Annotated in this window: 53 protein-coding genes; 23 read left to right on the top strand and 30 right to left on the bottom strand. The window is 58.6% G+C overall.

What is annotated here, in order from left to right; genetic code table 11:
• Positions 1 to 150 precede the first annotated feature (150 nt).
• The 3 genes from PMI36_RS25320 to PMI36_RS25330 all read left to right on the top strand — a co-directional run bounded on the left by PMI36_RS25320 (position 151) and on the right by PMI36_RS25330 (position 7,135).
• The gene (locus PMI36_RS25320) at positions 151 to 1,077 is read left to right on the top strand and encodes a sugar ABC transporter substrate-binding protein (protein WP_008068229.1); all 927 of its coding nucleotides are present in this window, start codon (positions 151 to 153) and stop codon (positions 1,075 to 1,077) included.
• A gap of 466 nt (positions 1,078 to 1,543) precedes the next feature.
• The gene (locus PMI36_RS25325; protein WP_008068227.1) at positions 1,544 to 2,701 is read left to right on the top strand and encodes a response regulator; all 1,158 of its coding nucleotides are present in this window, start codon (positions 1,544 to 1,546) and stop codon (positions 2,699 to 2,701) included.
• A 42-nt stretch (positions 2,702 to 2,743) separates the two neighbouring features.
• On the top strand, positions 2,744 to 7,135 hold the full coding sequence (locus tag PMI36_RS25330; RefSeq protein ID WP_008068225.1) for a response regulator: 4,392 nt from the start codon (positions 2,744 to 2,746) through the stop codon (positions 7,133 to 7,135).
• Between the two features lie 109 nt (positions 7,136 to 7,244).
• Here PMI36_RS25330 and PMI36_RS31670 read toward each other — a convergent pair whose 3' ends face one another.
• Positions 7,245 to 7,394 (bottom strand): hypothetical protein, encoded by a 150-nt coding sequence (locus PMI36_RS31670; RefSeq protein WP_443216680.1) that lies wholly within the window; start codon positions 7,392 to 7,394, stop codon positions 7,245 to 7,247.
• A 43-nt stretch (positions 7,395 to 7,437) separates the two neighbouring features.
• Entirely contained in the window at positions 7,438 to 7,830 is a 393-nt protein-coding gene (locus tag PMI36_RS25335) for a GFA family protein (RefSeq protein WP_008068216.1), read from the bottom strand.
• A gap of 133 nt (positions 7,831 to 7,963) precedes the next feature.
• Here PMI36_RS25335 and PMI36_RS31860 point away from each other — a divergent pair, with 133 nt between their 5' ends.
• From PMI36_RS31860 to PMI36_RS25345, 3 genes are all read left to right on the top strand, one after another.
• Positions 7,964 to 8,260, top strand: coding sequence for a hypothetical protein (locus PMI36_RS31860; RefSeq protein WP_081499225.1), 297 nt, complete (start codon positions 7,964 to 7,966; stop codon positions 8,258 to 8,260).
• A gap of 108 nt (positions 8,261 to 8,368) precedes the next feature.
• Positions 8,369 to 8,848 (top strand): VOC family protein, encoded by a 480-nt coding sequence (locus tag PMI36_RS25340; RefSeq protein WP_008068215.1) that lies wholly within the window; start codon positions 8,369 to 8,371, stop codon positions 8,846 to 8,848.
• Positions 8,849 to 8,879: 31 nt separating this feature from the next.
• Positions 8,880 to 9,620: a Mut7-C RNAse domain-containing protein gene (locus tag PMI36_RS25345; protein ID WP_008068214.1), complete on the top strand. Its 741-nt coding sequence runs from the start codon at positions 8,880 to 8,882 to the stop codon at positions 9,618 to 9,620.
• Between the two features lie 315 nt (positions 9,621 to 9,935).
• On the opposite strand, the gene PMI36_RS25350 is transcribed toward PMI36_RS25345, so the two are convergent.
• Both PMI36_RS25350 and PMI36_RS25355 read right to left on the bottom strand, forming a co-directional pair.
• The gene (locus tag PMI36_RS25350; RefSeq protein ID WP_032830107.1) at positions 9,936 to 11,651 is read right to left on the bottom strand and encodes an amidase; all 1,716 of its coding nucleotides are present in this window, start codon (positions 11,649 to 11,651) and stop codon (positions 9,936 to 9,938) included.
• 248 nt (positions 11,652 to 11,899) lie between these two features.
• Entirely contained in the window at positions 11,900 to 12,781 is an 882-nt protein-coding gene (locus PMI36_RS25355; RefSeq protein WP_008068212.1) for a LysR family transcriptional regulator, read from the bottom strand.
• 102 nt (positions 12,782 to 12,883) lie between these two features.
• Between PMI36_RS25355 and PMI36_RS25360 the strand changes: the two genes are divergently transcribed.
• Both PMI36_RS25360 and PMI36_RS25365 read left to right on the top strand, forming a co-directional pair.
• Positions 12,884 to 13,954 (top strand): alkene reductase, encoded by a 1,071-nt coding sequence (locus tag PMI36_RS25360; RefSeq protein WP_008068211.1) that lies wholly within the window; start codon positions 12,884 to 12,886, stop codon positions 13,952 to 13,954.
• Positions 13,955 to 14,004: 50 nt separating this feature from the next.
• Positions 14,005 to 14,589 carry an isochorismatase family protein gene (locus tag PMI36_RS25365; RefSeq protein ID WP_008068209.1) on the top strand — a complete coding sequence of 195 codons (585 nt, stop codon included), beginning with the start codon at positions 14,005 to 14,007 and terminating at the stop codon, positions 14,587 to 14,589.
• A gap of 121 nt (positions 14,590 to 14,710) precedes the next feature.
• Here PMI36_RS25365 and PMI36_RS25370 read toward each other — a convergent pair whose 3' ends face one another.
• Both PMI36_RS25370 and PMI36_RS25375 read right to left on the bottom strand, forming a co-directional pair.
• Positions 14,711 to 16,612: a potassium transporter Kup gene (locus PMI36_RS25370; protein WP_008068208.1), complete on the bottom strand. Its 1,902-nt coding sequence runs from the start codon at positions 16,610 to 16,612 to the stop codon at positions 14,711 to 14,713.
• Positions 16,613 to 16,914: 302 nt separating this feature from the next.
• The gene (locus PMI36_RS25375) at positions 16,915 to 17,535 is read right to left on the bottom strand and encodes a cell wall hydrolase (RefSeq protein WP_008068207.1); all 621 of its coding nucleotides are present in this window, start codon (positions 17,533 to 17,535) and stop codon (positions 16,915 to 16,917) included.
• A gap of 459 nt (positions 17,536 to 17,994) precedes the next feature.
• Between PMI36_RS25375 and PMI36_RS25380 the strand changes: the two genes are divergently transcribed.
• Together PMI36_RS25380 and chrA are read left to right on the top strand one after the other, a co-directional pair.
• The gene (locus tag PMI36_RS25380) at positions 17,995 to 18,846 is read left to right on the top strand and encodes a CAP domain-containing protein (RefSeq protein ID WP_008068205.1); all 852 of its coding nucleotides are present in this window, start codon (positions 17,995 to 17,997) and stop codon (positions 18,844 to 18,846) included.
• Positions 18,847 to 18,881: 35 nt separating this feature from the next.
• Complete coding sequence (chrA, locus tag PMI36_RS25385) at positions 18,882 to 20,240, top strand: chromate efflux transporter (RefSeq protein WP_008068203.1); 1,359 nt, start codon at positions 18,882 to 18,884, stop codon at positions 20,238 to 20,240.
• 14 nt (positions 20,241 to 20,254) lie between these two features.
• Here the strand turns inward: chrA and PMI36_RS25390 are convergent, their stop codons facing one another.
• From PMI36_RS25390 to PMI36_RS25405, 5 genes are all read right to left on the bottom strand, one after another.
• On the bottom strand, positions 20,255 to 20,653 hold the full coding sequence (locus PMI36_RS25390; protein WP_008068201.1) for a DUF5329 domain-containing protein: 399 nt from the start codon (positions 20,651 to 20,653) through the stop codon (positions 20,255 to 20,257).
• Positions 20,654 to 20,722: 69 nt separating this feature from the next.
• Positions 20,723 to 20,959 (bottom strand): hypothetical protein, encoded by a 237-nt coding sequence (locus PMI36_RS31855; protein WP_081499224.1) that lies wholly within the window; start codon positions 20,957 to 20,959, stop codon positions 20,723 to 20,725.
• Positions 20,960 to 21,133: 174 nt separating this feature from the next.
• Entirely contained in the window at positions 21,134 to 21,370 is a 237-nt protein-coding gene (locus PMI36_RS25395) for a hypothetical protein (protein WP_008068197.1), read from the bottom strand.
• 61 nt (positions 21,371 to 21,431) lie between these two features.
• The gene (locus PMI36_RS25400; protein ID WP_008068196.1) at positions 21,432 to 22,220 is read right to left on the bottom strand and encodes a DeoR/GlpR family DNA-binding transcription regulator; all 789 of its coding nucleotides are present in this window, start codon (positions 22,218 to 22,220) and stop codon (positions 21,432 to 21,434) included.
• A 213-nt stretch (positions 22,221 to 22,433) separates the two neighbouring features.
• A complete protein-coding gene (locus tag PMI36_RS25405; protein WP_008068195.1) occupies positions 22,434 to 23,327 on the bottom strand; it encodes a LysR family transcriptional regulator in 894 nt (297 codons plus the stop codon).
• A gap of 85 nt (positions 23,328 to 23,412) precedes the next feature.
• Here PMI36_RS25405 and PMI36_RS25410 point away from each other — a divergent pair, with 85 nt between their 5' ends.
• Positions 23,413 to 24,249, top strand: a complete 837-nt coding sequence (locus tag PMI36_RS25410) for an NAD(P)H-dependent oxidoreductase (RefSeq protein WP_008068194.1) — start codon at positions 23,413 to 23,415, stop codon at positions 24,247 to 24,249.
• Between the two features lie 605 nt (positions 24,250 to 24,854).
• On the opposite strand, the gene PMI36_RS25415 is transcribed toward PMI36_RS25410, so the two are convergent.
• The 3 genes from PMI36_RS25415 to PMI36_RS25425 all read right to left on the bottom strand — a co-directional run bounded on the left by PMI36_RS25415 (position 24,855) and on the right by PMI36_RS25425 (position 27,126).
• Positions 24,855 to 26,183: an alkaline phosphatase D family protein gene (locus PMI36_RS25415; RefSeq protein WP_008068193.1), complete on the bottom strand. Its 1,329-nt coding sequence runs from the start codon at positions 26,181 to 26,183 to the stop codon at positions 24,855 to 24,857.
• A 155-nt stretch (positions 26,184 to 26,338) separates the two neighbouring features.
• Positions 26,339 to 26,761 (bottom strand): HD domain-containing protein, encoded by a 423-nt coding sequence (locus PMI36_RS25420; RefSeq protein ID WP_008068192.1) that lies wholly within the window; start codon positions 26,759 to 26,761, stop codon positions 26,339 to 26,341.
• Between the two features lie 14 nt (positions 26,762 to 26,775).
• Positions 26,776 to 27,126 carry a hypothetical protein gene (locus PMI36_RS25425; protein ID WP_008068191.1) on the bottom strand — a complete coding sequence of 117 codons (351 nt, stop codon included), beginning with the start codon at positions 27,124 to 27,126 and terminating at the stop codon, positions 26,776 to 26,778.
• 624 nt (positions 27,127 to 27,750) lie between these two features.
• Between PMI36_RS25425 and PMI36_RS25430 the strand changes: the two genes are divergently transcribed.
• Positions 27,751 to 28,044: a hypothetical protein gene (locus PMI36_RS25430; protein ID WP_008068190.1), complete on the top strand. Its 294-nt coding sequence runs from the start codon at positions 27,751 to 27,753 to the stop codon at positions 28,042 to 28,044.
• A gap of 149 nt (positions 28,045 to 28,193) precedes the next feature.
• On the opposite strand, the gene PMI36_RS25435 is transcribed toward PMI36_RS25430, so the two are convergent.
• The 3 genes from PMI36_RS25435 to PMI36_RS25445 are packed head-to-tail and all read right to left on the bottom strand — an operon-like array spanning position 28,194 to position 31,693.
• A complete protein-coding gene (locus tag PMI36_RS25435) occupies positions 28,194 to 29,954 on the bottom strand; it encodes an isocyanide synthase family protein (protein WP_008068189.1) in 1,761 nt (586 codons plus the stop codon).
• A gap of 27 nt (positions 29,955 to 29,981) precedes the next feature.
• A complete protein-coding gene (locus PMI36_RS25440) occupies positions 29,982 to 30,698 on the bottom strand; it encodes an HAD-IA family hydrolase (RefSeq protein ID WP_032830110.1) in 717 nt (238 codons plus the stop codon).
• Positions 30,698 to 31,693, bottom strand: coding sequence for an isocyanide synthase family protein (locus PMI36_RS25445; protein WP_008068187.1), 996 nt, complete (start codon positions 31,691 to 31,693; stop codon positions 30,698 to 30,700). Before PMI36_RS25445 ends, PMI36_RS25440 begins: the two co-directional genes overlap by 1 nt.
• A 358-nt stretch (positions 31,694 to 32,051) precedes the next feature.
• Between PMI36_RS25445 and PMI36_RS25450 the strand changes: the two genes are divergently transcribed.
• Both PMI36_RS25450 and PMI36_RS25455 read left to right on the top strand, forming a co-directional pair.
• Complete coding sequence (locus PMI36_RS25450) at positions 32,052 to 32,552, top strand: Hcp family type VI secretion system effector (protein WP_008068186.1); 501 nt, start codon at positions 32,052 to 32,054, stop codon at positions 32,550 to 32,552.
• Positions 32,545 to 33,231 (top strand): DUF4225 domain-containing protein, encoded by a 687-nt coding sequence (locus PMI36_RS25455; protein ID WP_008068185.1) that lies wholly within the window; start codon positions 32,545 to 32,547, stop codon positions 33,229 to 33,231. The genes PMI36_RS25450 and PMI36_RS25455 overlap by 8 nt, the downstream gene beginning before the upstream one ends.
• An 18-nt stretch (positions 33,232 to 33,249) precedes the next feature.
• Here the strand turns inward: PMI36_RS25455 and PMI36_RS0129355 are convergent, their stop codons facing one another.
• The 5 genes from PMI36_RS0129355 to PMI36_RS25475 all read right to left on the bottom strand — a co-directional run bounded on the left by PMI36_RS0129355 (position 33,250) and on the right by PMI36_RS25475 (position 39,716).
• A complete protein-coding gene (locus PMI36_RS0129355) occupies positions 33,250 to 33,672 on the bottom strand; it encodes a hypothetical protein (RefSeq protein WP_032830104.1) in 423 nt (140 codons plus the stop codon).
• 487 nt (positions 33,673 to 34,159) lie between these two features.
• Complete coding sequence (locus tag PMI36_RS25460; protein ID WP_008068184.1) at positions 34,160 to 34,708, bottom strand: cupin domain-containing protein; 549 nt, start codon at positions 34,706 to 34,708, stop codon at positions 34,160 to 34,162.
• Between the two features lie 578 nt (positions 34,709 to 35,286).
• Positions 35,287 to 36,585 carry an NAD(P)/FAD-dependent oxidoreductase gene (locus PMI36_RS25465; protein WP_008068183.1) on the bottom strand — a complete coding sequence of 433 codons (1,299 nt, stop codon included), beginning with the start codon at positions 36,583 to 36,585 and terminating at the stop codon, positions 35,287 to 35,289.
• A 52-nt stretch (positions 36,586 to 36,637) separates the two neighbouring features.
• Entirely contained in the window at positions 36,638 to 38,128 is a 1,491-nt protein-coding gene (locus PMI36_RS25470; RefSeq protein ID WP_008068182.1) for an aldehyde dehydrogenase, read from the bottom strand.
• Between the two features lie 211 nt (positions 38,129 to 38,339).
• Positions 38,340 to 39,716, bottom strand: a complete 1,377-nt coding sequence (locus PMI36_RS25475; RefSeq protein WP_008068181.1) for a glutamine synthetase family protein — start codon at positions 39,714 to 39,716, stop codon at positions 38,340 to 38,342.
• A 280-nt stretch (positions 39,717 to 39,996) separates the two neighbouring features.
• Between PMI36_RS25475 and PMI36_RS25480 the strand changes: the two genes are divergently transcribed.
• From PMI36_RS25480 to PMI36_RS25500, 5 genes are all read left to right on the top strand, one after another.
• Entirely contained in the window at positions 39,997 to 40,758 is a 762-nt protein-coding gene (locus tag PMI36_RS25480; RefSeq protein ID WP_008068179.1) for a gamma-glutamyl-gamma-aminobutyrate hydrolase family protein, read from the top strand.
• Positions 40,759 to 41,131: 373 nt separating this feature from the next.
• Positions 41,132 to 42,274, top strand: coding sequence for a polyamine ABC transporter ATP-binding protein (potA, locus tag PMI36_RS25485; protein WP_008068177.1), 1,143 nt, complete (start codon positions 41,132 to 41,134; stop codon positions 42,272 to 42,274).
• Positions 42,275 to 42,303: 29 nt separating this feature from the next.
• Complete coding sequence (locus PMI36_RS25490) at positions 42,304 to 43,185, top strand: ABC transporter permease subunit (protein ID WP_162130620.1); 882 nt, start codon at positions 42,304 to 42,306, stop codon at positions 43,183 to 43,185.
• Positions 43,182 to 44,066, top strand: a complete 885-nt coding sequence (locus PMI36_RS25495; RefSeq protein WP_008068174.1) for an ABC transporter permease subunit — start codon at positions 43,182 to 43,184, stop codon at positions 44,064 to 44,066. The genes PMI36_RS25490 and PMI36_RS25495 overlap by 4 nt, the downstream gene beginning before the upstream one ends.
• A 230-nt stretch (positions 44,067 to 44,296) precedes the next feature.
• Positions 44,297 to 45,394 carry a polyamine ABC transporter substrate-binding protein gene (locus PMI36_RS25500; protein WP_008068171.1) on the top strand — a complete coding sequence of 366 codons (1,098 nt, stop codon included), beginning with the start codon at positions 44,297 to 44,299 and terminating at the stop codon, positions 45,392 to 45,394.
• A 298-nt stretch (positions 45,395 to 45,692) separates the two neighbouring features.
• On the opposite strand, the gene thpR is transcribed toward PMI36_RS25500, so the two are convergent.
• Positions 45,693 to 46,232, bottom strand: coding sequence for an RNA 2',3'-cyclic phosphodiesterase (gene thpR / locus PMI36_RS25505; protein WP_008068169.1), 540 nt, complete (start codon positions 46,230 to 46,232; stop codon positions 45,693 to 45,695).
• A gap of 124 nt (positions 46,233 to 46,356) precedes the next feature.
• Here thpR and PMI36_RS25510 point away from each other — a divergent pair, with 124 nt between their 5' ends.
• The gene (locus PMI36_RS25510) at positions 46,357 to 46,551 is read left to right on the top strand and encodes a hypothetical protein (protein ID WP_008011745.1); all 195 of its coding nucleotides are present in this window, start codon (positions 46,357 to 46,359) and stop codon (positions 46,549 to 46,551) included.
• A 14-nt stretch (positions 46,552 to 46,565) separates the two neighbouring features.
• On the opposite strand, the gene PMI36_RS25515 is transcribed toward PMI36_RS25510, so the two are convergent.
• Complete coding sequence (locus PMI36_RS25515; RefSeq protein WP_008068166.1) at positions 46,566 to 46,919, bottom strand: DUF1428 domain-containing protein; 354 nt, start codon at positions 46,917 to 46,919, stop codon at positions 46,566 to 46,568.
• A gap of 17 nt (positions 46,920 to 46,936) precedes the next feature.
• Positions 46,937 to 47,998 carry a hypothetical protein gene (locus PMI36_RS25520; RefSeq protein ID WP_008068158.1) on the bottom strand — a complete coding sequence of 354 codons (1,062 nt, stop codon included), beginning with the start codon at positions 47,996 to 47,998 and terminating at the stop codon, positions 46,937 to 46,939.
• A 193-nt stretch (positions 47,999 to 48,191) separates the two neighbouring features.
• Between PMI36_RS25520 and PMI36_RS31375 the strand changes: the two genes are divergently transcribed.
• A complete protein-coding gene (locus PMI36_RS31375) occupies positions 48,192 to 48,458 on the top strand; it encodes a hypothetical protein (RefSeq protein WP_008068156.1) in 267 nt (88 codons plus the stop codon).
• Positions 48,455 to 48,724: a hypothetical protein gene (locus PMI36_RS25525; RefSeq protein ID WP_008068154.1), complete on the top strand. Its 270-nt coding sequence runs from the start codon at positions 48,455 to 48,457 to the stop codon at positions 48,722 to 48,724. Before PMI36_RS31375 ends, PMI36_RS25525 begins: the two co-directional genes overlap by 4 nt.
• Positions 48,725 to 48,751: 27 nt before the next feature.
• On the opposite strand, the gene PMI36_RS31610 is transcribed toward PMI36_RS25525, so the two are convergent.
• From PMI36_RS31610 to PMI36_RS25545, 5 genes are all read right to left on the bottom strand, one after another.
• Positions 48,752 to 48,931, bottom strand: coding sequence for a hypothetical protein (locus PMI36_RS31610; RefSeq protein ID WP_032830103.1), 180 nt, complete (start codon positions 48,929 to 48,931; stop codon positions 48,752 to 48,754).
• A 340-nt stretch (positions 48,932 to 49,271) separates the two neighbouring features.
• Entirely contained in the window at positions 49,272 to 49,970 is a 699-nt protein-coding gene (locus tag PMI36_RS25530) for a DUF2238 domain-containing protein (protein WP_008068151.1), read from the bottom strand.
• Between the two features lie 103 nt (positions 49,971 to 50,073).
• Positions 50,074 to 50,703, bottom strand: a complete 630-nt coding sequence (locus tag PMI36_RS25535) for a Vgb family protein (protein ID WP_008068149.1) — start codon at positions 50,701 to 50,703, stop codon at positions 50,074 to 50,076.
• Between the two features lie 37 nt (positions 50,704 to 50,740).
• Positions 50,741 to 51,961: a hypothetical protein gene (locus PMI36_RS25540; protein ID WP_008068147.1), complete on the bottom strand. Its 1,221-nt coding sequence runs from the start codon at positions 51,959 to 51,961 to the stop codon at positions 50,741 to 50,743.
• 331 nt (positions 51,962 to 52,292) lie between these two features.
• Positions 52,293 to 53,147: a LysR substrate-binding domain-containing protein gene (locus PMI36_RS25545; protein WP_008068145.1), complete on the bottom strand. Its 855-nt coding sequence runs from the start codon at positions 53,145 to 53,147 to the stop codon at positions 52,293 to 52,295.
• 94 nt (positions 53,148 to 53,241) lie between these two features.
• On the opposite strand from PMI36_RS25545, the gene PMI36_RS25550 reads away from it, so the two are divergent.
• The gene (locus PMI36_RS25550; RefSeq protein WP_008068143.1) at positions 53,242 to 53,883 is read left to right on the top strand and encodes an FMN-dependent NADH-azoreductase; all 642 of its coding nucleotides are present in this window, start codon (positions 53,242 to 53,244) and stop codon (positions 53,881 to 53,883) included.
• The last annotated feature ends 206 nt before the right edge of the window (positions 53,884 to 54,089 follow it).

Genomic DNA, 54,089 nt, shown 5'->3' with positions numbered 1-54,089 from the left:
CGCGGTGTGTCAGGCAGACCGCATCAGCCGGATTCACGACTGCTTCGCAGCCGATCGCAGCCTCGCAGGCTCGACAGCTGCTACAGATCGCATTACGCATTTTTTTGATCTTGATGAATTTCAACTCATAACAAAAAAGGAAAAACCATCATGCGTCGCTGCACACTTCTTTTTGCCACGCTGTTATTCCTCTTCAGCCAATGGGCCGCCGCCAGCTATCGCATCGGCGTCAGCATTGCCAGGGTTGACGACAATTTCATGACCTATGTGCGCAGCGGCCTGGAAGATGCCGCCAGGAAGGAGAACGTCCAGATCCAGTTCGAGGATGCCCAGGGCGATGTGGTTCGCCAGCTCAATCAGATTCAGGGCTTTCTCGGCCAGAAAGTGGATGCCGTCATCGTCCTGCCCGTGGACACCGCCGCCACCGCCAACATGACTCGCGCCGCCGTCGAAGCGAAAATACCGCTGGTCTACGTCAACCGCCATCCGGACGAACGCGTCCTGCCCAAAGGCGTGGTCACGGTGGCGTCCAACGACGTTGAGGCCGGGCAACTGCAAATGCGCTACCTGGCTGAAAAGATGGCGGGCAAAGGCAACATTGCGATCATCAAGGGCGACCTGGCGCAAAACTCCACGCACGACCGCACCGAAGGCGTCAATCAAGTGCTCAAGGACTATCCCGGGATCAAGATCGTCGAACAACAAAGTGCCGAGTGGCAGCGCAACAAAGGGATGGACCTGACCAGCAACTGGCTGCTGGCCGGCGCCAACTTCGATGCCATCGTGGCCAACAACGACGAGATGGCCATCGGCGCCGCCATGGCACTGCAGCAAGCCGGCAAAGCCAAGGGCGAGATTGCAATTGTCGGCATCGACGGCCTGCCTGACGGTCTGGCGGCCATCAAGCGTGGAATGCTCGTAGCCTCGGTCTTTCAAGACCCCAAAGCGCAAGCGACCAGCGCGCTGCAAGCGGCCATCAAGATGATCAAAGGGGAGCCGGTCGAGACGGATGTCTGGGTGCCCTTTCAGCTGATCACGCCGGATCAGGTGGCGGTGTTTGAGCAGCATTATAAATAGCGTCAAACGGCAGAATTTGAAGATGATTCAAATTGGCCGTCGCTTCGTCTTAGGCTTTCATGCGAAAAGTCGCCTTGCCTGATCGCTGCTCGGCGACTTTTGGTACTTTGGGTATTGGCCGCATCCGGAGTGGATTGTTCAGCGGCGGCCATCTCTGCTTCGCGGCGCCTTTGGGCCTCCTCTTCCAGCCCTTTCTGTACTGCGATCAGGTCCTCTTTGGCGTTGGGTGAGGTACTCAAGGGACGTGACTCGAAATAACAGGCGAGGCAGGTCAACGACTGATGCCTGATGTCCGCATTGGGTCCGATTTCGGTCAGTCGCAACAGGCAGAAATCAGCCAGAAACGGACACCCACAAGCCTCCGACTTTCTCCTAGCGATTGCAGATTTTCCTAGCTACGCTTGCCAGCAAGGGAATGGCGTATGTACGGCCTCTCCTTAATTGTCAGGCTAGGGAGCCAACATCTATGGATAGCATGCAGAGCGTTTATCCATCAGCCACCGTTCTGGTAGTCGACGACACCCCCGACAACCTGATGTTGATAGCCGAGTTACTCAAGGACAGCTATCGGGTCAAGGCAGCCAACAGCGGCGAGAAAGCGTTGCGTCTTCTCCAGAGCGACCCACTTCCAGACCTGATCCTGCTGGACATCATGATGCCGGGCCTGTCCGGCTACGAGGTTGCCGGGCAGCTCCAGCTTGCCCCCCGCACTCGCCATATTCCAATCATTTTCCTGACCTCCATGGCTGCCACAGAGGACGAGATTCGCGGCTTGAGCCTGGGCGCCGCGGACTACATCACCAAACCGATCATCCCCCCGGTGCTCATGGCCAGGGTCGCTACCCAGATCAAGATCAAGGCGGCTGCGGATTTCCTGCGTGACAAGAACGAATTCCTGGAGCAGGAGGTGCAGCGCCGCACCCGCGAAGTGATTGCCATCCAGGACGTCACCATCCACGCCATGGCATCGCTGGCCGAAACCCGCGACAACGAAACCGGCAACCACATTCGCCGTACCCAGCACTACATCAAACTGCTGGCCGAGCTACTGCGCGAGCATCCTCGCTTCCGCCACTTCCTCGACGAGGAAACCATCAAGCTGCTGTTCAAGTCGGCACCGCTGCACGATATCGGCAAGATCGGCATTCCCGATCGCATCCTGCTCAAGCCGGGACGTCTCACTCCGGAAGAGTTCGAGATCATGAAGACCCACACGACGTTGGGGCGCGATGCCATCCAACACGCCGAGGATCAGTTAGGGATAGGCGTCGACTTCCTTCATCTGGCCAAGGAAATCGCTTATGGCCACCAGGAAAAATGGGATGGCAGTGGCTATCCGCAAGGGGTGGCCACCGACGACATCCCCATCAGCGCCCGTTTGATGGCCGTGGCGGATGTCTACGATGCGCTGATCAGCCGCCGCGTGTACAAGCCCGGTATGCCCCATGAGCAGGCGGTGGAAATTATGCGCGAAGGCCGGGGTTCGCATTTCGACCCAGACATCTGCGATACCTTTCTGGCCAATGCCGAACGGTTCCGGGAAATTGCCGAGCGGTTCGCCGACAGCGATCAGGACATGGCCAAGCAGTTAGCCTCGCTGGAGAAGATCGCTGAGCAGCCCTGAGCCCTTGCATCCTTATGCACACCCAGCTGAATGAGGCGGTATATGAACAGACTGTTCGAGCTGCTCGAGCGCCTGTCCCTGCGCAATAAATTGATTATCGGTTTCGCTGCGTTGCTGGTATTGATCCTGGTGCTTGGCGTGCAAAGCCTGCGCACCCAGTATTCACTCAGGTACGAAATGCAGCAGTTGTACCAACAGGATCTGGTCGGTATCCAGCATGTGCAGGAGATTCGGGTGCGGCTTCCGCATCTGTTGCTGGCACTGCAACGCGCCGTCGCTACCAGCAACGCGGACATCCGCATCAGCGCCAGAGCGCAGATGGACGTCGCCCAGGAGCGTCTGCACGAGGCCCTGGAGCAGGTTCGCCCAACGCTGCGGCGACAGAGCAGCCTCAACAGCTTGCTGGAGTTTGAGGTGGTCTTGCAGCGCCTGCAGAAAAATGGCGATGAAGCACTGGAACTGGCTGGCAAGGGCTCCCTGGGTCAGGCGCTGATGTTACTCAACAGTAAGGAATTTCTCGCGCGGGAGCAGGAAAGCGAAGAGCTGCTTCTGCAGATAGAAAAAAACAAGGAAGCCGACATCTACGATACGGCGAAGAATCTGGCCGAATATGCGCAGCACAGCAGCACGATCACTTATGTGTTGCTGCTGGGCGGATTGACGCTGGCCTTGCTGTTGACCTGGCTGGTCAGTCACTCCATCCGCGTGCCGCTGAATCGCGTACGCGCGGCGGTTGACGAGCTGGCATCCGGTAAATTGGACGGTCAGATCCCTCACACCGACCTTCGCAACGAAACCGGCGACCTGGCGCGCGCCATCGCCACGTTGCAACTGGAGGCTTGTCAACTTGAGCGCCAACGCTGGGTCAAAGCCCACGCCTCGCTCCTGCAAGTGGATCTGCAACAGGCAGAGACGCCGCAACAGTTGGCCCAGGTTTTTTTCGGCCGCATCGCGCCACAGCTGGGCATGTGCCAAGGGGCGCTGTACGTGCTTTATGAAGGCGCGCCACGCCTGCAATTGTTGGGTGGTTATGCGGTGGACAGTGAGCGGCCGCTGCGCGCTGAACTCGAGCTCGGTGAAGGGCTACTTGGCCAGTGTGCGCTGGATCGCCAACCCCGCCAGATCAAGGATCTGCCTGAGCAGTTCTGGCGTGTGCGCACACAGTTGGGCGAAGCTCCCGCCAGCCATCTGCTGGTTCAGCCCGTACTGCGTGGCGAGCGTCTGCTGGGGGTTATGGAAATGGCCGGCTTTCGCCCGTTGGAAGAGAACGAGGCGTTGCTGCTGCAGGAAGTGCTACCAAGGCTGGCCGGTGCCATGGCCATTATGGAACGCAGCGAGGCGGCCCAGGCGTTGCTGCAGGAAACTCGCCGCCAGGCTGACGAGATGGGGGCCCAAACCTTGCAACTGGAACGCCAGGCCAGTGAACTGGAGGCCCAGCAGGCAGCACTGCGCGCCACCGAAGCCTGGTACCGCGGCATTATCGAGGCGGCACCGGACGGTATGCTGGTGCTGGGGGCCGACGGCCGCATCCTGATGACCAATCCGCAAATGGACACGCTGTTTGGCTATGAACAGGGCGAACTGATCGGTGCCAGCATCGAGCGCCTGGTGCCGCAGGCTGCCCGCGAGCGGCATGTCAAGTTACGCGACGGGTTCATTGCCAGCGGCGGCACCCGGCAGATGGGCGGCGACCTGGATGATCTGAGCGGTGTGCGCAAGGACGGCAGCCTGTTCTCCGTGGAAATTGGCCTGTCCCATCTGCCCCGCCTGGAGGGCCGTGGCGTCTGCGTTTGTGCCTCGGTGCGCGACGTGAGCGAGCGCAGGGCGATGGAGGCCAAGCTGCGTATTGCCAGCGATCGCCTGAACCTGGCGCAGGAGGCCGGCGACATCGGTTTGTTCGACGTTGATCTGATCAGCGGCAAAAACTATTGGACGCCACAGCTCGAAACGCTGTTCGGGCTTGAGCCTGGCGAATTCGGTGGCACTCTGGAGCACTGGAAGGCGCTGGTGCATCCGGATGACATGGCGCGTGCCAGTAGCACGTTCGAGCGCGCAATCCAAAGTGATGATGATCGCACCGAGTTCGACTTTCGCATCGTGCGGCAAAACGATGGGCGGGTGCGCACATTCAAATCGCTCACCCGCTTCTCACGTACACCTGACGGCAAGCCCTTGCGCGCAACCGGCATCAACATCGACGTGACTGCACTGGCAGAGGCAAGGGCGGCGGCCGAGGACGCGACCCAGGCCAAGAGCGAGTTCCTCGCCAACATGAGCCACGAGATCCGCACGCCCATGAACGCCATCATCGGCATGAGCCACTTGGCGCTGCGTACCGATCTGGATAGTCGCCAGCGCAACTACATTGAAAAGGTGCACCGCTCGGCGGAGAACCTGCTGGGGATCATCAACGACATCCTCGATTTTTCCAAGATCGAGGCCGGCAGGATGAGCCTCGAACAGACCCCCTTCCGCCTGGAGGACGTACTCGACAGCTTCGCCGCCATGATTGGCCTGAAAACCGAGGACAAGGGCCTGGAATTGTTGTTCCAGACCCCGCCCGATCTACCCACTGCACTACTCGGAGACCCCCTGCGCCTGGGGCAAGTGCTGATTAACTTGGGTAATAACGCTGCCAAGTTCACCGAACGCGGCGAAATTGTGGTTGGTATGGAAGAAGTTGGTGTGCAGGACGACCGCGTGCAACTGCATTTCTGGGTGCGCGACACGGGCATCGGCATGACCGTCGATCAGTGTTCGCGCATGTTTCAGTCGTTTAGTCAGGCCGACAGCTCGACCACGCGCAAATACGGCGGCACTGGGCTGGGTTTGTCCATCTCGAAGAAGTTGGTGGAGCTGATGGACGGCCACATTTGGGTTGAGAGCGAGCCGGGAGTCGGCTCCACGTTCCATTTCCAGGTGCGCCTCGGCGTGCAGCAAGGCGTTCAGCCTCGTCGTATGTTCAAGGCCGATGAACTGCTGGGTATGCGGGTGCTGGTCGTGGACGACAACGCCAGTGCCCGTGAAATCCTCTCGGGCATGGCGCGCAGCTTTGGCCTGGAAGTGGATGTCGCGCATAACGGTAGTCTGGCGCTGCGCATGTTGGCCGACGCCGAGCATAAGGCGCTGCCCTACGATCTGGTGCTGATGGACTGGCGGATGCCCGGCATGGATGGCGTGGAAACCGTGAGCAGAATGCATTCCGCCAGCCTGATGCATACGCCGTCGGTCATTATGGTCACCGCCTTCGGCCGCGAAGAGGCGCGCGAGGAAGCCGAGCGCCAGGGCATCCAGTTACCGGTGGTGCTGACCAAGCCAGTAACGCCGTCCTCTTTGCTCGAAGCCATCGGTGTGGTGCTGGGCAAAGGCCCGCAGGGCGATACTCGGGCCGGCGAACGCTCCCAACAGAATGCCAGCACTTTAGCCAGCCTGAATGGAGCCCGGCTGCTGCTGGTGGAAGATAACGAGCTGAATCAGGAACTGGCCTGCGAGCTGCTGGAGAGTGTCGGAATACGGCTGAAACTGGCCAGGCACGGCCAGGAGGCTCTGGACATCCTGGCCGAGGATGGCAACTTCGACGGCGTGTTGATGGATTGCCAGATGCCAGTGATGGACGGTTACACCGCCACCCAGCGGATTCGCCAGCAGCCGCGCTTTAACGCTTTGCCGGTGATCGCCATGACTGCCAACGCCATGGACGGTGACCGCGAGCAAGCCCTGAGCAGTGGCATGAACGACCATATATCCAAGCCACTCGATGTCGATGACATGTTCGCCACACTGGCAAAATGGATCAGGCCACACACCGCTGCCCAGGCAGCACCATCATCGCCAAATGCAGGCCTGCCGGATGGGTTGCCGGATCGTCTTGCGAACATTGATATGGTTGCAGGCCTAGCCACCTGCATGGGCCGGCGAGAACTCTATCTTCGTCTGCTCTGCAAGTTTCGCGACTCTCAGACAGGCTTTGCCGAGCATTTCCAGGCGGCACTGGCTGACCCGGATGCTGGCGCGGCCAGACGAGTGGCTCACAGCCTGCGTGGCACGGCCGGCAACATCGGTGCTAAAACCGTGGCGCAGGCTGCCGCTGTGCTGGAACAGGCCTGCCAGAACGGCGAGTCCACTACGGTGATGCAAGAGCTGGCGACGGAGGTCGAGAGTTGCCTGCTGCCGACCTTGGCGGCCCTGGCTGACCTGACTGCAAACGCCCCTGCATCGATGAGCGATGGCCTGCAGAATGGCCCCAAGTTGAGCGAGCAACTGAACAGGCTCAAAGGTCTTTTGGCCGAAAGTGACACGGCGGCCATGGAAGCGCTTACCGAACTGCGCAATCTGTCACTCGATCGCGCCTTGGCCAAACGCCTGGTTCTGGTCGCGGAGCAGGTGGAGCTGTTCGACTTTGATCGTGCCCTGGAACTGTTGCGGGACGGGTGAGTTTTGCCAGGAGAGGAGCTACTGACTTCTCCTGACAACTGGAGATAACGTTTTTTACACAGCCTCGGTCGATAGCAGCCCCTCACGAGAGGCAGCTATCGGCTTGCCTCTACGACTTGAAGCGCCCCACCAGCCCGTTCAGTTCATTCGAGAGAAGCGAAAGCCAGCCTGAGTCTTCTTGCGCAGAGTTGGCCAGGCTTTCGACCAGCCGCGCCTCGTCGTAAATCTGCTGGATATGCCGATTGATCTCTTCGGCCACACGGCGGTGTCCGTTCTCGGCGTCTTCGCACCGTACATCCGACCTACTCCTCAAAGCGCCCCGTGGCGTCACGATCGTGCTCGTATCGTCGCGTTAGCGGAAACGGCGGCAACCAGGATTCGCGACGCACGATCCAGCTTTCGTAGGTAGGTGTCAGTTGGTCAGGGGTATCCAGGGATCCCAGGCTCACTTCGATTTCGTCGCCGGTGCGGGCGAAAACGGAGGAGCCGCAGCGAGGACAGAAAAACCGCCCGGCATAGTCGCGTGTTTCGCCCTCGATCGTCACCGCGTCCTGAGGGAATATCGCGCAGGCGTGAAACAGAGCCCCATGATGTTTGCGGCAATCGAGACAGTGGCAAAGGCCGACCCGGTATGGGTGTCCCGACGCCTCGATTCGGACGTTGCCGCACAGGCAACCGCCGGTGAATCGGTCCATGCTGCGTCTCCTCTGATCAAGCGACGGTTGTGACTTTGCAAACTATGAAAATAGTAGCGAAGCCACGGCCATGGGTCGACTAATCTGAGTAGAGCACCAGCACAAACACGCCTCTAGCCTCAGGGGAAACGGGATGACCGGAAAAGCGCACCAGTGTTCGTCATGGGTCCTGCCCTCCCTGCTCGCGATCAACCTGGCGCTGATGGCGGGATGTGCAGGCAAAGCTTCCACGGCTCGCTATTCAGCCTCAAATACAGGCTCAAACTGCTACGCAAAAGCGATACCCACTGCCGGCGAGGGCGGCCTGGCTTGGGGCGATACCTTGAGCATGGCTCGCAAAAAATCCATGGATAATTGCATTCGTTATGCTGGCCGATCCGGGGGTACGCCCAATACCTGCCAGGTAGTGTTGTCGGAGTGCAAAAATTAATAGAGCGTCATCGAAACGGTCCATTCTGTTCGCGGTCAATCGTCTGAACAAACACCCGTCGGTCATGACCGAGGGCACTGAATAACACGCCAATTCTGGAGAACCAAGATGATCAGCAAGAACACGATCTGTCTCTGGTACGACGGCACCGCGCTGGACGCTGCGACGTTCTACGCCCAGACATTCCCGGACAGCGCCGTGGGAACTGTCCTTCGCGCGCCTGGCGACTATCCGGCGGGCAAACAGGGCGATGTCTTGACGGTGGAGTTCACGGTGATGGGTATCCCTTGTCTGGGGCTGAACGGCGGGCCGGAGATCAAGCACAACGAGGCTTTCTCGTTCCAGGTGGCGACCGACGACCAGGCCGAAACCGACCGCTTGTGGAAAGCGATCGTCGGAAACGGCGGCCAGGAAAATGTATGCGGCTGGTGCAAGGACAAGTGGGGACTGTCGTGGCAGATCACGCCACGCGTGCTGACCGCCGCGATAGCCAATCCTGATCGAGCGGCGGCCAAGCGTGCATTCGACGCCATGATGGGGATGGGCAAGATCGACATCGCTGCGATTGAAGCGGCGTTGAAAGGTTAACCAGCGCTGCAGCCCTGCCATACTGTTTAACATGACCCGTGCAACCTTCCGCTTCTACGAGGAGCTCAACGATTTCCTGCCGGCCGACCGGCGGCGGCAGTCCTTCACCTGCGAGTGCGCACGCGGGGCGACGGTCAAGCACATGATCGAAGCGCTCGGAATACCGCACACCGAGGTCGAGTTGGTGCTGCTCAATGGCGAGTCGGTGGGCTTGGAGCGGGTGATTTTCGACAATGACCGGCTGGCGGTGTATCCCAAGTTCGAAGCGCTGGACATTAGCCCGCTGCTCAAGGTTCGTGCGCAACCTTTACGGGTACTGCGCTTTATCGCTGATGCGCACCTTGGCGGGCTGGCCAACCTGCTGCGCATGAGCGGCTTCGACACCCTCTACGACAATGGCTTCGAGGACGGCGAGATCGCCGAGATCGCAGCGCAGCAAGGACGCATTGTGCTAACCCGCGACCGCGAACTGCTCAAACGGCGGATCATCAGCCACGGCTGTTACGTGCATGCCCTGAAACCGTCGCTGCAGCTGCGCGAATTGTACGAGCGCCTCGACCTGGCGCGTACTGCGCGGCCATTCAGCCTGTGCCTGCACTGCAATCTGCCGCTGCACGAGATCAGCCCGGAAGTGGCCCGGTTGCAGGTGCCGCCCCGCGTTGGCGCCCTCTATTCGCACTTCCTGCGCTGCGAAGCCTGCCAACGGGTTTACTGGGAGGGTTCGCACTGGCGCAGCATGTGTGCACTGCTGGCACCTCTGCTGGGCCGATAGCCGAGCGCATCGGGACGGCTGCCAGGGAAACTGGCTTTTGCAGGGTCTTGGAGGCTATGCAAACCCGAGGAACGACAGGATAACCACGACGATAACAACTACCCCGACGATGTAGATGATGTTGTTCATGAAATCCACCCTTCAACCTGGACAGGACTGCGTTAGAAAGACAAGACACTGCACCTTTGCCGGGAATACACATCGGCTGCGCTGCACACTATTTTTGCGAGCGACGGTTTGAGTGCAGCCAGACTGCTCTGGCTTACCGTTACCGGGCGGGATTGGCGCGTGTGCCGTGCGCCAATCCCGCCCTTCCTATTTCTGACCACCCGACAACGGTGGGGTTCGCGGCGGGATCAATCGCTTCGTCCCCGTCGACTCAAACGCCGAAGCCAAGCGCAGCAGCGTCGAATCGTCATAGGCCCGACCGGCGAAGGTCAGTCCGACGGGCATGCCGATGTCCGGCATGATTCCCATCGGCACCGTGACCGTGGGAACCCCCAAGTGGCGGATGGCGAGATTGCCGTTGGCGACCCAGACACCGTTACTCCATGCGATGTCCGCAGACTTCGGATCGACATCGGCATTCGCCGGCCCAACGTCGGCCACCGTCGGGAAGATCACTGCGTCGAGCCCCAACCGATCCATCCAGTCTTCAAGATCGATTCGGCGCGTCTGCTCAAGGCCGCGTAGCCCGTCCGGCACCGTGGCGATCTTGTCCCAGGGGGTGATGCCGCGCTCGGCCATCCGCACATACTCGTCCATGCCAGCGGCAAGGTCGCCCTCACGGTTGGGCAGCGTCCCCGGGTCGTGCGGGAAAATCAGCGGCCCGTTCACATCGACCAGGCGATTGAGTTTTGGATCGCCGTTGGCCTGCAGAAAATCGTCGAACGCCCAAGCCGTCAGATCCCACAACTCATGGTGAAGGAACTCTTTGGAAACCAGGCCGCGGTTGAACACCGTCGGTGCTCCAGGACGATCACCCTCGCAATTGGAGACCAGCGGGAAATCGACCTCGATCACTTCGGCCCCAAAGGCTTCGAGTGCCTTGCGAGCCTCTTCCCAGAGCCCGATAACCGAGGGACGGGTGTTGATTCGCTGGCCCGTCGGACCACCGATACCCGGCGCATCGCTCGTGCCGGCATCGGGATCCGCGTTGATGTACATACGAGGAACGCCGAAGCGTTTGCCAGCGAGGGCATCGGTATTCGCGGCAAGCGACCCATAGGAAGCGGGACGCACCGAGGCGACACTCGGGATGGGCACCCAAGGTTGCATCCGCCACAGATCGCCTCGTGTGTCGGGATCATCCGCCACCACCACGTCGAGCACTTCGAGCAGGTCGGCCATGGTTCTGGCAAACGGCACGACAACGTCCATGGTCGGCGTTAACGGCCAGTTCCCGCGCACCGAGATCACTCCGCGCGAAGGCGTATAGGCACACAAACCATTGTTCGACGCAGGGCCACGTCCGCTCGACCAGGTTTCTTCGGCGAGGCCAAATGCCGCGAAGCTGGCGGCGGTTGCAGTACCGGCGCCATTCGATGAGCCCGAGGCGAAGGGGGCGGTGAGATAGTCAGCGTTGTACGGGCTCTCGGCCCGGCCATACACCCCGCGCTGCATGCCGCCGTTGGCCATGGGCGGCATATTGGTCTTGCCCAGGCAAATTGCGCCAGCGGCACGAAGCCGTTCGATGGTGAACGCATCGCGATAAGCAATCAGGTTCGCGAAGGCGGGACTTCCGGAGGCTGCGGTGAGCCCCTTCACCAGATAACTGTCCTTGGCCGTATAGGGAATGCCATCGAGCGGCCCCAGCGATTCGCCCTTGGCCCGACGGGCATCGGACGCCTGCGCTTCCTTGAGCGCATCGGGGTTGCGAACCACCACTGCGTTGAGGGCGGTGGGCGTGTCGGGGCCGTCGTAGGCGTCGATTCTGGCGAGATAGGCCTGAACCAGTTCAACCGCCGTCGTCTGGCCCGATTCGAGCGCAGCACGCAGTTGGGCAATGGAAACCTCGGTGACCTCAATCATGCTGTTACCGCCGGCGGGTGATGGGTGACTGGATGTTGGGCTCAAGGACATCATTCATCTCAAAATGGTTTTTCGTATTGGTTCTCGTTGCACTGCATTAGCGCGGTCGATAATCCACAATACGTGCTTAACATCTTTATTTCAGGGCGCTTGATGCAGGATCTGCGATCAATACGCGGTGAGTACGTTGTACCCGTGATTTTGCATGAGATTAGAGAAAGAGCCCACTCCATGAACTGCCCGGAACGCTACGCATCCTGAAGCCGCTCACGCAGAAACTCGATAAACCGCTGGGTTTTCGCCGGCAACAGCCGCGTCTCGGTGAGGGCGTAAACCGAGACGGGTGAAGCCTGCCACTGCGGCAAGACTCTGCGCAGTGTGCCATCGGCGAGGTCTTGCGCAACGATACCTTCCCCCAATAACGCGATACCCAGGTCCAGCGTCGCCAGACGTCGAATCATTCCCACGCTGTTGAGTTCGAATCGACCGCCAACCTCAACCTCCACCTCCCCTTCACTGCCGGAGAGTATCCAGCGGTCGGCGCGCGTGCCGCGCATACGCAGGCATTCGTGGCGGGTCAGGTCCGTGGGTTGAATCGGATCACCGTGCAGTTCGAGATAACGGGGTGAGGCATACAGGCCGCGGCGCAAACTGGCGAGCTTACGGGCGATCAGGTTCGAACTCGCGGGTTCGCCCATGCGAATGACCACATCAACCGGTTCACTCACCAGATCGACCTGACGCGGGGTCAGATCGAACTCGAAGCTGATACCGGGATACAACCGGGCAAACTCCGCGATCAGCGGCGCCAGGTAGATATTGGCGAAATCCACCGGGAGTGAAGCCCGCAGTACACCGCTGGGTCGGGCAAGCATTTCGCCGAGCTGCTCATGCGCAAGCCGGGCTTCTTCGACGATGCGTTTGCAGCGATCGAAGTACAACTGCCCCGCCTCGGTCAGCTCGATCTTGCGCGTGGTGCGATGCAAAAGCCTTAGCCCGATTTCCTTCTCGAGGCCACTTATCCGGCGCGACAGCGTCGAATTCGGCATCCCCATCGCTTCCGCTGCCCGGCGGAAACTGCGCGCCTTCACGACCTCGACGAACAACGCCATGTCGTTGAGAAACTCCAATGTCATTGCTCCATCAGTGGATCAGTCAATTCAGTTTTACCCGGTTTATCCCGGATTCGGATTGATCAATGATAGCCACATCGTTTACCGAGGAGTACCGCAATGCATTCGCTTTTTTCTCAGGTCCAGATCGGTCGCCATACACTGACCAACCGCATGGTCATGGCCCCGATGACCCGTTCGCGTTCCGATGATTACGGGGTGCCTACCGAGCTGGTCCCGACCTACTACGCGCAGCGCGCCGGTGCCGGGTTGATCATCTCTGAAGGGGTGTTCCCTGTGGCCTTGGGCAAGGGTTACGTGCGTACTCCCGGTATCGAAACCGCCGAGCAAGTGGCCGCCTGGAAGCACGTCACCGAGGCCGTACATGCTCGCGGCGGTCGGATCTTCATGCAATTGATGCACTGCGGACGCATATCGCACCCTTCGCTGTTGCCTGGCGGCGCCCTGCCACAGGCCCCCTCCGCGATCAAACCCGCCGGCCAGACCTGGACAGCCTCAGGTCTTCAGGATTTCGTCACCCCACAGGCGCTGACCGTGGTCGAGATTGCCGCGGTCATCGAGGGCTACCGTCAGGCCGCACGCCTGGCCATCGAGGCCGGTTTCGACGGTGTCGAGCTGCATGCCGCTTCGGGGTATCTGCCTGAACAGTTTCTCTCGACGAGTAGCAATCAGCGCACGGATGAGTACGGTGGATCGGTTGAAAACCGTGCTCGTTTTGTACTGGAGGTGTTGAACGCCATGGCGACGGAAATTGGCAGTGATCGCGTCGGCATCAAGCTCTCCCCTGAGATGAACTTCAATGACATCGTCGATGCCAACCCGCAAGAAACCTACACTTGGCTGGTCGAGCAATTGCGCGGACTGAATCTCGCTTATCTGCACGTTGCCCTGTTCGGCGCCAGCGTCGACTACCACGCCTTGTTGCGCCCACTGTTCGACGGCAGCTACCTGATCGGTGGCGGACTCGATCAAAACGCCGCCGAAGCCCTGATCGCTGAGGGCCGGGCCGACGCGGTGGTGTTTGGCAGCGCATTCCTCGCCAACCCCGACCTGCCCGAGCGTTTTCGCACAGGCGCCGAGCTGAATGTGCCGGACAAAAACACGTTCTACGCACCAGGCGCGCAAGGGTATATCGATTACCCGGCCATGAGCCCGGCACAGAGCGCCTGAGGAAACTGCCATTGCGATGCATGCCCAACCTTACTGCCAGGAGAATCATCATGACGTACGAAAAATTCAGTGCCGACAATGCCGCCCTGCTGTTGATCGATCACCAGGTGGGGACGATGGGGTGGGTGAAATCCATTCCGTTCGAAGAGCTGAAACGCAATGCCCTGATGCTCGCCAAAGCGGCCAGCATTCTGAAGCTTCCGGTGGTCCTGACCTCCAGCATGGAGGAATACGCTCAGGGGCCGCTGCTCAGTGAACTGGAGCAGATCCTGCCCGCCGAATTCGCTTCCCGCGTCAAACGCCTGGGCATCGTCAACGCGATGGACGATGAACACTTCGCCGCCGCGGTCAAAGCCACGGGCCGAAAAAAACTCATCATTGCCGGCGTCACCAACGACGTCTGCACGGTGTATCCGGCGCTGAGTCTGGTGCGTGAGGGGTATGAAGTTCAGGTGGTGGCCGATGGCGGCGGCTCACCGAGTGTCATGGCCGATGACATCGCCCTGCGGCGGATGGATAAAGGCGGCGTGACGCTGACGACCACCAACCAGCTGATTGCAGAACTCGCCGGAAGCTGGGCTACGCCGCAAGGTGGGCAGTTGGTGCAAGTGCTGATGGAAGCGCTTCAAGGCTAAAGGGTTGGTGCAGAACCTGTGGGAGCGGGCTTGCTCGCGAAAGCGGTGTGTCAGGCAACATTAATGTCGGCTGACACTGCCTCTTCGCGAGCAAGCCCGCTCCCACAGGGATGAATCGCGTCTACATCTCAACCTGCGTGCCCAGCTCGATCACGCGATTGAGCGGCAACTTGAAGTATTTGAGGTTGCTGTTGGCGTTCTTCAGCAAAAACGCGAACAGGCTTTCGCGCCAACGGGCCATGCCGATACGTTTGGTCGGGATAACCGTCTCCCGGCTGAGGAAGTAAGTGGTGCGCATCGGACTGAAATCCAGCTCTTTCAAATGGCATAGGCTCAACGCCAGAGGCACGTCGGGCTCCTCGATAAAACCAAAGTGCAGACTCACTCGAAAGAACCCTTCACCATAAGCCTCGACCTCGAATCGCCGGTCCGCCGCCACGCGCGGGCTGTCTTCAGACACCACGGTGAGCAACACCACCTGCTCGTGCAGCACCTGGTTATGCAACAGGTTGTGCAAGAGGGCATGAGGGACCGCATCCGCCCTGGCCGTCAGAAATACCGCGGTACCCTGCACACGATGGGGTGGTTGCGAGCCAATGCTGCTGATGAACAACGGCAGCGGCAGCGAGGTTTCGTCCAGCCGCTCGACAATGATCTTTCGGCCCCGTTTCCAGGTGGTCATCAATATGAACAGGGCAATACCGGCAATCACCGGGAACGCACCGCCCTGGAAGATCTTCGGCGCATTGGCGGCGAAGTACAGGCTGTCCACTATGAGAAAACCCAAGAGCATCGGAATAGCCAGCCAACGAGGTGTTTTCCAAAGCAGCAATACGACAGCCGAGGACAGAATGGTGGTAATCAGCATGGTCCCCGTCACCGCCACACCATAAGCCGCCGCCAGTGCACTGGACGATTCAAAACCGATGACCAGCAACACGACGCCGACCATCAGCGCCCAGTTCACCATGCCGATGTAAATCTGCCCCTGCTCCTGACTGGAGGTGTGCTGGATAAACATCCGCGGCACGTAACCCAGCTGAATGGCCTGGCGAGTCAGTGAGAACGCGCCGGAAATCACCGCCTGGGAGGCGATGATGGTGGCCAGTGTCGAGAGCGCGACCATCGGCAGCAACGCCCAGTCAGGTGCCAATAGATAGAACGGATTACGTACCGCTTCAGGGTTCCCGAGGATCAGCGCGCCCTGGCCAAAATAGTTGAGTACCAGGCCGGGGAGCACCAGGATGAACCAGGCTCGGGCAATGGGTTTGCGACCAAAATGGCCCATATCGGCATACAGGGCTTCAGCACCGGTCAATGCCAACACGACGGCGCCCAGGATGGCGACGCCAATGCCCGGATGAACCACGAAAAATTGCACCGCCCACGCAGGATTCAGCGCTTGCAGAACTTCCGGCCGTTGCAAGATGCCGTAAATGCCAAGTGTGCCCAACACCACAAACCACAGCACCATGACCGGGCCGAACAGGATGCCGATACGAGCCGTGCCGTGTTTCTGTATCAGGAACAGTGCTACCAGGACGACCACGGACAGCGGAACCACCCAATGCTCAATGCCATCGAACGCAAGCTGTAGCCCTTCAACCGCAGAGAGCACCGAGATGGCCGGGGTGATCATGCTGTCGCCGTAAAAAAGTGCCGCGCCAAACAGGCCAAGCAATACCAGGACCCTGCTCATTTTGGGATACGGCGCAGCGGCCCGACGTGCCAGTGCCGTCAAGGCCATGATGCCCCCTTCGCCCTGGTTGTCGGCACGAAGGATAAACAGCACGTACTTGATCGAGACGACCCAGATCAGTGACCAGAAGATCAACGACAGAACGCCCAGTACACCGTCGTGATTGGCCTGGACTCCGTAATGACCGGCGAACACTTCCTTCAGGGTGTAAAGAGGGCTGGTGCCGATATCCCCATAAACCACGCCCACCGCGGCGATGAGCAAGCCCACTCCCGAGGTTTTGGAATGGGATTCTTCATGGGCCGGGATCGCTGTTTCGCTCACGGGTAGCTTCTCGATAAGGAGGAAGGATTGCAATGCCAGTCAGTTTAGCGAAATCCATGTGGGAGCGGCGGTGCGACGATTCGACTTGCTCGCGAAAGCGGTGTGTCAGGCGACATCAATGTTGACTGGGCCACCGTCTTCGCGAGCAAGCCCGCTCCCACAGGTTTCGCAGAAGCATTGCAGGCATATTCACGATCAAAAAAACGCGGCAAGTATCGTCGCGAGGGAGAATATCGACCGTAAAGAATTCGTAAAATTGTACGGGCAGCACCCTCCGCCAATGATCATCAAGCGATTCACTCCTATTTTGCCGTCCCGCCACGAGGTTTATAGAACAGGAACTTCCGGGTCTCAGCCGTCTTGGTGTATTTCTTCGCCCAGGCGGGCTTCACCGTTCTGTCGTGGAAATACAAGGCGCCATGGGTTCGGTCCTTGAGTTGCTTGTTGAGCGCCTTGCGCGCGATTTCCTTGGCGATGACATACTCGTCGTCTTCCTTTACCTGATCCGCACGTCCGTCGCACCACCACGAAAACTGGCAGGAGCCCGTTTCAGAGCCTTGCTTGACCACGGCGCACACCGTATCGGGAAAACCCTCATGGCCGAGCCGGTTCATGACCACGCTGGCGACGGCTTCCATATCCGCACCGGCCACACCTTTGGATTCCCAATAGATGCTGCGTGCAAGGCAGGTGATTGCATCGTCCAGAGGGGCTGCGCCTGCCGGATCGACCGCCTGCACTTCGGACGGGGTGATGACCTCGGACTTGGGCACCGGAAGTTCGCTGTCCTTCTCGGCGGCTTTCTCTTCCAGGACCTGCGCCTTGTCTTCAGCCACTTCCTGTTTTTGCTCCTGCTCAGTCGCCAACACCTGGCCGCCTAAAAGGATGATTGCGAAGCAGGTGAGTCCCCATTTAAATCGCATGATCGATCCTTCCGATGACACTGGCTTGAGCAATGAAACGGCGATGTTGTAGCGCTGACCTGCTGTGATTGTAGTCGCCGCACGTTATTCCAGCCGTCTGACAATAATCTGCATGTCGAGGCGAAAAGGCATTGCATTCGCAGGGGGGAAATCGCGCATCATGGGCAAAGGGGGCGTTCTCAATTAGTTTCCCCGCCGCGCCGGGTCTGCTGTTGTGCAGGGCAAGGCGCGAGAAGCGTGGTTTGGTCATTCCAAATAAGCTTCGAGCAACGCAGCCCTGCACAACAGCAGGCCCGGCCCTTCGGGTTGTGCCTTAAAGCGGGCCAGCCTGCGTTGCAGGCCTTGGAAAGGGAACAACCATTCCCAGCGGCCTACGCCTTGCCTGGTCCGCTTTAAGGCGACAACGCGGCGGGGAAACTAATTGAGAACGCCCCCCTAGTCCGTTCAAGGGAGATTTTCATGCGCAGCCTGTCATCCGTTTTGCATCTCGCCGTGTTGTCATTCGGGCTGATGTTCAGCGTCGCCGCCTCGGCGGTCGATGAAACGCAGCTGGTCGAGTCGATCAACGTTTACCGCAGCCAGGTGCAGCGCTGCGGCGGCCAAGCGTCTGCGGAACTGCCGCCGCTGGCGAGCGATCCGCGTCTGGTCCTGTCCGCCAACAGCATCGGTGACTTGCAACAGGCACTGGCCCGCGCGGCGTATCCGATGGTCAATGTCCAGGCGATCAGCCTGTCCGGCCCGCGTGATGCGCCGTCCGCCATGAAGGCGATTCAGGAGAGCTTCTGCCAAGTGGTGCTGGACCCGCAATTCGTCGACATCGGCGTCAGCCGCAATGGCCGTGAATGGCGCATTGTGCTGGCGCGTCCGCTGTTGACCGGGCGATTGGGTGACTGGCAGGCGGAGGGACAGAAACTGCTTGAAGCGATGAACAGCGCCCGCGCCCAGACGCGCCAGTGCGGCACCCAAGCCTTTACCGCCACGACGCCGCTGGCCTGGAACGCCACACTGGGCTCCGCGGCCGAGACCCACAGCCGGGCCATGGCCAACAATAACTATTTCGATCACAAGGACCGCGACGGCCGCACACCGGGTGATCGGGCTGAACTGGCCGGTTACGCCGGTCAACAGGTCGGCGAGAACATCGCCGCCGGGCAAGACACCGTGCGCAAAGTGGTCGATGGCTGGCTAGCCAGCCCAGGCCATTGCGCCAATCTGATGAACCCGCAATTTCGTGAGCTGGGTGCGGCTTACGCGGTGGACCCGAAGAGTGACGCAGGCATTTACTGGACGGCGATGTTCGGGACGCCGTGAAGGCTTGAATTGCCCTTTGAAAAAGGAATCATCATTTGAATAAAGCCCCCTCTTCGACCGTCGATCAGAACCTGTCGAAGCCTGAGGCCATCAGCCTGCGGGAAGCGTTCCTGTTCTGGTTGAAGCTCGGCTTCATCAGTTTCGGCGGACCGGCCGGACAGATTTCGATCATGCACCAGGAGTTGGTGGAGCGCCGACGCTGGATCTCGGAACGGCGCTTTCTGCATGCCCTCAACTACTGCATGTTGTTGCCTGGGCCTGAGGCTCAGCAATTGGCGACCTACATCGGCTGGCTGATGCACCGGACGTGGGGCGGCCTGATTGCCGGCGCGCTGTTTGTGCTGCCTTCGCTGTTCATCCTGATCGCGTTGTCATGGCTGTACATCGCCTTTGGCGAAGTGCCGGTGGTGGCCGGCCTTTTCTATGGGATCAAGCCTGCCGTGACCGCCATTGTGGTGCAGGCGGCCCACCGGATCGGCTCGCGGGCATTGAAGAACAATTGGCTGTGGGGAATCGCCGCGGCTTCATTCACGGCCATCTTCGTGTTCAATGTGCCGTTCCCGTTGATTGTGCTGGGCGCCGCGATCATCGGTTATGTCGGCGGACGTCTGGCACCTGAACGGTTCCGCACCGGGGGCCACAGCGCGGCGAAAAAATCCTTCGGCCCCGCCTTGATCGATGACGATACCCCGCCTCCCGAACACGCCCGCTTCAACAGTTTTAAATTGCTGCGTCTGTTGCTGGTGGGTGCGGCGTTGTGGGTATTGCCGATGGGCATTCTCACCACGCTGTTCGGCTGGGAAGGCACCCTGACCCAGATGGCCTGGTTCTTTACCAAAGCGGCATTGCTGACATTCGGCGGCGCGTACGCCGTGCTGCCTTATGTGTATCAGGGCGCGGTCGGCCATTATGGCTGGCTGACACCCACGCAGATGATCGACGGTCTGGCACTCGGCGAAACCACCCCCGGGCCGCTGATCATGGTGGTGGCCTTCGTCGGTTTCGTCGGCGCCTATGTTCAGCAGGTGTTCGGCCCTGACCATGTGTTCCTGGCCGGCGCCCTCGCCGCCACGCTGGTGACCTGGTTCACCTTTCTGCCATCGTTCCTGTTCATCCTCGCCGGCGGTCCGCTGGTGGAGTCGACGCACAACGAACTCCGGCTCACCGCGCCGCTGACCGCGATTACTGCGGCGGTGGTCGGCGTGATCCTTAATCTGGCGTGTTTTTTCGGCTACCACGTGCTCTGGCCCAACGGCTTCAGCGGCCAACTCGACTGGCCTTCGGCGCTGATCGCCATTGCGGCGGCCATCGCCTTGTTCCGCTTCAAGCGGGGCGTGATCGAGGTATTGACGGGGTGCGGCCTGATCGGGTTGGTGGTGCATTTGCTGCGCTAGCGCAGCAAACGTGATCAATTAAGTTGTCGCTGCCTCTGCAGCTCGGTCTTCAACCACGTATCTGCCGGTTGTACACCCGCCGGACAGCGCACTTCATAGGCGCGACCACTCACACTGCTTTGGGTGGCCGCCAGGTCGATGAAGTTTTCTGCGCTATTGATCTTGTCCCTCTCTTCGAGATACTCAAGCTTCTTTTCCAGATGCGCCCGGGCCTGAGCGCCCGGGTATTCGCTCCCGTTGCGCACAAACCGGCACTCACTGTGCTCGACAAAGTCCAGCAAGCTGTTTATTTCCTGAGTGGCTTGAGGTGGGGTTTGCGCCTGTACATTGAGCACCACTGCGGTCAGGCCGATACCCGCCGCGATCAACCAGTGGCTGACATGCCGAGTGAAACGTCCAGGCAGAACTCCCATGGTGACACCTCGCATGACTGACGGCAGATCAGAGCGGTGGTGCCCGCTCTGAAGGCTGGCGAGCAAGTATCAATCGTCGTCGCGGTCGTCGCGGTCCCGGTCACGGTAACGACGGCGATCATCACGCCGGTCGTAATCCCGGTCATACCGTCGATCATCACGCTGGTCATAACCTCGGTCATGGTCGCGACGGTATTCACGGCGGTGATCCCGATCGTACCTGTCATCATCTTCCCAGTGAGGAAAGCAGCCTCCCAACAAGAGAGTAGCTGCAATGGCCAGGGTCATTATCGCGGTGCGCTTCATTTGAACATCCTAAAAGCAAAGGTCAGAGCTGCGGGGCTGAGTTGACGCTATCCACGAATTCAATCGAAGAGCGTGCAAACCGCAGATACGACCTTCCAGATGCTCAATGATTCCGCAACGCACTCCTTGTAGCTGGCGAAGCTGCTACAAAGATTGCGATGACGACGTTAGGCCTTACAGCGTTCTTTGGCTGTTACCGATGGTTTTGGCTTTTTCGATGGCCCACTCCATCGCCGCTTCCATGTCCAGCAGATGCGGCGACGGGTGTTTATCCTCAACGATGGCCGAACCGTCCGGCCAATAGACACCCATGAACATCTTCAGCGAACCATCTCTCAATATCTCGGCTTTAACCTCGATGCTGCATCCGTTCGATAGCGTTTCCGAGTGGATCATATGGCGCTCAGTCATGGCTGCATTCCTCCCGTCGTTGCTATCAGCGTAACCCATGCTGCACTGAGCGCGATGACGCTCAAGCGTCTATCTGCACCACCTCGACCCCCAGTTTTTGATAATCCTCGACATTGCCCGAGGCCACATGACGTTCGGTGATCAGGGTATGCACGCGGTTGCAAGGCGCAACCACGAAGGGCTCCACCGCCCCCAGTTTGTCCGCGGTGGTGACGGCAATCACATGGGAAGCGCTGGCGAGCATCGCCTGCTTCACCGGCACCTCATCGAAATGCAGCGAGCTGATGCCGACTTCCGGATGAATGGCGCAGACCCCGGTGAACAGCAGATCGGCCTTGATGCCTTCGATCAACCGCAGGGTTTCATGCCCGCCGGAAGACATCGTCGCGGGATTGAGCTGACCACCGGCAACAATCACCGTGATGCCTTTGTATTCGGCGAGGGTGATCGCGATCATCGGCGACGCGGTAATGGCCGTGATGGAGATGTCAGCGGGCAGCGAGCGCGCGATCTGCAGCGTGGTGCTCCCGGAATCGAAAATCACAATCTGGCCGTTTTTCACCCGGCGTGCGGCGAGTTGGGCCAGACGGGTTTTCACCTCATCGGTTTCGCCAACCCGAGTGAAGTAATCCTTGCCCGTATCCTTGGGCCGCGGCAGCGCCCCGCCATGCACCCGCTGCACCAGCCCGGCGCTGGCCAGCTCCGACAGATCCCGGCGGATGGTGTCTTCGGACACAGCAAAATGCTGGCTCAGCTCGGAGGCCATGACCTTACCGTCGCGTTCCAGGATCAAAAGGATTTTCTGACGGCGCAGCTGCGGGAGTTCGGCGCTGGAATGCTCGGCTTGCATGGTTATGCCTGTTTTTGCGTGTTTGTGCGAGATTAGTCAAACACTCAAGTGAACACAACCGGCAGCAGAAGAATGCAGGCTCATGCCAGGCACAGAACCTGTGGGAGCGGGCTTGCTCGCGAAAGCGGTGTGTCAGGCAACATTAATGTCGCCTGACACACCGCTTTCGCGAGCAAGCCCGCTCCCACATGGATTGCGTTTAACTGACGTCAATCACAACGCATTCACAATGAACTCCCTCAACCATTGATGCGCAGGGTCGCGATGAACACGCTCGGGCCAGAGCATCGACATCTCGTAACCCGGGACATCAAGCGGTGGCTCGACCACCTCCAACGCCCCCGCATCGCGAACCAGCCGTGACGGCAGCATCGCCACCATGTCAGTACTCTCCACCACCGACCGCACAAACAGGAAATGCGGGACTGAAAGCACCACCCGGCGTGTCATGCCCACCGCCGAAAGCGCCTGGTCGGTAACACCCTGAAACGCCCCACCATCCCGTGACACGATCACGTGGTCGAGTTCACAGAATTGCGCCAGTGTCGGCCGCTTTTTCAACTGCGGATGGCCAGCACGCCCTACCAAAACATACCGCTCGGTAAACAACGCTCGACGCCGCAAGCCGAGGGGAGCGTCCTCGCTGGTGTGGAAAGCCAGATCGATTGCCCCCTGCTCCGCTTGCCTGGCGATCTGCGACGGAACCAGGTCAAACACCGCCAAACGCGTGCCCGGTGCTGCCGAACGCAGCCCAGCCAACGCTGGCAACACGATGGTCGACTCAGCGTAGTCAGACGCCATGACGTTCCACGTCTGCCGTGCCTCAACCGGGTTGAAAGGGCTGGCGGGTGACACGGCGCGCTCCAGGGCTTCCAGGGCCTGACGCAACGGCTCGCGCAACTCATCGGCCCTGGCCGTGGGCCGCATGCCCCGTGGTCCTGGCAATAACAGTGGATCACCGAAAATGTCCCTCAACTTGGCGAGATGAACACTCACCGACGGTTGAGACAAACTCAGGCGTTGCGCCGCACGGGTCACGTTGTGTTCCGAGAGCAAGACATCAAGGGTCAGCAGCAGATTGATGTCCAGGCGTCGCAGATTATTCATGGTAATACCTGGCATATTGGTTATTCATTTCCAATATACCTGGCAAAGCCCGACTCTGCAGCCTCCTGACACCGGAGACTCAGCCATGAAAGTTCTGCTCGTTTATGCCCATCCCGAACCAAAATCATTGAACGGCTCGCTCAAAGACTTTGCCGTCAAACGCCTGGAAGCTAACGGCCACCAGGTGCAAGTCTCTGATCTATACGCGATGGACTGGAAAGCCTCGCTGGATGCCGATGACAGTCCCGGCCGCCCGGCCGAATCGCGGTTCAATCCTTCGCTGGACTCCAAACTTGCCTTCGAAGAAGGCCGGCAAAGCCAAGACATCGTCCTCGAACAGGAAAAACTGCTCTGGGCCGATACCGTCATTCTGCAGTTTCCACTGTGGTGGTTTTCGATGCCGGCGATCCTCAAAGGCTGGGTGGAACGCGTCTATGCCTATGGTTTTGCCTATGGCGTAGGAGAACATTCCGATGCGCGCTGGGGTAACCGCTATGGAGAAGGCACGCTGGCGGGCAAACGGGCGATGCTGATCGTCACCGCGGGTGGATGGGAGTCTCATTACAGCCCTCGGGGCATCAATGGGCCCATCGATGATGTGTTATTCCCGATTCAGCATGGCGTGCTGTTTTACCCCGGTTTCGACGTGCTGCCACCGTTCGTGATCTATCGCACCAGCCGAATGGATGAAGCGAAATTTTCGACGACCTGCGACGCGCTCGGTCAACGGCTTGATGACCTCGGGAGGACCGCACCGATTCCTTTCCGGCCGCAGAATGCAGGCGCGTATGACATCCCGCAACTCACGTTGCGTGCGGAGATTGCTTCGGATCAGACTGGGTTTGCAGCTCACGTCAGACAGGCAGAGCGTGATGAATCAGATGTGCGGGCGCCAACCGCAAAAGCGAGTGCCGTGAGTTAAATCGTAATGTGATCGGTGCAGCTGCCGAAGCTTGCGTTCGGCTTGTAGCAGCTGACGAGCTCGCGAGGCTGCGTTCGGCTGCGAAGCAGTCGTAAACCCTGAATGCACAGTGTGCCTGACGGACCGCAGTGCCTGATTTTACGACTGCTGCGCAGCCGAACGCAGCCTTCGGCAGCTGCTACGAAGAACGCGTCGTGGCTGAAATGGTTTAACCGACTCGCAAACACGAAAAAGCCCGCACAAGGCGGGCTTTGGAAATCGATGTAGGTGGCCAGCGCTGGTCTCTGGCTTACAAGGTTTATCGGGCCTCTCACAGAACAGGATTTTTAACTTTAGGCTGTTCTGCCTCACACGGCATAAGGGCTGGATCTCAGCGCGGAGATCTTTCTAACCGTGTACCCTTGGGAGCGCGCCCCACGCTTCCTCGCTATCCCTTTGCGCATCAGTCTGCGTCTTCACCTACAGTTTCAGAATAGCAAATCGTTCGAGGTCTGGGTCGGGCTTTTTAGACCGATTCTTTTCTAAGGGAATGACAGGTAAATGGAAAGATACTAACGCTGCGCACCTATGGAATCCCCTCACCACAATGGAACTCTCCTTTCCCTTTAGGGATGGAATTTCCCACTCGGCCCCGCACCCGTTTTTGTTGTGCGAAAAATCTTATAGCCCACCGTCTGCCTGGCTGACGTCATATCGACATCGATCACCATGACATTCGAGTGATTACCGTAAAAGGAATCCGGATCGATACACGACAGCGTGGAAATTCCATTAGGCAGGGTGTGCGAGTGGTTCATGTTGTAGATCTGCTCAGGCCTAATGTTTGGGGTGTACTGGTTTATCGGACTGGACATCAACTCATTGATCACCGTGCTTTTCTCACCGCGCGAAACCGCAAGCGTGGCGTGATAAGAGGTGTGCATGTCGCCCGTCAGGAAGGTCAGGCGTGACACGTTTTTTTCGAGGACATGCTCAAGGATGCGGCTTCGCTGTTCTTCGAAAGCAGGATCCGACCATTTGTCACCTTCAGAGTTTTTCACCACCCCCACGAACGGCACGCTGGTGACAACGAACTTCAGGTCATCACGGTAACGCGACAGCCAGCGCAACAGGTCGTCTTCCTGGACCTCATCAAGCAAACACTTTTGCGCCGTGCTGCGGTAATACCGGGTGTCCATGACAAAGAACTTCACCGCGCCGTAGTTGAACTCGTAGTGGTAATGATGCTCGGCATGAGGACTCGAAGGATTGTGCGAATGCTGAAACTCCCAATACGCCTTGATGGCGGCGTTTGCCAGCGCTTGCGTGGACGAACCGGTGGCCGTGTCGAAGTTGTTGATCAGTTCATGGTCGTCAAGAATCATGTAATGCGATAACTCTGTCAGCGTCCGGCGCGCGGGCACACAGTCCTCCCAGGCATCCAGATACTTGTCACGAAAGAACTGCACATCGATGGAGGGCTGGCGCGGGATGTCCGAGTAAATCTGGTCGCCGCAATGAATCATGAAGCGTGCGTCGTTGTTTTTGGCCACCCGAGAAATCTCGACCCAGGCGCGGTCGGGCCTCTCCAGTATCCCGAGCGAATGCAAATTGCAGGAGCCGAGCACGAAAGAGAATGATCCGGTCAGTTCTACCGCGGGAAAGGTGCGAAAACGCCCCTCGGTATAGGCATCACGAACTCGCTCATCGGCTGCCGCACCGCGGGTCTTACCGAAGGCCACCTTCACGGTATAAGGCGTATCGGGATTGAGCTTTTTCCACTCCAGAACGCCCGTGTAAAACTCCATTGGCTGGGCATCGAGCACCTTGGTGGGGCCTGTCGCGTTGTTGTCGCAATCCACTACATCAACAAAGGCCACCGGCCAACGCTCGCTGGCGCGTACCCAGACTTTAATCGACGTATCGGTGGTATGACCGAGAATGAGCCGCGCCATCTGATGTCCTCCTGAAACCTGAGCAGCAGTTCAGTCGATAAATCAGCATCGCGCCACTAAGACATCAAACCCGCCGCGTAAGAACAAATCCCTGATGATTTGGGGGCTTTGTCGTTTCTGGCTGGAACACCCTCCGCAAATCTCGCCAACAATAGCTACGACCGCAACACCCCAATCGCCCGCCGATACTTCTCAACGCGCTCCAGATCCTCCCAGGACGGCTGGGCAATCCGCGACAAGTCGCTGTTCTCTTCCAGATCCGCCAGTTTCACCACCCGCCCGATCGGGTTCTGCGCCACGCGCTCGATAAACTCTTCGTACGACTCATCCGGCACCTTGGTCACCGACGCAATCGCCATCAGCACCGTTTCGCTAAAACCTTCGTTACGCAGATCGTCGAAGCTGATGCCGCAGTCTTCGACCACGTCATGCAGCACCGCGACGATGCGCTCTTCCAGCGTGTTCACCCGCAGCATGACTCTCAGCGGATGCAGGATGTAAGGCGCACCGCCCTTGTCCATCTGCCCCTCATGCGCCGCCGCGGCGATGGCAATGGCGCGTTCCAGTGTCTGACTCATGGATTCTCCTCGGGTTAAACGCCGTAACGGCCGGCGACATGAATGTTGCGCTTGGCGCCCTCAGCGTGGCGTTCGAGAATCATCGACACCAGCGTCGCCTGATCGACGCCCGGATGACCATCCACCACTTCAGCGACCCAGCCACAACCGGACTTTTGCACATGCTGACGCCACTCACCCGGCCAGGCTTCAAGCGCCGACACCGCCAACCACACCGCCCCACCCTGCTCGCAATGACCGCCACCGATGGACTGTTCGAAACAAAAAGGCGTGTCCGGTCGGGAAAGGTCGATGTGGAAGAGATAAATGTCCTGGGTTTGGTGCTGTGGCGTGGGGGCGTTGTTGCGGCTGCCGATTTCGATCATGGGCGCGTTCCATCCTTGAATTCCCGTTGGCGTTGAGTCTACGACGGCGACGGCGCTGGACGGCATCTTTTGATTTTCCCATCCGAAAATCATGTAGGAAACCACCCTCTGTGGCGAGAGAGCTTGCTCCCGTTAAGCGGCGAAGCCGACCCAAATCCTGCCGCATCTTTAAACGTGCCCACATCCTGTAGCAGCTGGCGAAGCCTGCGTTCGGTTGCGCAGCAGCCGCAAACCCAGCGCGCAAGGTACAACTGACACTAAACAACCTCTGATTTCTCGGCTGCTACCCAGTCGAATGCAATCTCCGTCATCAGCCAACAAACATGGGTTTTGATCCTACACCCGCGTTTGCAGGCACAAAAATGGACGCCTATATTCGACCCGTCGCTGACAGCAGTTAGCGATTGGGTTTCGCAGCCCTACAGAATAGAATCAGCCGGCACCGTCATAAGACACCCAGGCGAGCTTCGCCTGCGTCGCAGTTTATGGCGGCTGTGCGTGGGAGACTTTCGAGTCTGCCGGGTTTGATTCTTTCCTGGTCTGCGAACCCGCGCACAGTTGCCACCCATTTTGTATCGCAGCAAAAAGGTGGCAGTTCATGCCCTTCAAAAAGAATCTTATCTAATGAAAATGAACAACCCGCTCCGCCACTACACCCCCATGTCCCACTTCGCCACCGACCACCCCGTCCTCCTCATCGACGCCGACGCCCCACTGCGCGAACTCCACAACTGCCTCAGCGAACGCCTCAGCGCCGTCCTCAAATACCTCAACCTCATGGCCTGCACTAGCCTGCCGGACTACGCCGAGCACGACATCAACACCGTTACCAACATCGCCCGGATCATGGTCCAGGATGTGTGCGATGTGTTTCGGGTGATTGAGCAGCGTGGGTTTGATGCGCCTGAGGGTCAATGACCCATTATTTGAGTCGTAAAAAAACCCGCGCTATTGCGGGTTTTTTACGGCTGCAACCATTCGTACGGGCGATTTTTCTCGATTCGCAACTTCATCGCACAGCGATGGCAAAAGGTCTCCTGTTCCCAGGGCCTCCCAAACAACAACGATCAGTAAACCTGCACCCGCCACAACTCCCGCGAAGACGATGCCGCCGACATCGGAAACCGCCCATGCAGCGTCCGATAGTTATCAATCAGCACCAGATCACCCTCACTCCATTGATGAGCAATCAGGCACTCCGGGTCATAAACCAGCGAGTTGACCTGTTCGAGCAGCGCCTGTTGAGCCTCTTCATCATGGTCCTGCACAGCCTGGCTCAGGGTCTGCAATGTCGAGTTGGTGCCCTCTTGGTAACGCAGGATCAGTTCGCCGCTGCGGGGGTGAAGATCCACCAGGCTGTACATGCGCGGGGAGCCACCGAAGTAGGTCATTTTGGTGTAGTAGGTGATGTTCACGTCCTGCCATTGTCGGGCGACTTGCTGGCCGACTTTGCGCAGTACGTTTCGGCTGTCGACGATGGTGGTCTGACCTTCGCCCGGCTGCGGCGCGGTCTCGCAATACAGCATGAATTTGCTGGCGCAGAATTTCGGGTTGCGCTGAACCTGCGCGTCGCTGTCGGGCAGCATGTTCAGGTCCCAGTGCAACGGCGTTTTCTCCAGCGAGTGCACCACGCCTTGGGGTTTGTCCGCCGGTTTGACCACGTGCACGGCGCCGAAGGCCCATTCGTACAGCGTGCCAAAGCGTTCGCAGCTGCGAGCAAAACTGTCCTGGTCGTCGAAGCGGCAGCCCTTGAGGCAGACGAAACCGAAGGTTTCCACCAGTGCTTCCAGCAGGCCCGTGGACAGCCGTTCGAAACCCAGCCCCAACGGGTCTCGCACCACCAGGCCAAACAGCGGCAGTTTTTGCAGTTCGTATTCGAAGCCTTGGGCCTGCGGGTTTTCTGTTTGGTGGTAGAGCCATGGCCGCCCCTCAAAGGTGACCAGCACATGGTGGTCGAGGTCGACCTGGGCACGGGCGCGAAGGGTTTGGCTGCCATCGAGGTTGCACACCGGTACGGCGTGCCAGGGGCTGTCGACACGGGTCAGCCCTTCGGCCAGGCCGAAGGTGAATTTGGGCCCGGCATTGCTGTATTGATGGACCGACAAGCGAATGTCATCGCCGAAGAAACGATCCACTGCCGCATTCAATGCCTGCCCGCGAAACATCATTTGGTAGGCTTTGAAGTTGATTTGCTGCAGGTACTCGTCCTCGCTCTGCCCCTCTTCACGGCACAGACGCAGGTCGTTGTAGAGGTGACTGCAGAGGTGGTCATGGGCCTGGCTGAGGGATTCATCGTGCCGGCTCTGCTCGATCAGATCCCCAAGGTTTTTCCAGGGCAGACGGGCCTGCTTGATCAGGCTGGCGCGAACCGACTCCGCACTTTGGGCCTGAGGGAACAGGTCTTCCATGCTGACCCACTGAATCGTGTGGGTGGTGCACAGTTCACGCAAAGCCCGGTTGTAGGTCTCGCGAACGTCGTCGGCCACCCCGACGATGTCGTTGAAGGTCGTTCCGTCACTGAGGATCGAGACCACACAACCCGGTGCATGCAGCGCGGCAATGGCTTGGCCGAGTTGGTCGAGGCGCTCGATGGCGATGACCTCGCCGTAGTCCGGCAACACGCCGAATGTCTGGTCAGTGGCGTTTGGCGACTTGCAGGGAAAACCAGGCAAAACCAGACGCACCGGCAGGCTCTGATCGAAGCAATGCCCCAAACGTAGCGCGAGATGCGCTCTGCCTTGTGTGTCGAAACAATCATCCGTACCTTTGAGCAGATAACCCGCGAGCAAATCGCTGACGGCAGCGATCCAAGCGTCTCTATGTTCCATAGAACAATTTCCTTGAGAGTGTGTGTATCAATAGGATTTAACGGTGTCGCCATGCTCGGTGAATGCATGCGCCGTACCGCAGACTTGCCGCAGAATGCGCAGCAATCCGGCCGGCTGTTCGCAGCAGAAGTTCGGGGCCAGGGCCTGCAAGGTTGGGGTCATGCCATAGCCCCAAGTGACCGCCGCCGAGTACATGCCTGCAGCACGGGCGGTCTTCAAATCGATCTCGGTGTCACCGACGAACAAACAGCGTTGCGGATCAACCGATAATCGCCGGGCAGCTTCCCATGCCACCTCCGGTTGAGGTTTGAGCGCCCTGCCCGCGCGGTGCCCCAAAATCGCCCCGAAGGTATTCTGTGGAAGCAGCGCATCGGCTACTTGCAGGGCCATTTCCTCGGTCTTGTTGGTCACGATTGCCAGCGGCACTTGTAACTGGCGACAACCTTCAAGCAATGCAAGCACACCACTGAAGGGTCGGGAAAATTGAACAAGGTTGTTTTGATACAGCGCCACATAACGCTGGTGCATCGCAGCCGCATCAGCAATGCCAAACCCCGTGGCGACCTGCTCGATCATCGCCGTGACCCCGCCGCCGATATAACCCCGCACCGTTTCCGCTGACTGCGCCGGGCAACCGTGTTCGAGCAACACCTGGTTCAGGCACCAGGTGATGTCAGGCAAGGTGTCGACCAGGGTCCCATCCAAATCGAAAAGTACGGCTTCGACCCGCATCCGAGACGCCATCATTGAGCACTGGCGTAGTGACAAGGACGCCCCTTGCGGAACACCAAGCGGTGGTAACGCTCATCGACATTGCTGCGTTTTTCGAGGGTGACCACACCCCGTCGCTTGATCGCCACCGAATGCCAGGGCGTGCGCCACAGGTCACTGGTTGGCACCAACCGGATACCGATTTTCGTCGACACCGCCAGTTGCGGGTGAATCGACAGGCGCAGGCAATGCGGGTAGCGCGCCTGTAACAGCGCACTCCAGGCTTCACTGCGCTGGATCACCCGCTGCGAGGCCGGTTTGGCGATTTTCTTCACCGCATTAAGGCTCATGCCGGCGAATACCTTGAGCCCCGAGTAATCCTCGGACAGGAAGCGATGGATGCCGCAGTACATCAACATCATGTGCGGCTCATCCTTGAAACGCTGCTGCAACAAGACCAATGACTGGCCGTGCTCGATCATCATCTCCTCACGCATGGCGTCCAGACAATCAAGCGGAGGATAGGCATCCCGCAGATCGAAATGGGCGAAAGTGCCGGGATAGTGCTGTTCGGCGTAGTCCTGGATAGCGTCGGTGTAGGCTTTGACGTCTGCATCGGGAACATGCACCAGGTCAGAGAACACATAGCCATCGGAGCAGATATGAATCAGCGCCCCTGGTGCGTAGATCTGCTGGATCTCATTGCACAGGCGATGTAACTCGTCGATGGCATGATGTTCGGCAAGATCGGGCAGATGGCTGAGGGTTTTCTTGCGGCTGGGCGACTTGCCGGGAAAGGCTGGCAAGACCATTTCGACCTTGCGACCGCTCTCGACTGCTTGCATGACCCTGGTCAGATGGGGTTCCAGCACCTGCAACGAAAGCTCGTGATCCTGCCCCGGGGCAAGGCTACGACGTCGAAACAGGCATTCGAGAATTTGCTGGGCAATGTTCATGTGCGCGTTGTTCTGACGCTCATGCACCAGCTGACCGCACACCTGTTGAGCAACGGTGTTTGAACCCTGCATAGACAATTCCTTGTGTGGTGAATAACGGCCATTTTTTGGCCGTCAGCAGATATTCCTTACCTGCGGGCGGCTAAATTCCTACAAGTCGTTACGAGTGTCAATCGTGGCAATCAGGAATGTTGCGGGCTGCACATCCCGATGAATCTGCGAGGTCTTCCCCCGACCACCTACCTGTTGACACCATTCGACAGTTGTGACTAATCGTGCAGTGATGTAGGTTTTTTCCATTACTAGTTTCTTTATTCGCTGTAAGAACAGTCCGAACTTTTTAAGGTGCTGAACCAAACAAAAAATCTCCTGACAGAGCAACTGTTACGCTTGGAATAGAGCCATCAGTTGACTAAAGGGAGTGGCATATATGGCTAACCACGGCTACATGAGCATTACAGGTAAACGACAAGGCTTGATTTCTGCCGGCTGCTCCGGCTTGAGTTCTATCGGTAACAAATGTCAGATCGCTCATGAAGACGAAATCATGATTCTGGCGTATTCGCACAACATGATTACAAGCAACGACGGCGGAGTTTCAGGCAGTCGCGGCAAGCACCTGCCTATTATGATTACCAAGAATATCGATAAATCTTCACCGTTGCTGGCCAGTGCACTTCATGAGCGCGAAGAAGTGGAGTGCACGATCCATTTTTATCGAACATCCCCAGCGGGTGGCCAGGATAAATATTACTCAATACAACTCACCGGGGCGAAAATTTCACATATCAGTCTTCAAGTCCCTCATGCCATTCATATGAACGATGCACAACCGCAAGAATTGGTGTCCATTCGTTATCGCGACATTAGCTGGACGCACATTCAGGCGGGCACATGTGCTTATAGCACTTGGGGAAACGAGGATGAATGACGAGCGCTGTGATATTCACGACGTGACTAAGGCTGCGTCTGATCTTGTGGCGTTTGGGTGCTCTATTGGTGCTACGCAACTGTACGATAGTTTTTTGCAGCTTCAATTTAGTTCGATTGTTTCATCTTATGCTAACGAGATTATCCAAGCGGTTGATGAAGGTTTAATTAGCGCGCGACAGGGTTTGCAAAAAATTAGAGATGAGCATGCCGAATTATCATCCAAAGCGATGTTTTACACTCAAAATGGCATTGGCATTTTAGCGGGAGCAATGCAAGTTCAAACTGGGGCTTCATTACTCAGAAACTCAAGAGGTATTAAATTAACTAGCGGGTTAACCTACGTTGCGCATGGCGCTAATAATATTTATGAAAACGCAGGAAATATATACAACGGACCTGACGCACCAAGCACAGTAGGACCAATTAGAAAAACATATCAACACCTAGCCGAAAACACTAAAACTGGCAACACTATCTATTACTCTGTGGACTTAGGATTATCAGCTTTCAGCGCAATGAGTTTAGTGCGTAAAAACTATACACTTGAGCTTTTCAGGAAAGACCCTATCAACTATGAGCGAGCATACAGACAAATGGGAAAACTGGCGCTGGCCTTTGAAGCCCTGGTCGATGCAATCACAATAAAACATATAGCAGCAGAAACAACTTTAGAATAAACCACATTATCGAGCACATCACTTTCTTCGACGCAGCCTCATTATATAAATGCATAAGCAGACAAAAACCAACATGAAAATAGCCGCACTAACGACAAACGAAAACTTGCCTTGCAGCGGAAATACCTGATCAATTTTTAGAACGATAATAGCAACCCAGAACAAAGAACTGATAAAAGCACCGAAATACGCCACCCAAGCAGAGTCTCTTTCGGGATTAATATCGCGCCCAAGTGAAACATCAATATAGCTGGGAGAGCAGTAATAAAAATTAACAAACAATAAAAAAACAAAAAAAGCACCTAGCACCAACCAATAACAAACCCCGTTCAAAGGGATCACTCTCTCTATTAACCAAGCAAGAAATGCAGCATAAAGCATGGAAAGCATAACAGCTAGTAAATCCGAAACTAAAACGGTAAAGAAAACTCGCAATCGCATTAATACCCCTCAGACAGTCTGACAGATTTTTTAGCTTCGATACAATCAGCGCACACGCCAAAAATTATAACCACATCATTAATATGACTCACTCTAACAAACGACATAAACGAGCGACGATCCGAAAAGCCCTACACACCACTTCTTTTTATCCTACACATCATTCCCATAACCCCAGAAATGATTCATCAAAAAACTATCGCAATAGAGGCCTTCAAAATTGGAAGCCGGCAAACTCGGTCGAGCATTAAAATTTATTAGAACCGTAAAAACAAAAAGTCCAACACCTGAACTGGAATTGGACTTTTATCAATCGCGGCAAACCAAGTTTAACGATGCCATAACCTCATAGCCATCATAACCCAGCCAAACTAACTACCGCCTGCAACCTGGCTTCCAAACATAATAACTAAAACCAAAAAACAAAAACCACCGCCGCAAAGACAGCAACCCCGCACCCAATGCGAAGGCGCAAGGCGCAAGGAGATTAGAAGTTCGCCGGGGTGTTGGCGCTGATGATCTCGGCCTCGTCCTGCCCAATATTGCGAAACCGATGCGGCAGCGTCGTCGGAAAGTAATACCCATCCCCGGCATTCAACACACTGATCTGACCATCAACAGTCAGCTCAACCGTGCCACGGGTTACAAGCCCACACTCCTCCCCCTCAGCATGCACGATGGGCTCTTCACCCGAACTCGCCCCAGGCGCGTATTGCTCGCGCAAAAGCCGCATCTGCCGGCTCGGCACCGAAGCGCCGATCAGCAACAACCGCAACCCATGACGCCCCAGATCCGGCTGTTCATTGGCGCGGAACACGTATTGGTGCTCGCGGGGCGGTTGGTCGAAGGTGAAGAAGTCCGCCAAAGACATGGGGATGCCTTCGAGCAGTTTTTTCAGGGAGCTGACGGAGGGACTGACGCGATTCTGTTCGATCAGGGAGATGGTGGCATTGGTGACGCCGCTACGCCGGGCCAGCTCGCGCTGGGACAGTTTGTAGCTTTCGCGTACTAATTTGAGTCGTGAGCCCGTGTCCATGACAGCCTTATGCGAAGAATACTTAAGGGGTAATGGGGGTGGGTGGCGGGCGACTGGTGGCCGCGGATCACGCCGTTTCCCGTCCCGGAACCGTGAAAGGCGGGTATTAAATCACGTTTGTTGGTGTTGCTCAGCAGGTTCGATAAACGGCTATGAAAAAAGCCGGCGGGCCCCTGATGCCGGTCGGTCAGGTGCGGGAATTGTGGGGGCGGGCTTGCTCGCGAAGGCGGTGTGTCAGGTGACATCAATGTTGACTGGGCCGCCGTCTTCGCGAGCAAGCCCGCTCCCACAGTGGTCGGTGCTGTTCGCAAAATTTGTGTATGTCGCCGATTCCCTTGTGGGAGCGGGCTTGCTCGCGAAAGCGGTGTTTCAGGCATCATCAATGGCGACTGATACGCCCTCTTCGCGAGCAAGCCCGCTCCCACAGTTTTGGTCCCGGTCGCCCACAATTCTGTGCCGGCCTTGGATTTCCTGGAGAGCCAAGTTTGCTTGCGATGGCGGTGTGTCAGTCGACAGCAATGTTGACTGTGCGGCCGTCTTCGCGAGCAAGCTCGGCTCCTGCAGGGGTTGCGTCTGGCTTAGATACCAAACCGGTCGCGCAGCGCGTAATACGCGGCGCCCATGGCGGTGAGCGGGGCCTGGAAGGTGCGGCCGCCGAGCATGGGCATGTGCGGCAGGGAGGCGAAGGCGTCGAAGCGTTCGGCGTCGCCGCGGATCATTTCCGAGATGAGTTTGCCGGCCAGGTGCGAGCAGGTGACGCCGTGACCGCTGTAGCCTTGCATGTAGTAGGCGTTCTTTTCGATGCGGCCGAATTGCGGCATGCGGGACATGGTCAGCAGGAAGTTGCCGGTCCAGCGGTAGTCGATTTTCACGTCCTTGAGTTGCGGGAAGGTCTTGAGGATTTTCGGTCGGATCAGTTGTTCTATGTCGTCGGGCTCGCGAGCGCCGTAGACCACGCCGCCACCGTACAGTAGGCGGTTGTCGGCGGTGAGGCGGTAATAGTCGAGCAGGTAGTTGCAGTCTTCGACGCAGTAGTTGTTGGCGATCAGGCTGCGGGCGACTTTTTCGGACAGCGGCTCAGTGACGACGATTTGCGAACCGCAGGGCATGCTTTTGCGCGTGACGCGGTTGTCGAGGTCTTGAGGCAAGTAGGCGTTGCCGGCGATCAGCAGGTACTTGGCCCGCACCACGCCTTTGGCGGTGCGCACGGTGATCGGCTCGCCGTAGGTGATTTCCACGGCGGCGGATTGTTCGTAGATTTTGCCGCCCAGGCGGATGATCGCGGCGGCTTCGCCGAGGGCCAGGTTCAGCGGATGAATGTGGCCGCCCTGCATGTCGAGCAGGCCGCCGACGTAGTTGTCGCAACCGACTTCGCGCTTGATGTCAGCGGCGTCGAGCATTCTCAGGTTCTTGTTGCCATAGCGCTCCCAACTGCTCTTTTGCTCGGCCAGGCCGTTGAGTTGCTTTTTGTTCAGCGCCGCGAAGATGCCGCCGGGGCGGTAGTCGCATTTGATGTCGTACTCTTTGATGCGCGAACGGATGATATCGGCGCCTTCAAAGATCATGCTGCCGAGCACTTCGGCGGTTTTGTCGCCGTAGCGCTCCTCAATGACATCGACGTCGCGGCTATACGAATTGACCAGTTGGCCACCGTTGCGACCGCTGGCGCCGAAGCCGACTTTGGCGGCTTCCAGTACGGTCACGCTGTAGCCCGCTTCGCTGAGGAACAGCGCCGAGGACAAACCGGTGTAGCCGGCGCCGATCACGCAGACGTCACATTCCACCAGTTCTTCAAGAATCGGGTAATCGCCGGTCTGATTGCGGGTGGCGGCGTAGTAGCTGTTTACATGCTTTTGTTTAACAGAGTCTTGTTTCATACATTTCTCCGATGGCCGCAAACTCTCGCCTGCGACCGTCGCTGTAAAAGTGTTAGAGCTTGATCCAGGTCGCTTTGAGTTCGGTGTATTTGTCGAACGCGTGCAGCGATTTGTCCCGACCATTACCCGACTGCTTGAACCCGCCGAACGGCGCGGTCATGTCGCCGCCGTCGTACTGGTTGACCCAGACGCTGCCGGCGCGCAAACCACGGGCGAAGGTGTGGGCCTTGCTGAGGTTGCTGGTCCATACGCCGGCCGCCAGACCGAAGATGCTGTCGTTGGCGATCTGCAGCGCTTCTTCAGCGGTGTCGAAGGTGATCAGCGACAGCACCGGGCCGAAGATTTCTTCCCGGGCGATGGTCATGGCGTTGGTCACGCCGTCGAAAATTGCCGGTTCCACGTACAGGCCACCGGTGTCTGCGAGGGTACGATTGCCGCCGGCAATCAGTTGCGCGCCCTGGTCTTTGCCGACCTGGATGTAGCGCAGCACGTTGTCCAGTTGGCGCTGATCGACGACTGCGCCAACAGTGGTTTCAGGATCGAGGGCGTGGCCTGGTTTCCAGGCTTGCAGCGCTTCCACCAACAGCGGAATGAATTGCTCGCGAATCGAGCGTTCCACCAGCAGACGTGAGCCGGCGGTGCAGACTTCGCCCTGGTTGAAGGCAATCGCGCTGACCGCTGCCCGAGCGGCGGCGCGCAAGTCCGGCGCGTCGGCAAACACCACGTTCGGGCTCTTGCCGCCCGCCTCCAGCCAGACGCGTTTCATGTTGCTTTGCCCGGCGTAGATCAGCAGTTGCTTGGCAATCGCGGTGGAGCCGGTGAAGGCCAGCACGTCGACGTCCATGTGCAACGCCAGCGCCTTGCCGACGGTGTGACCGAAGCCTGGCAGGACGTTGAACACGCCTTTGGGGATGCCGGCCTCGAGGGCCAACTGCGCGATGCGAATCGCCGTCAGCGGTGACTTTTCCGAAGGCTTGAGGATGAACGAATTGCCTGCCGCCAGGGCCGGGGCGAACTTCCAGCTGGCCATGATCAACGGGAAATTCCACGGCACGATGGCGGCGACCACGCCTGCTGGTTCACGGGTGATGAGGCCGAGTTGGTCGTGCGGTGTGGCGGCGACTTCGTCGTAGATTTTGTCGATGGCTTCTGCGCTCCAGCGGATCGCGTTGGCCGTCGCTGGGATGTCGATGCTCATGGAGTCGCTGATCGGTTTGCCCATGTCCAGGGTTTCGAGCAGCGCCAGTTCTTCCTGATTTTGCAGAATCAGATCAGCGAAACGAATCAGGACGCGCTTGCGCTCGGCCGGGGGCAGTTTGGCCCAGATGCCGGATTCGAATGTGCGGCGTGCAACCTGCACTGCCGCATTGGCGTCGGCTTCGTCGGTGCTGGCAATGTTCGCCAGGAAGCGGCCGTCGACCGGGCTGATGCACTCGAAGGTGTCGCCGCTGAGCGCCGGGCAGTATTGGCCGTCGATGAATGCGCGGCCTTCTAGTGTGAGGGACTGGAAGCGTTGTTCCCAGTCGCTGCGAGTGTTTGTCATGGTTGTGACTCTACGCAGAGGAATAAGTGATCGTCAGGCTGATGCCCGTCCGTTGAAACTTGCAATGCAATCCCCTGTGGGAGCGGGCTTGCTCGCGAAGGCGGTGTGTCAGGCGACATCAGTGTTGACTGATCTACCGCTTTCGCGAGCAAGCCCGCTCCCACATTTGATTGGTGGTGTCTGCAGAGAATGCGTACACCACTTGACCCCATCAAACCGTATGCAAGTACCAGTTGTACTCAAGGTCGGAGATGGAGTTCTCGAACTCGGCCAGCTCGCTTTCCTTGCACGCCACGAACACGTCGATGTACAGCGGGTCGATGTAGCGCGCCATGACTTCGCTGTCGTCCAGCTCACGCAACGCATCGCGCAGGTTGTTCGGCAGGCTTTGCTCGTTCTGCTCGTAGCTGTTGCCTTCGACCGGGGGGCCAGGTTCGATTTCGTTGGTCAAGCCGTGGTGAATACCAGCCAGCACCGACGCCATCAGCAGGTACGGGTTGGCATCGGCGCCGGCTACGCGGTGCTCGATGCGCACGGCATCCGCTGAACCGGTGGGCACGCGTACCGCCACGGTACGGTTGTCGATGCCCCAACTTGGCGAGTTCGGCACGTAGAACTGCGCGCCAAAACGGCGGTACGAGTTGACGTTCGGGCAGAGGAACGCCATCTGCGCCGGCAGGGTCTCGAGCACACCGCCGATCGCGTGACGCAGTGCGGCGTTCTGCTCGGGATCCTCGCTGGCAAAGATGTTGTTGCCTTCTTTGTCGAGAATCGAAATGTGCACGTGCAAACCATTGCCCGCCTGGCCCGGATACGGCTTGGCCATGAAGGTGGTGTCCATCTCGTGGTCGTAGGCGATGTTCTTCACCAGACGCTTGAGCAACACCGCGTAGTCGCAGGCCTTTATAGGGTCGTTGACGTGATGCAGGTTCACTTCGAATTGCGCCGGGGCGCTTTCCTTGACGATGGCGTCAGCGGGGATGCCCTGCTCTTTCGCGCCTTCGAGGATGTCTTGCAGGCAGTCGACGTATTCGTCCAAGTCGTCGATCAGGTAGACCTGAGTCGACATTGGACGTTTGCCGGACACCGGCGAGCGCGGCGACTGCGGACGACCGTTCACGTTGTCCTGGTCGATCAGATAGAACTCCAGTTCGAACGCTGCGCAAATGGTCAGGCCCATGTCATCGAACTTGCTCACCACCTGACGCAGCACTTCGCGAGGGTCAGCGAAGAACGGCTGGCCTTCGAGTTCGTGCATGGTCATTAACAGCTGCGCGGTGGGGCGCTTCTGCCAGGGTTCGATGCTGAGGGTATTGGGGATGGGGAAGCAGATTCGATCCGAGTCGCCGATGTCCAGACCCAGGCCGGTGCTTTCCACCGTAGAACCGTTGATGTCCAGGGCAAACAGCGACGCCGGGAGGTTAATGCCTTTTTCGTAAACCTTATGAAGACTGGTGCGTTCGATGCGCTTGCCGCGCACCACACCGTTCATATCCGCAATCAGAAGGTCGACGTACAAAACCTCAGGATATTTCTTAAGGAATGCGTTTGCTTCGTTGAGTTGAACGGCACGCAGAGGGACCGACATGATGCACCTATTAGCTGTTAATTATTATGTTCACTACCCTTTCACGAGCCCAGTCAATCCGAAAGGCAAAGTGAAGTCAATAGCGAACACCTGGCCTTTCAACCTTTATTTTCGGGCCTTTTTTGGGCACAAGAGTGCCAGATCAGTCTTGCGCACCGCGTAAATCCTGAAGATCTGACGTGTGGCGTTTAGAATTTTTTACATGAGAGTTGTTAATTAAAATCAACAAGGCTAAGCTCCGGAAAAGCTCGTTCAAGTGTGAAACTTCGAGGTGATAAAAATGGCATTCAAGCCATTGATCGGCGTTACTGCGTGCATCAAACAGATTGGCCTGCACCCCTACCACGTCAGCGGCGACAAGTATTTGCGTGCTGTCAGCGTCGCGGCTTTGGGGTTGCCCGTCGTTATTCCTTCCTTAGGCGAACTGACCGAAATCGATGACCTGCTCGCGCAGCTCGACGGTCTGCTGCTGACCGGCTCGCCGTCGAATGTGGAACCCTTCCACTATCAAGGCCCGGCCAGTGCCCCCGGTACGGATCACGATCCGCAACGGGACGCCACCACCCTTCCTTTATTGCGCGCAGCCATCGCCGCCGGTGTTCCGGTGCTTGGCATCTGCCGGGGCTTTCAGGAAATGAACGTGGCGTTCGGCGGCAGCCTGCATCAGAAGGTGCATGAACTGCCCGGCATGCTCGATCACCGGGAAGCGGATCATCCGGATTTGGCCGTGCAGTACGCACCGGCCCATGCGGTGAATGTGCAACCGGGCGGTGTGTTCGAAGCGCTGGACCTGCCGCAGGTGTTTCAGGTGAATTCGATTCACAGCCAGGGCATCGACCGACTCGCTCCCGGCCTGCGCGCTGAAGCTGTCGCGCCGGATGGTTTGATCGAAGCGATTTCGGTCGAGCACAGCAAGGCCTTCGCCGTTGGCGTGCAATGGCACCCGGAATGGCAGGTGCTTTCGAATCCCCCCTACTTGAGTATTTTCCAGGCGTTTGGCGACGCGTGCCGGCAACGGGCGGCGCTGCGTAATACGCGCTGACTTCAAAAAAGCATTCAACGATTTAACTGCCCCCGTGAGTCTGGCGGGCGTGCCTTTGCGCGCCGGTCGCTCACGTAATAGATGAACCGCAATAACAACAAGCACGACCAGGCAGCCAGGATGGCGGTGCCGAATAAGCCCGGCCGGTACGGGGCCAGTGATTCAAATGCAAATCCCCTTGTGGGATCGGGCTTGCTCGCGAAGAGGGAGTGTCAGTCGACATCAATGTTGCCTGATACACCGCCTTCGCGAGCAAGCCCGCTCCCACAGGGGATCTTCGCGCAATTGACTGGCACCGCACGGCTTGGGCTTGCAATCAACTACTAAGTCAGGCCGCGTTGGCCCGACGACTGAAACCTGTTGGGAGTTTCATATGGCAAACGCCTCCAGCATCTACAGGAAGGCTCTTGAAGGTCACCAGGCACCGAAAAAGGTGTTGGTGAAAGTCGACCGCGTCACCAAGAAATTCGACGAAACCACCGCTGTGGACGATGTGTCCCTGGAGATCCATCAAGGCGAAATCTTCGCCCTGCTCGGCGGCTCAGGCTCGGGTAAATCGACGCTGCTGCGCATGCTCGCCGGCTTCGAGCGCCCGACCGAAGGGCGGATTCTGCTCGACGGTGTCGACATCACCGACATGCCGCCGTACGAACGGCCGATCAACATGATGTTCCAGTCCTACGCCCTGTTCCCGCACATGACGGTGGCGCAGAACATCGCCTTCGGCCTCAAGCAGGACCGTTTGCCCGCCAGCGAAATCGACGCCCGTGTCGAAGAAATGCTGCGGCTGGTGCACATGACCCAGTACGCCAAGCGCAAGCCGCATCAGTTGTCTGGCGGTCAGCGTCAGCGTGTGGCGTTGGCCCGCTCGTTGGCCAAGCGGCCGAAGCTGTTGTTGCTCGACGAACCGATGGGGGCGCTGGATAAAAAACTGCGCTCGCAGATGCAACTGGAGTTGGTGGAAATCATCGAGCGCGTGGGCGTGACCTGCGTGATGGTGACCCACGATCAGGAAGAAGCCATGACCATGGCCGAACGCATCGCAATCATGCACCTGGGCTGGATCGCCCAGATCGGCAGCCCGGTCGACATCTATGAAGCGCCAGTCAGCCGCATGGTCTGCGAATTCATCGGCAACGTGAATGCCTTCGACGGCACCGTGGTCGAGGATCTGGAAGGTCACGCGATCATTCACAGCCCGGACCTTGCGCAGAAGATTTACGTCGGCCACGGCGTGAGTACGTCGGTGCAGGACAAGTCGATCACCTACGCCATCCGCCCGGAAAAAATGCTGGTCAGCACCCTCAAGCCCGAGACTCGCTATAACTGGTCCGAAGGCAAGGTGCATGACATCGCCTACCTCGGCGGCCACTCGGTGTTTTACGTGGAACTGCCCGGCGGCAAGATCGTCCAGTCGTTCATGGCCAACGCCGAACGCCGTGGCGCACGCCCGACCTGGGACGATCAGGTCTACGTGTGGTGGGAAGACGACAGCGGCGTGGTACTGCGCTCATGAGAACCTTCAATCAGCAGTTCCTGCGCCTGGTGCCCAGCGGTCGCAAACTGGTCATCGGCATTCCGTTCCTGTGGCTGTGCCTGTTTTTCCTGTTGCCGTTCTTCCTGGTGATGAAGATCAGCTTCTCGGAAGCGGCCCTGGCCATTCCTCCTTACTCCGAGATTTACACCTTCGCCGAACAGAAGTTTCAGCTGCTGCTGAACATCGGCAACTACTCGCTGCTGACCGAAGATGAGTTGTACATCTCGGCTTACTTCGGCTCGTTGAAGGTCGCGTTTTTAAGCACGCTGATGTGCCTGGTGATCGGTTTCCCGATGGCCTATGCGATCACCAAGGCCAACAAGGAAACGCAGAACGTTCTGCTGCTGTTGATCATGATGCCGACCTGGACCGCGATCCTGATTCGCGTCTATGCGTGGATGGGCATTCTCAGCAACAACGGTTTGCTCAACGCGTTCCTGATGTGGACCGGGCTCACGTCGCATCCGATCGAGATCCTCAATACCAACACGGCGGTGTACATCGGCGTGGTCTATGCCTACTTGCCGTTCATGGTGTTGCCGCTGTACGCCAACCTCGTCAAGCACGATCACAGCTTGCTGGAAGCCGCGTCGGACCTGGGTTCGAGCAACTTCAACAACTTCTGGAAAATCACTGTGCCGCTGGCCAAGAACGGCATCATTGCCGGGTGCATGCTGGTGTTCATTCCAGTGGTCGGCGAGTTCGTGATCCCGGAACTGTTGGGAGGCCCGGAGACCCTGATGATCGGCCGGGTGCTGTGGCAAGAGTTCTTCAACAACCGCGACTGGCCGGTGGCATCCGCCCTGGCGGTGGTGATGCTGGCGATCCTGATTGTGCCGATTCTGCTGTTCAACCGCAGCCAGGCCAAAGAGATGGAGGGACGGGGATGAAACGCTTCGGATTTTCAAAGTTCATGCTGATTTTCGGCCTGTCGTTTATCTACCTGCCGATGCTGATTCTGGTGATCTACTCGTTCAACGCCTCGAAACTGGTGACGGTGTGGGGCGGCTGGTCGGTGAAGTGGTACGTCGGCCTGCTCGACAACTCGCAACTGATGGGTTCGGTGGTGCGCTCGCTGGAAATCGCCTGCTACACCGCGATTGCCGCCGTGGCATTGGGCACCCTCGCCGCTTTCGTGCTTACCCGCGTGACGCGTTTCAAGGGCCGCACGCTGTTTGGTGGTCTGGTGACGGCGCCGTTGGTGATGCCGGAAGTGATCACCGGTCTGTCGCTGTTGCTTCTGTTCGTGGCCATGGCGCAGTTGATTGGCTGGCCGCAAGAACGTGGTTTGGTGACGATCTGGATCGCTCACACCACATTCTGCGCAGCGTATGTGGCGGTGGTTGTATCGGCGCGTTTGCGTGAGCTGGACCTGTCGATCGAAGAAGCAGCCATGGACTTGGGCGCGCGGCCGTTCAAGGTGTTCTTTTTGATCACCATTCCGATGATCGCGCCGTCGCTGGCGGCGGGCGGCATGATGTCGTTTGCCTTGTCGCTGGATGATCTGGTGTTGGCGAGTTTCGTCTCTGGCCCGGGCTCCACGACGTTGCCGATGGAAGTGTTCTCGGCGGTACGTCTGGGCGTGAAGCCTGAGATCAATGCCGTGGCCAGTCTGATTCTGTTGGCGGTGTCGCTCGTCACGTTCATGGTCTGGTACTTCAGCCGCAAGGCCGAAGCCACGCGCAAGCGGGCGATCCAGGAAGCCATGGACCAGACCGCCAGCGAGTCCTGGCAGCAGCCGAAAAACCAGCGGGTCGAAGCAACGGCTTAGTGCCGTTGAGTTAAATGAAGTGAACACAAAACCTGTGGCGAGCGAGCTTGCTCGCGCTGGGTTGCGAAGCGACCCCAAAACCGGCAACCGAGGTGCGCGGGTTTACGACTGCTTCGCAGCCGAACGGGAGCAAGCTCCCTCGCCACAGAAGCTTCCTCGCCACAGGGTTTGTGTCCACCTGCACCGTTGCTCTATGTCATTTGAATAAAAAAGAAAATGGAGTTGTACCGATGAAAATGTTTGGCAGGACTCTGCTGACACTGTCCTTATTGGGCGCGATGGCTACCGGTGCCCAGGCCAATGACAAGGTATTGCGCGTCTACAACTGGTCGGATTACATCGCCCCGGACACGGTCAAGAAGTTCGAAGACGAGACCGGCATTCGCGTGACCTACGATGTGTTCGACAGTAATGAAACCCTTGAGGCACGCTTGCTGGCCGGTAAATCCGGCTACGACATTGTGGTGCCGTCCAACAGTTTCCTGGCCAAGCAGATCAAGGCTGGCGTCTATCAGCCGCTGGATAAATCGAAGCTGCCGAACTGGAAAAACCTCAACCCGGTGCTGCTGAAAAACGCCTCTGCCAGCGACCCTGACAATGGCCATGCTTTCCCGTACATGTGGGGTTCAATCGGCATCGGTTACAACCCGGCCAAGGTCAAGGAAGTGCTGGGCACTGATGCGCCGGTGAATTCCTGGGACTTGCTGTTCAAACCGGAAAACGCCGCGAAGCTCAAAGCCTGCGGCATCAGCTTCCTTGATTCACCGACAGAAATGCTCCCGGCCGCCCTGCACTATCTGAGCTACCCGGTGAACTCCCAAGACAAGGTACAGATCGCCGAAGCCGAAGCGCTGTTCATGAAGATTCGCCCGTCGGTGGCTTATTTCCATTCGTCGAAGTACATCTCCGACCTGGCCAACGGCAACATCTGCGTAGCGGTCGGTTACTCCGGCGACGTGCTGCAAGCCAAGGCCCGCGCCAAGGAAGCCGGCGACAAGGTGAAGATCGAATACAGCATCCCGAAAGAAGGCGCCGGCAGCTTTTACGACATGGTTGCCATCCCACGGGACGCGGCCAACGTCGACAACGCCTACCTGTTCATGAACTTCCTGATGCGCCCGGACATCATCGCCGAGGTCACCAACAACATCGGCTACAGCAATGCCAACGCAGCGGCCACGCCACTGGTGGATGAAGCAATTCGCGACGACCCGGGTTCCTATCCGCCGCAAGCAGTGATGGCGACGTTGTATGCCATTCCAGATATGCCGATCGGTATTCAGCGGGTGATGACCCGGGGCTGGACGCGGGTGAAGCTTGGTAAGTGATTCAAAATCGGACACAGACCAAAATGTGGGAGCGGGCTTGCTCGCGAAGAGGCCATCACATTCAACATCATCGGTGACTGACCCACCGCTTTCGCGAGCAAGCCCGCTCCCACAGGGGTAATGGCTCGGACACAGAATATCTGAGCACCACAGACCAATGCAGGACCGAAGTGCTCTCTCCTTTTCCGTTCACGCAGCGCCTTACCACCGCTGCACTCCTCTCAGAAGAACGGTTTCACCTGGCTTCCTCGGTTAAGGTGAATTTCGGGCGCCCTCGGGCGCCTTTTTTTGTGTGGGGTCATGCACAAACCAGCGGCCATTCCGCCAGCGCCCGGTACCGCCCTTTATGGGATTCGAACAAGGTAAAGCGGTCGGCACGCAGGAAAAACTCTGGCGGCGTAGCGGATTCGGGGACCGGTGCCCGGTAGTCGCGCATCAGGGTCAAATGCGGGCGAAATTCCCGACGGGTGTCTTCAAAGCCAAACGGCAACATGGCCTGCTCCAGCGCATACACCAATCGCAGCAACGCAGGTTCTGCCTGCTCGGGCGCCAGCAACAGAACCCCGGAGCGACGCCAGACTTCCAGACGATCAAGCACAACCGTCAACGGCATGCCGGGCATCCGGACATTGGCGGCGGCCTTGCAGACGCCCGCTATCTGCGCCATCCCCACCGTGCCGAGAAACAGTAGCGTCAGATGAAAGTTTTCCGCCGGCACCGGGCGTCCGATGTTGAGCCCCAGCGCGCTGCGCCATTGGGCGATGGCCCGGCGTTGTTCGGGGGCGCAGTTGAGGGCGAAAAACAGCCGTTTGAACGGCTCACGGGATTCATCGCTCATGTCTGGCACCTCAAGGCCTCGGGCCCTTTGATTTTACAAAGGGATACCACACCAGCAAGTGCATTTCTGGCACCACCCGGCAGGCGCGTTATAGTTGAAGCAACCGAATCGACGGGAGGGCGCCATGCGTCAGGTCATCAGCAAAGAGCCATGGTGGGCTGTGCCGCCCAAGCCCGGCCAGGATGAATCCGAGCTGGAATGGGGTTGGCTGGTTCACTACAACGAAGGCGAGCCGCGCTTCGAGTTCATCAAGGAGCGGCCGACGGACAGCCAGATTCGTAACCGCAAGAGTTGCAGGACCACCCCGACGCCGGAGTGATCCTGCGACGATGTTCAGGCTTTGACGAGCATCTCGAAACCGCCAAAAATCGCCCGCTGGCCGTCGAACGGCATCGGATTGACGTCCGGCTGCATCCGCGGATCGCTCATGAGTTTCGCCATCCCGGCGTCACGGGTGGCCTTGTCTGGCCAGACGATCCAGGAAAACACCACGGTTTCGTCTTCCTTGAGTTTTACTGCCATGGGAAATGAGGTCAGTTTGCCATCGGGCACGTCATCGCCCCAGCATTCGGCGAGACTGAGTGCGCCGCTTTCCTTGAAAATTTCGGCAGCGGATTGTGCGTGTTGCTTGAATTTTTCGCGGTTGGCGGTGGGTACTGCAGCGACGAAGCCATCAACGTAAGCCATGATCGTTCTCCTTCGGGTTATGGGGTGATCTGCTGGGTAGTCGAATCAACGTGGCTAAAATCGACAGTTCCTGCATCCAGACCGACCGACGGCTCGACGGTCTCCTCCAGGCTGCCCTCAATTTGCCTGGCCATGTACAGCGTTCCGGCCATGACGCCGGTTGCGGGGTTATCCACCAGCTTCACCCATGCCTTGTCGAACGAATTGCCCAGGCTGCTGCGGATCAGCGCTTCGCTATCGGGCCGGTCGTTGGCCTGGATAATTGCGCGCACCCCCGCCACCCCCACGGAGATCAGCGCACCGGCCGCCTTCCCCGCCATTGCCGCCACCGCACTGGCCGCCCCTCGCGGGGCCATTTCGGCTTGTATTCGCTTACTGGCACGCTTGGCTACCGGCCCCATGCCAGCGTCCGTCGAGGCGATGCCCTTCTCGCCGCCCGCCGTGTGGATCTTCTCGATCAGTGCCAGATAGGCCGGCAATTTGCTCAGTTCGGCATGCACCACCTGATACAGCGAAGCGTCACGGGCAGGCGGCGGGCCCAGTGAAATAGCCGGAATTTTCTGGATGCGACCGTTGAGCTGCGCCATTGGCACGCCATGACGTTTGGAAATAACTTCGAGCTGCTGCCCCATCAGTTGCACATAAAACTCTGTCGCCTGGCCGAGGATCGCGTCGGGATCGATCTCCACCGCCACTGGTTCCAGCACGCGCTGGTGATATTGCTCCAGCAGATAGGCCGCCAGGCGTTTGGTTGCCGCATCCTGCTCGTCTCCGGCATTGATGGCGTACCAGCTGACTTTCATCGACAGCCATTCCTGGGTCCAGTAGCTGCTGAACCACGGAATGAAGACTTCTTCGGTTTGCTGATAAACCCGCGTGCGCCAGTGCTCCATGGACCCGCGGGCGTAGACCCTGGCCTGTTCGGTGGCCTGTTGCGAAGCGGCGACAATCTCCCGGTCCACCTGCTGCCAGGTGCTCTGGGACACCACCACCGGCACCACGATTACCGGGGCAGGCGTGGGCGTGGCGCATCCCGCCAATATCACCAACACAGCGACGATCAGCGAACGCAGGTTCAAGATCGCGGGATCCTACAGACTGCGTCGAACGGAGTGTCCGACGCTAAACAGCGTACTGATTTGAGTATAGGTCGGGGGCGGGGGCCGTCCGTCAGATGAATGGATGGCGCCCTCAAAGACGCCTTCGCGAGCAAGCCCGCTCCCACATTGGATCACTGTCGGACACAAAATTTGTGTACGCAGGAGATCCAATGTGGGAGCGGGCTTGCTCGCGAATAGGCCCTCAAGACCACAGAAGATCACCATCATCATTCACATCAATATTCACCATCGCCGCGAATGCCTTCCGCAAAAAAATCATCAGGTGCAGGATCAATCTCATCCCTATTTCAACCCCGCACCGGAGGGGCAAATCATGTTGATCCATCTCCTGACCTGCCTGGCCCTGACGGCCGTTACCCTGACCTTGTTTTCCCGCTTCGTGCTGGATATCGGTCAAACCGAGGAACCGAAATCATGATTCATTCCGTCAGCCTCGCCGTGAGCTTCCCGGTGTTCGGCAGTAACTATTATTCGCAGCAGGTCGTGTCTCGCAAAGCAGTCGCGCTGGTGTTCGATGAGCACTTCGAGGCCTTGCTGATGCCGGCAGCGGCCAACCACTTCAGTAACGAAGTGGTCGGGCTAAACGATCAGTTCCGCTTTTTGAATGATGTGCTGGTTGAGCATCTACTGGAGACTGAAATGGCTCAGCATCCGTCACGGGCGGGACAAGCGTTCACCTTCTGACACGCTGGGTGATGCTGTGATGGCTGGTCAGCGTGGGCCGCCACCGGGACCACCACCGAAACCTCCATGATGGCCACCACCACCACCACCACCACCACCACCACCACCACCACCACCACCACCCGGCGGGAAGAACATCCAGCAGCCCGACAGGGACGACAACAAAGCGAATACCAACGCCACTTTTACAACTCTGTTCAACATCATTACTTCACTCTCTATTTAGGCGAGAAAAACAACCTTTCTCGCCCTTTCAGACAGTGTTGACCGGGCTTTGAGCACCGTTTCAATGTAAAGAATGGGTAATGGTTGTATCGAAAATGACTCATATTCCACAGTGTTTTCAGGGCGCGAGCCTATCGGTGATGGCCGTCCCCCCCTCCGGCACGACCTCCAACTTTCTCCAACCGCGACAGTCATGCACGCTGCCTCTGCAAGAATCCTGATACAAAGCCGGGTGCTCACCGAGCATCGCCATCAAGGCTTCTGAGCAACTGCTCCAAACCCCAACAATCTATAAGTTTTATGAATTTTTTTCCGGAGTCATTTAATCCAGAGTCTTGATGAAAAAACCTCGCCAGAACCGGGCAACCAGCAACGTAAAGAACGCCCCTGCCCCGGCCAGCGCCATGTCGGCTTGAGAGTCCCATGGGTCATTTTGTGCAGCGACAAATGCCTTCGCCGTGTCTTTTCCCAGGAACTGCCCACCTATCCATTCCACGATTTCATAGACAGCCGAGGTCGACAGCACAATGTTCAGCGCGACAAAACCCACCCAGAAACCCCGCAGCGGCGTGATTCGCACCAGCACTTCCCGAATCGGATACACCAGCAAGAGTCCATACGTCAGATGGACCAGCCGATCGTAATGATTGCGTTCAAACCCAAGGGTTTTGTTCAGGCTGACCCCGGTCAAGGCTGAGCACCAGCGGTCGTAGGGCACCAGCGCATAGGTGTAGTGCGACCCCAGCTCATGAATACAGAGAAATACGAACACCAGGCTGATGGAAACGGCAGACAGGCGGAACCGTCGAGAGACGCCCACCAGGACCATCACCAGCAGCAGGGCCAGCAGGTTTTCCAGGACCCAATCCACTCGGCTATGGGGTGAAATACCCAGCGCTGCGACGATGAGAAGAAATGCAATCAACAGCGCCAGGTCGTATCGCGGATGCTCCTTGGGCGTCATGACCAGCAGAGGTCTGCTGTGAGCACTCAGGTCTTTTGCGCCGATCGACTTGCTCATTGGGCGCCTTCTTCTCGAGTCTTTTAAATTCGAGACGCGGCCGCTTCGCAAGTTCGTTTTTTCTGGGCGGGTATTGCGGCCCGATACCCGCCCCCAACGCTTATCAAGGCCGGCGCACCGCCCTCACCTTCCCGCTGTTGCCGCCGCCACAGAAAAACCGGTCGTGGCCATCGAACTCAAGCCCCGACACCCCGACGCCAGCCGGCATCTGGACGCTCTCCAACACCTCGCCCGTTGCCGGATCGACTCGCCGCAATTCGCTCTCGTCACCCTCCCAGGTGCCGTGCCATAGGTCGCCCTCGACCCAGGTTACCCCGGTGACGAAGCGGTTGGATTCGAGCGTGCGCAGCACTGCCCCGGTCTGGGGGTCGACCTGATGGATTTTGCGCTCGCGATACTCCCCCACCCAGAGTGTCCCTTCGGCCCATGCAAGCCCCGAGTCATTACCGCCGCCGGGCGCAGGGATGGTGGAGAGTACACGGCCGGTCTGTGGGTCGATTTTCTGGATGCGATCCTCGGCGATCTGAAACAGGTGCTGACCGTCGAAGGCGGTACCGGCATGGGCGGCGACATCGATCGAGCGCAGCGTCTTGCCGCTCGCAGGGTCCAGGGCGTTGAGTTTGTCGCCGGTGGCAAACCAGACCTGCCGGCCATCATGGGTGACGCCATGCACGCTGTCGACGCCTGGGAAAGGTCCATATTCGCGGATGATTTCGGCTGTTGAATGTTTCATGTCTTGCTCCTCGTTCACTGGGTTGGTGAAGTGGATGCTAGTCATTGGGCAGCAACCCTGTGAGTAACAATACCGTCGCGAATCCTGGAACCGGCGGGGTCATCCAGCGACGGGCCCGACCATGACCGAACGACTGCACCTTGCCCGCAACCGCCAGCGTGTCGAGGGCTCGTTGCACGGTGCGCTGACTGGCGCCAAGCGCCAACGCCAGGGCCGAACTCGACCACGATTCGCCGTCAGCGAGGAAGGCGAGCAGCGTCGCATGCTGCTCTTCGACAGGCCGCGCCAGCACCACGACGTCACGCGCATCCTGCGGCACCAACGCAAACCCTCGCGGGGTCGCGACGACATCGGCGATCAGGTGCAGCGCCGCGCGCAGCCGCCCGAGCTCGACGCGCAACCGCGCGCGATGGGAGTCATCCGCGACTTTCATACGAAAGGCTCGCGCAATCAGCGTCTCCCTCGGCACGTCGGCAGGCCACGCTTCGCCCAACGCCCGGGCGAGCGCGAACAACACCGGCCGCCGGGCGAGTGAAACCGCCGAGCCTGCATCGCGCACGACATACCGGCAGGCGTCCACGACCAGCTTAGGGGATGCCAATAACGCTTCAATCTCATCGAGCAGCAGCGGCTGTTCCTGGCCACCGACAATCAGCCGCGCCGCCGGTGTGTCGAGGATGCGGGCGGCGCTTTCGACCTCGGCCGTCAACGCGGGGATAGCGGCATGTTGTGCGGCACGCTCGGCCCGTTCGAGTGCAGCGCGCGCCGTTTTTGTTTGCAGGCGACGCATCGCAACGCCCGCCACGACCAGTTCGTAGGCTGCCCTCGATGCGGGCGGTAACGGTGTCGGATCGAGTTCGGCGAGCCGGTGCTCAGCCTCGTCGAGGTGCCCGATCAACAGCAAGCGGCGGATTTCGAGGTACCGCGCATGGGCGGCGTTGACCCAGTCGCCGTGCGCCTGAAGCGTCGCCCGCGCGGCGTCGAGTGCCTTGGTTGGCCAGTTCAGGTCCCGCGAGGCGAGCGCGATCTCGGCCTCGGCGACGACACATCGCGCGCGGGCCAACCCCTCTTTCGGCGCGAAAGCACGTGCGGCGCTGCGCACCAGCGCCTTCGCGCGCACCAGGTCTCCCAGCTGCGCCATCGCGATGCCACGAAGCGCGAGCGCCGGCGCATCGTCGCGCAAGGCGATGCGGTTCAGCGCGCCAAGGGGATCACCCGCCGCAAGCGCACGCGCTGCAGCGGTGATCAGCGAATCCATCTGAAGCGCGCCACCTGTCACCCCCACCGTCCGATGCCCGCTGATCAGTCTATCTCACGACCGCCCGGCCGCCCGCTGATCGACGGTAGGAGCTGTCGAGCCTGCGAGGCTGCGATCGGCCCCGTAGGAGCTGTCGAGCCTGCGAGGCTGCGATCGGCTGCGAAGCAGTCGTGAATCCGGCTGATGCGGTCTGCCTGACACACCGCGACTTCTGGTTTTACGACTGCTGCGCAGCCGATCGCAGCCTCGCAGGCTCGACAGCTCCTACAATCGATCGCACGATCGCAGCCTCGCAGGGAGCTCGGGCCGATCATCGCCTCGAAAATGACGATCAAGCCCTTCGCGTGGAGCAATACTCCACAATGAGCTGAGTGAGCGCCGCCACAATCGCCTGATCCGCTTCAGCAGAGGCAAACAACCGAAACTGCGCATCCGGTAAATCCGGCAATCCTTGCTCCGCACCCAGAGCCGCCAGTCCCTGGCCCAATTGACTGACCGTCATGGGCGCCACCGCGAAACCAGCCAGCGCCGCCGCCCGCAGCCCGGCGGTGCTGGTGCATGACATCGCCGTACGTTGGGCGATCCCCGCCTGAGCCAGCCGCCGCAGCGCTATCTCACGATAAGGACAGGGCTCAGGAAACAGCGCCAGCGGCAACGGTGTCGGTAACTGGGTGACGGGCTGCGCCGACCAGGCCCACACCAGCGGTTCTTGCCACAGTAGTAACCCCGCTTCGCTGGTTTCGCACAGAGAACCGATGACCAGCTCAAGATCGCCTTGCTTCATCAGGTTCAGCAACGTGCCAGGAATGCCCACCTGCACGTCGATTTCCATGCCCGGGTACTGCGCCGCGAAATCCTGCAAAGCCCGCAGCAATCGCGGCTCGACAAAATCCTCCGACACCCCGACTCGCACCCGTCCGTGAAACGGTGTGCGCGTCAGTTGCGCCCAGGCATCGCGGTTCAGCGCGAGGATCGTCCGCGCATAGGCGATCAGGCGCTCGCCATCGGGCGTCAATTGCTGGGTACGGGTCGTACGCTTCAACAGCGGTTTACCGACTTGTTCTTCAAGTCGCCGCATGTGACCGCTGACCGCAGATTGGGTCAGGTGCAGCTTTTCGGCTGCGCGACTGAAACCGTCTTCATCGACGACGGTGACGAATGTTTTTAACAACAGCACATCGAACATAGTTCTATTCGTGATTAATGGCTTATTTATTCACGATTTATATTCCAAATAAAACTATGTTGCAATGATCCAACTTCCCCGCCCGAGACACGCCATGACCACCCTTCTGCATATCGAATGTTCGCCGCGCAAACAACGGTCGGCCTCCCTTGAAGTCGCCCGCGGCTTCATTGCGCGCTATCAAGAAAACACCCCGGACACCGAGATCATCACCCTCGATCTTTGGAATATGGTTTTGCCGGAATTCGACGAGCTGGCAATGGACGCCAAATACGCCGGGCTCAATGGCACGCCCTTGAGCCCGGCGCAGCAAAACGCCTGGAACACCTTGAAAGACCTGGCCGGGTTCCTGCACCGCGCAGACGTCCTGGTGATGTCCGTGCCACTGTGGAATTTCAGCATCCCGTACAAGCTCAAACACTTCATCGACCTGGTGTCGCAGAAAGACATTTTATTCAGCTTCGACCCGGAGCGCGGTCTGGAAGGCATGCTGCACAATAAAACCGCCGTGGTGATGTACGCCCGCGGCCTGGATTTTTCGGCGCAGTCGATCACGCCAGCGGAGCGCTTCGACTTTCAGAAGCCCTACGTGGAAGCCTGGCTGCAATTTATCGGCGTGAGCGATGTGCACTCGGTGATTGTCGAGAAAACCATCCTGGGGGAAGACGTTGACCTGAGTGCGCGCAAGGCCGCGACTCAGCAGGCCATGAGGCTGGCAGATAGTCTCGTTAGCTGACGCTTGAAGTGCTCTCAGCGGATGATCGCGTTAAGCAAAAAAATGGGCGATCTCTAGAAACTCAATGCCAGTCAGTTATGCGCAATCCATGTGGGAGCGGGCTTGCTCGCGAAGACGGCGGCACAGTCAACATTGATGTTGCCTGACACATCGCCTTCGCGAGCAAGCCCGCTCCCACAGGTTTCGCGCCTTGACTGACTGGCATT

Source organism: Pseudomonas sp. GM79, from assembly GCF_000282495.1.
Taxonomy (GTDB): domain Bacteria; phylum Pseudomonadota; class Gammaproteobacteria; order Pseudomonadales; family Pseudomonadaceae; genus Aquipseudomonas.
This window is presented reverse-complemented; position numbering and strand designations above follow the sequence as displayed.

Excerpts from the sequence above, each read along its gene's own strand:
- PMI36_RS25320 (WP_008068229.1), top strand. The coding sequence starts at position 151 with ATGCGTCGCTGCACACTTCTTTTTGCCACGCTGTTATTCCTCTTCAGC.
- PMI36_RS25325 (WP_008068227.1), top strand. The coding sequence starts at position 1,544 with ATGGATAGCATGCAGAGCGTTTATCCATCAGCCACCGTTCTGGTAGTC.
- PMI36_RS25330 (WP_008068225.1), top strand. The coding sequence starts at position 2,744 with ATGAACAGACTGTTCGAGCTGCTCGAGCGCCTGTCCCTGCGCAATAAA.
- PMI36_RS25335 (WP_008068216.1), bottom strand. The coding sequence starts at position 7,830 with ATGGACCGATTCACCGGCGGTTGCCTGTGCGGCAACGTCCGAATCGAG.
- PMI36_RS31860 (WP_081499225.1), top strand. The coding sequence starts at position 7,964 with ATGACCGGAAAAGCGCACCAGTGTTCGTCATGGGTCCTGCCCTCCCTG.
- PMI36_RS25340 (WP_008068215.1), top strand. The coding sequence starts at position 8,369 with ATGATCAGCAAGAACACGATCTGTCTCTGGTACGACGGCACCGCGCTG.
- PMI36_RS25345 (WP_008068214.1), top strand. The coding sequence starts at position 8,880 with ATGACCCGTGCAACCTTCCGCTTCTACGAGGAGCTCAACGATTTCCTG.
- PMI36_RS25350 (WP_032830107.1), bottom strand. The coding sequence starts at position 11,651 with ATGATTGAGGTCACCGAGGTTTCCATTGCCCAACTGCGTGCTGCGCTC.
- PMI36_RS25360 (WP_008068211.1), top strand. The coding sequence starts at position 12,884 with ATGCATTCGCTTTTTTCTCAGGTCCAGATCGGTCGCCATACACTGACC.
- PMI36_RS25365 (WP_008068209.1), top strand. The coding sequence starts at position 14,005 with ATGACGTACGAAAAATTCAGTGCCGACAATGCCGCCCTGCTGTTGATC.
- PMI36_RS25375 (WP_008068207.1), bottom strand. The coding sequence starts at position 17,535 with ATGCGATTTAAATGGGGACTCACCTGCTTCGCAATCATCCTTTTAGGC.
- PMI36_RS25380 (WP_008068205.1), top strand. The coding sequence starts at position 17,995 with ATGCGCAGCCTGTCATCCGTTTTGCATCTCGCCGTGTTGTCATTCGGG.
- PMI36_RS25390 (WP_008068201.1), bottom strand. The coding sequence starts at position 20,653 with ATGGGAGTTCTGCCTGGACGTTTCACTCGGCATGTCAGCCACTGGTTG.
- PMI36_RS31855 (WP_081499224.1), bottom strand. The coding sequence starts at position 20,959 with ATGAAGCGCACCGCGATAATGACCCTGGCCATTGCAGCTACTCTCTTG.
- PMI36_RS25395 (WP_008068197.1), bottom strand. The coding sequence starts at position 21,370 with ATGACTGAGCGCCATATGATCCACTCGGAAACGCTATCGAACGGATGC.
- PMI36_RS25400 (WP_008068196.1), bottom strand. The coding sequence starts at position 22,220 with ATGCAAGCCGAGCATTCCAGCGCCGAACTCCCGCAGCTGCGCCGTCAG.
- PMI36_RS25405 (WP_008068195.1), bottom strand. The coding sequence starts at position 23,327 with ATGAATAATCTGCGACGCCTGGACATCAATCTGCTGCTGACCCTTGAT.
- PMI36_RS25410 (WP_008068194.1), top strand. The coding sequence starts at position 23,413 with ATGAAAGTTCTGCTCGTTTATGCCCATCCCGAACCAAAATCATTGAAC.
- PMI36_RS25415 (WP_008068193.1), bottom strand. The coding sequence starts at position 26,183 with ATGGCGCGGCTCATTCTCGGTCATACCACCGATACGTCGATTAAAGTC.
- PMI36_RS25420 (WP_008068192.1), bottom strand. The coding sequence starts at position 26,761 with ATGAGTCAGACACTGGAACGCGCCATTGCCATCGCCGCGGCGGCGCAT.
- PMI36_RS25425 (WP_008068191.1), bottom strand. The coding sequence starts at position 27,126 with ATGATCGAAATCGGCAGCCGCAACAACGCCCCCACGCCACAGCACCAA.
- PMI36_RS25430 (WP_008068190.1), top strand. The coding sequence starts at position 27,751 with ATGAAAATGAACAACCCGCTCCGCCACTACACCCCCATGTCCCACTTC.
- PMI36_RS25435 (WP_008068189.1), bottom strand. The coding sequence starts at position 29,954 with ATGGAACATAGAGACGCTTGGATCGCTGCCGTCAGCGATTTGCTCGCG.
- PMI36_RS25440 (WP_032830110.1), bottom strand. The coding sequence starts at position 30,698 with ATGGCGTCTCGGATGCGGGTCGAAGCCGTACTTTTCGATTTGGATGGG.
- PMI36_RS25445 (WP_008068187.1), bottom strand. The coding sequence starts at position 31,693 with ATGCAGGGTTCAAACACCGTTGCTCAACAGGTGTGCGGTCAGCTGGTG.
- PMI36_RS25450 (WP_008068186.1), top strand. The coding sequence starts at position 32,052 with ATGGCTAACCACGGCTACATGAGCATTACAGGTAAACGACAAGGCTTG.
- PMI36_RS25455 (WP_008068185.1), top strand. The coding sequence starts at position 32,545 with ATGAATGACGAGCGCTGTGATATTCACGACGTGACTAAGGCTGCGTCT.
- PMI36_RS0129355 (WP_032830104.1), bottom strand. The coding sequence starts at position 33,672 with ATGCGATTGCGAGTTTTCTTTACCGTTTTAGTTTCGGATTTACTAGCT.
- PMI36_RS25460 (WP_008068184.1), bottom strand. The coding sequence starts at position 34,708 with ATGGACACGGGCTCACGACTCAAATTAGTACGCGAAAGCTACAAACTG.
- PMI36_RS25465 (WP_008068183.1), bottom strand. The coding sequence starts at position 36,585 with ATGAAACAAGACTCTGTTAAACAAAAGCATGTAAACAGCTACTACGCC.
- PMI36_RS25470 (WP_008068182.1), bottom strand. The coding sequence starts at position 38,128 with ATGACAAACACTCGCAGCGACTGGGAACAACGCTTCCAGTCCCTCACA.
- PMI36_RS25475 (WP_008068181.1), bottom strand. The coding sequence starts at position 39,716 with ATGTCGGTCCCTCTGCGTGCCGTTCAACTCAACGAAGCAAACGCATTC.
- PMI36_RS25480 (WP_008068179.1), top strand. The coding sequence starts at position 39,997 with ATGGCATTCAAGCCATTGATCGGCGTTACTGCGTGCATCAAACAGATT.
- potA (WP_008068177.1), top strand. The coding sequence starts at position 41,132 with ATGGCAAACGCCTCCAGCATCTACAGGAAGGCTCTTGAAGGTCACCAG.
- PMI36_RS25495 (WP_008068174.1), top strand. The coding sequence starts at position 43,182 with ATGAAACGCTTCGGATTTTCAAAGTTCATGCTGATTTTCGGCCTGTCG.
- PMI36_RS25500 (WP_008068171.1), top strand. The coding sequence starts at position 44,297 with ATGAAAATGTTTGGCAGGACTCTGCTGACACTGTCCTTATTGGGCGCG.
- thpR (WP_008068169.1), bottom strand. The coding sequence starts at position 46,232 with ATGAGCGATGAATCCCGTGAGCCGTTCAAACGGCTGTTTTTCGCCCTC.
- PMI36_RS25510 (WP_008011745.1), top strand. The coding sequence starts at position 46,357 with ATGCGTCAGGTCATCAGCAAAGAGCCATGGTGGGCTGTGCCGCCCAAG.
- PMI36_RS25515 (WP_008068166.1), bottom strand. The coding sequence starts at position 46,919 with ATGGCTTACGTTGATGGCTTCGTCGCTGCAGTACCCACCGCCAACCGC.
- PMI36_RS25525 (WP_008068154.1), top strand. The coding sequence starts at position 48,455 with ATGATTCATTCCGTCAGCCTCGCCGTGAGCTTCCCGGTGTTCGGCAGT.
- PMI36_RS31610 (WP_032830103.1), bottom strand. The coding sequence starts at position 48,931 with ATGATGTTGAACAGAGTTGTAAAAGTGGCGTTGGTATTCGCTTTGTTG.
- PMI36_RS25530 (WP_008068151.1), bottom strand. The coding sequence starts at position 49,970 with ATGAGCAAGTCGATCGGCGCAAAAGACCTGAGTGCTCACAGCAGACCT.
- PMI36_RS25535 (WP_008068149.1), bottom strand. The coding sequence starts at position 50,703 with ATGAAACATTCAACAGCCGAAATCATCCGCGAATATGGACCTTTCCCA.
- PMI36_RS25540 (WP_008068147.1), bottom strand. The coding sequence starts at position 51,961 with ATGGATTCGCTGATCACCGCTGCAGCGCGTGCGCTTGCGGCGGGTGAT.
- PMI36_RS25545 (WP_008068145.1), bottom strand. The coding sequence starts at position 53,147 with ATGTTCGATGTGCTGTTGTTAAAAACATTCGTCACCGTCGTCGATGAA.
- PMI36_RS25550 (WP_008068143.1), top strand. The coding sequence starts at position 53,242 with ATGACCACCCTTCTGCATATCGAATGTTCGCCGCGCAAACAACGGTCG.